Source organism: Ewingella americana, assembly GCF_006438725.1.
In the GTDB taxonomy this organism is placed as follows: domain Bacteria; phylum Pseudomonadota; class Gammaproteobacteria; order Enterobacterales; family Enterobacteriaceae; genus Ewingella; species Ewingella americana_A.
In genome coordinates, this window is the sequence record NZ_RCZD01000016.1 from 1 (window position 1) to 57671 (window position 57671).

The 57671-nt window shown below is 50.3% G+C and carries 55 protein-coding genes and 5 pseudogenes; 27 read left to right on the forward strand and 33 right to left on the reverse strand.

Translation table 11 applies throughout. The features are described from left to right. Window positions 1-809: 809 nt before the first annotated feature. The 10 genes from EAH77_RS21830 to parM form a co-directional block, all read right to left on the reverse strand. Window positions 810-1109 (reverse strand): hypothetical protein, encoded by a 300-nt coding sequence (locus EAH77_RS21830; protein WP_140475052.1) that lies wholly within the window; start codon window positions 1107-1109, stop codon window positions 810-812. A gap of 120 nt (window positions 1110-1229) precedes the next feature. Continuing rightward, a complete protein-coding gene (locus EAH77_RS21835; RefSeq protein ID WP_161985842.1) occupies window positions 1230-1676 on the reverse strand; it encodes a conjugation system SOS inhibitor PsiB family protein in 447 nt (148 codons plus the stop codon). A 37-nt stretch (window positions 1677-1713) separates the two neighbouring features. Beyond that, window positions 1714-3684 (reverse strand): ParB/RepB/Spo0J family partition protein, encoded by a 1971-nt coding sequence (locus EAH77_RS21840; protein ID WP_140475057.1) that lies wholly within the window; start codon window positions 3682-3684, stop codon window positions 1714-1716. A gap of 116 nt (window positions 3685-3800) precedes the next feature. After that, complete coding sequence (locus tag EAH77_RS21845; RefSeq protein WP_140475059.1) at window positions 3801-4046, reverse strand: hypothetical protein; 246 nt, start codon at window positions 4044-4046, stop codon at window positions 3801-3803. Window positions 4047-4897: 851 nt separating this feature from the next. Beyond that, window positions 4898-5122: a hypothetical protein gene (locus EAH77_RS21850; RefSeq protein WP_140475061.1), complete on the reverse strand. Its 225-nt coding sequence runs from the start codon at window positions 5120-5122 to the stop codon at window positions 4898-4900. Further along, a complete protein-coding gene (locus EAH77_RS21855) occupies window positions 5119-5805 on the reverse strand; it encodes a DNA methyltransferase (RefSeq protein ID WP_140475063.1) in 687 nt (228 codons plus the stop codon). The genes EAH77_RS21850 and EAH77_RS21855 overlap by 4 nt, the downstream gene beginning before the upstream one ends. A gap of 538 nt (window positions 5806-6343) precedes the next feature. Continuing rightward, complete coding sequence (locus EAH77_RS21860) at window positions 6344-6577, reverse strand: hypothetical protein (protein WP_140475065.1); 234 nt, start codon at window positions 6575-6577, stop codon at window positions 6344-6346. A gap of 296 nt (window positions 6578-6873) precedes the next feature. After that, window positions 6874-7107 carry a hypothetical protein gene (locus EAH77_RS21865; RefSeq protein WP_140475067.1) on the reverse strand — a complete coding sequence of 78 codons (234 nt, stop codon included), beginning with the start codon at window positions 7105-7107 and terminating at the stop codon, window positions 6874-6876. Between the two features lie 37 nt (window positions 7108-7144). Further along, the gene (locus EAH77_RS21870; RefSeq protein WP_140475069.1) at window positions 7145-7540 is read right to left on the reverse strand and encodes a plasmid partitioning/stability family protein; all 396 of its coding nucleotides are present in this window, start codon (window positions 7538-7540) and stop codon (window positions 7145-7147) included. Between the two features lie 18 nt (window positions 7541-7558). Beyond that, window positions 7559-8524: a plasmid segregation protein ParM domain-containing protein gene (gene parM, locus EAH77_RS21875; RefSeq protein WP_140475071.1), complete on the reverse strand. Its 966-nt coding sequence runs from the start codon at window positions 8522-8524 to the stop codon at window positions 7559-7561. A 268-nt stretch (window positions 8525-8792) separates the two neighbouring features. Here parM and umuD point away from each other — a divergent pair, with 268 nt between their 5' ends. From umuD to EAH77_RS21905, 6 genes and pseudogenes are all read left to right on the forward strand, one after another. Next, on the forward strand, window positions 8793-9215 hold the full coding sequence (umuD, locus tag EAH77_RS21880; RefSeq protein WP_140475073.1) for a translesion error-prone DNA polymerase V autoproteolytic subunit: 423 nt from the start codon (window positions 8793-8795) through the stop codon (window positions 9213-9215). Continuing rightward, window positions 9215-10488, forward strand: a pseudogene (gene umuC, locus EAH77_RS21885) (translesion error-prone DNA polymerase V subunit UmuC). The gene umuD and the pseudogene umuC overlap by 1 nt, the downstream one beginning before the upstream one ends. 496 nt (window positions 10489-10984) lie before the next feature. Then, on the forward strand, window positions 10985-11635 hold the full coding sequence (locus tag EAH77_RS21890; protein ID WP_140475075.1) for an AAA family ATPase: 651 nt from the start codon (window positions 10985-10987) through the stop codon (window positions 11633-11635). Between the two features lie 30 nt (window positions 11636-11665). Further along, on the forward strand, window positions 11666-11935 hold the full coding sequence (locus EAH77_RS21895; protein ID WP_140475077.1) for a ribbon-helix-helix domain-containing protein: 270 nt from the start codon (window positions 11666-11668) through the stop codon (window positions 11933-11935). A 376-nt stretch (window positions 11936-12311) separates the two neighbouring features. Beyond that, window positions 12312-12428, forward strand: coding sequence for an FRG domain-containing protein (locus EAH77_RS25840; RefSeq protein ID WP_431306784.1), 117 nt, complete (start codon window positions 12312-12314; stop codon window positions 12426-12428). A 445-nt stretch (window positions 12429-12873) separates the two neighbouring features. Further along, entirely contained in the window at window positions 12874-13755 is an 882-nt protein-coding gene (locus EAH77_RS21905) for a RepB family plasmid replication initiator protein (RefSeq protein WP_140475079.1), read from the forward strand. Between the two features lie 652 nt (window positions 13756-14407). Here EAH77_RS21905 and EAH77_RS21910 read toward each other — a convergent pair. The 4 genes from EAH77_RS21910 to EAH77_RS21925 form a co-directional block, all read right to left on the reverse strand. Next, window positions 14408-14746 (reverse strand): type II toxin-antitoxin system RelE/ParE family toxin, encoded by a 339-nt coding sequence (locus EAH77_RS21910; RefSeq protein ID WP_140475081.1) that lies wholly within the window; start codon window positions 14744-14746, stop codon window positions 14408-14410. Between the two features lie 14 nt (window positions 14747-14760). Continuing rightward, on the reverse strand, window positions 14761-15030 hold the full coding sequence (locus EAH77_RS21915; RefSeq protein ID WP_140475083.1) for a hypothetical protein: 270 nt from the start codon (window positions 15028-15030) through the stop codon (window positions 14761-14763). 496 nt (window positions 15031-15526) lie between these two features. Further along, on the reverse strand, window positions 15527-17767 hold the full coding sequence (locus tag EAH77_RS21920; RefSeq protein ID WP_140475085.1) for a KAP family P-loop NTPase fold protein: 2241 nt from the start codon (window positions 17765-17767) through the stop codon (window positions 15527-15529). Between the two features lies 1 nt (window position 17768). Then, on the reverse strand, window positions 17769-18863 hold the full coding sequence (locus tag EAH77_RS21925) for a transcriptional regulator (RefSeq protein ID WP_241673512.1): 1095 nt from the start codon (window positions 18861-18863) through the stop codon (window positions 17769-17771). A gap of 565 nt (window positions 18864-19428) precedes the next feature. On the opposite strand from EAH77_RS21925, the gene EAH77_RS21930 reads away from it, so the two are divergent. The 4 genes and pseudogenes from EAH77_RS21930 to EAH77_RS21945 form a co-directional block, all read left to right on the forward strand. After that, window positions 19429-19758 carry a hypothetical protein gene (locus EAH77_RS21930; protein ID WP_140475087.1) on the forward strand — a complete coding sequence of 110 codons (330 nt, stop codon included), beginning with the start codon at window positions 19429-19431 and terminating at the stop codon, window positions 19756-19758. A 77-nt stretch (window positions 19759-19835) separates the two neighbouring features. Then, window positions 19836-20660, forward strand: coding sequence for a hypothetical protein (locus EAH77_RS21935; protein ID WP_140475089.1), 825 nt, complete (start codon window positions 19836-19838; stop codon window positions 20658-20660). Next, a complete protein-coding gene (locus EAH77_RS21940) occupies window positions 20660-21436 on the forward strand; it encodes a site-specific integrase (RefSeq protein ID WP_140475091.1) in 777 nt (258 codons plus the stop codon). The genes EAH77_RS21935 and EAH77_RS21940 overlap by 1 nt, the downstream gene beginning before the upstream one ends. A gap of 646 nt (window positions 21437-22082) precedes the next feature. Then, a pseudogene (locus EAH77_RS21945) lies at window positions 22083-22658 on the forward strand (IS3 family transposase); the annotation flags it as partial. Between the two features lie 297 nt (window positions 22659-22955). Here EAH77_RS21945 and EAH77_RS21950 read toward each other — a convergent pair. Genes EAH77_RS21950 through EAH77_RS21975 form a run of 6 tightly spaced genes read right to left on the reverse strand, consistent with a single transcriptional unit; the run spans window position 22956 to window position 28751 of the window. Continuing rightward, the gene (locus EAH77_RS21950) at window positions 22956-24209 is read right to left on the reverse strand and encodes an ATP-grasp domain-containing protein (RefSeq protein WP_140475093.1); all 1254 of its coding nucleotides are present in this window, start codon (window positions 24207-24209) and stop codon (window positions 22956-22958) included. Window positions 24210-24232: 23 nt separating this feature from the next. After that, window positions 24233-25261: a 2Fe-2S iron-sulfur cluster-binding protein gene (locus EAH77_RS21955; RefSeq protein WP_140475095.1), complete on the reverse strand. Its 1029-nt coding sequence runs from the start codon at window positions 25259-25261 to the stop codon at window positions 24233-24235. 15 nt (window positions 25262-25276) lie between these two features. Then, window positions 25277-26182: a diiron oxygenase gene (locus EAH77_RS21960; protein WP_140475097.1), complete on the reverse strand. Its 906-nt coding sequence runs from the start codon at window positions 26180-26182 to the stop codon at window positions 25277-25279. Window positions 26183-26212: 30 nt separating this feature from the next. Continuing rightward, window positions 26213-27397 carry an MFS transporter gene (locus EAH77_RS21965; RefSeq protein WP_140475099.1) on the reverse strand — a complete coding sequence of 395 codons (1185 nt, stop codon included), beginning with the start codon at window positions 27395-27397 and terminating at the stop codon, window positions 26213-26215. Window positions 27398-27399: 2 nt separating this feature from the next. Continuing rightward, window positions 27400-27960: an RBBP9/YdeN family alpha/beta hydrolase gene (locus tag EAH77_RS21970; RefSeq protein WP_140475101.1), complete on the reverse strand. Its 561-nt coding sequence runs from the start codon at window positions 27958-27960 to the stop codon at window positions 27400-27402. Continuing rightward, window positions 27957-28751: an arylamine N-acetyltransferase family protein gene (locus EAH77_RS21975; protein WP_140475103.1), complete on the reverse strand. Its 795-nt coding sequence runs from the start codon at window positions 28749-28751 to the stop codon at window positions 27957-27959. Before EAH77_RS21975 ends, EAH77_RS21970 begins: the two co-directional genes overlap by 4 nt. Window positions 28752-29508: 757 nt before the next feature. Here EAH77_RS21975 and EAH77_RS21980 point away from each other — a divergent pair. From EAH77_RS21980 to EAH77_RS21995, 4 genes are all read left to right on the forward strand, one after another. Next, window positions 29509-29880 carry a hypothetical protein gene (locus EAH77_RS21980; protein ID WP_140475105.1) on the forward strand — a complete coding sequence of 124 codons (372 nt, stop codon included), beginning with the start codon at window positions 29509-29511 and terminating at the stop codon, window positions 29878-29880. A gap of 2 nt (window positions 29881-29882) precedes the next feature. After that, the gene (locus tag EAH77_RS21985) at window positions 29883-30482 is read left to right on the forward strand and encodes a hypothetical protein (RefSeq protein WP_140475107.1); all 600 of its coding nucleotides are present in this window, start codon (window positions 29883-29885) and stop codon (window positions 30480-30482) included. 79 nt (window positions 30483-30561) lie between these two features. Beyond that, a complete protein-coding gene (locus EAH77_RS21990; protein WP_431306785.1) occupies window positions 30562-31332 on the forward strand; it encodes a site-specific integrase in 771 nt (256 codons plus the stop codon). A gap of 66 nt (window positions 31333-31398) precedes the next feature. After that, the gene (locus tag EAH77_RS21995) at window positions 31399-32280 is read left to right on the forward strand and encodes an AbiJ-NTD4 domain-containing protein (protein WP_140475111.1); all 882 of its coding nucleotides are present in this window, start codon (window positions 31399-31401) and stop codon (window positions 32278-32280) included. Window positions 32281-32828: 548 nt separating this feature from the next. On the opposite strand, the gene EAH77_RS22000 is transcribed toward EAH77_RS21995, so the two are convergent. Further along, window positions 32829-34070, reverse strand: coding sequence for an arabinose transporter (locus EAH77_RS22000; RefSeq protein ID WP_140475113.1), 1242 nt, complete (start codon window positions 34068-34070; stop codon window positions 32829-32831). Between the two features lie 92 nt (window positions 34071-34162). Between EAH77_RS22000 and EAH77_RS22005 the strand changes: the two genes are divergently transcribed. After that, window positions 34163-34780 carry a TetR/AcrR family transcriptional regulator gene (locus tag EAH77_RS22005; protein WP_140475115.1) on the forward strand — a complete coding sequence of 206 codons (618 nt, stop codon included), beginning with the start codon at window positions 34163-34165 and terminating at the stop codon, window positions 34778-34780. Window positions 34781-35193: 413 nt separating this feature from the next. Here EAH77_RS22005 and EAH77_RS22010 read toward each other — a convergent pair whose 3' ends face one another. Beyond that, window positions 35194-35946: a DUF2971 domain-containing protein gene (locus tag EAH77_RS22010; protein ID WP_140475117.1), complete on the reverse strand. Its 753-nt coding sequence runs from the start codon at window positions 35944-35946 to the stop codon at window positions 35194-35196. 87 nt (window positions 35947-36033) lie between these two features. Further along, window positions 36034-36198: a hypothetical protein gene (locus EAH77_RS25190; protein ID WP_161985843.1), complete on the reverse strand. Its 165-nt coding sequence runs from the start codon at window positions 36196-36198 to the stop codon at window positions 36034-36036. Between the two features lie 357 nt (window positions 36199-36555). Between EAH77_RS25190 and EAH77_RS22015 the strand changes: the two are divergent. After that, window positions 36556-36948: pseudogene (locus EAH77_RS22015) on the forward strand (transposase); the annotation flags it as partial. Between the two features lie 444 nt (window positions 36949-37392). Beyond that, window positions 37393-38484 (forward strand): annotated as a pseudogene (locus EAH77_RS22020) (IS630 family transposase). A 128-nt stretch (window positions 38485-38612) separates the two neighbouring features. Here the strand turns inward: EAH77_RS22020 and EAH77_RS22025 are convergent. The 6 genes from EAH77_RS22025 to EAH77_RS22050 all read right to left on the reverse strand — a co-directional run bounded on the left by EAH77_RS22025 (window position 38613) and on the right by EAH77_RS22050 (window position 42486). After that, entirely contained in the window at window positions 38613-38810 is a 198-nt protein-coding gene (locus EAH77_RS22025) for a DUF2934 domain-containing protein (protein WP_140475119.1), read from the reverse strand. Between the two features lie 236 nt (window positions 38811-39046). After that, complete coding sequence (locus tag EAH77_RS22030) at window positions 39047-39472, reverse strand: nuclear transport factor 2 family protein (RefSeq protein ID WP_140475121.1); 426 nt, start codon at window positions 39470-39472, stop codon at window positions 39047-39049. 45 nt (window positions 39473-39517) lie between these two features. Continuing rightward, window positions 39518-39943: a nuclear transport factor 2 family protein gene (locus tag EAH77_RS22035; protein ID WP_140475123.1), complete on the reverse strand. Its 426-nt coding sequence runs from the start codon at window positions 39941-39943 to the stop codon at window positions 39518-39520. 87 nt (window positions 39944-40030) lie between these two features. After that, window positions 40031-40651, reverse strand: a complete 621-nt coding sequence (locus tag EAH77_RS22040; RefSeq protein ID WP_140475125.1) for an NADPH-dependent F420 reductase — start codon at window positions 40649-40651, stop codon at window positions 40031-40033. Window positions 40652-40835: 184 nt separating this feature from the next. After that, a complete protein-coding gene (locus EAH77_RS22045; protein WP_140475127.1) occupies window positions 40836-41801 on the reverse strand; it encodes an SDR family oxidoreductase in 966 nt (321 codons plus the stop codon). Between the two features lie 49 nt (window positions 41802-41850). Next, window positions 41851-42486, reverse strand: a complete 636-nt coding sequence (locus tag EAH77_RS22050) for an NADPH-dependent F420 reductase (RefSeq protein ID WP_140475129.1) — start codon at window positions 42484-42486, stop codon at window positions 41851-41853. A gap of 146 nt (window positions 42487-42632) precedes the next feature. Here EAH77_RS22050 and EAH77_RS22055 point away from each other — a divergent pair, with 146 nt between their 5' ends. From EAH77_RS22055 to EAH77_RS22080, 6 genes are all read left to right on the forward strand, one after another. Next, a complete protein-coding gene (locus EAH77_RS22055) occupies window positions 42633-43085 on the forward strand; it encodes a winged helix-turn-helix transcriptional regulator (RefSeq protein WP_140475131.1) in 453 nt (150 codons plus the stop codon). Window positions 43086-43692: 607 nt separating this feature from the next. Next, a complete protein-coding gene (locus tag EAH77_RS22060; protein ID WP_140475133.1) occupies window positions 43693-44616 on the forward strand; it encodes an IS5 family transposase in 924 nt (307 codons plus the stop codon). Beyond that, the gene (locus EAH77_RS22065; protein WP_140475135.1) at window positions 44609-45271 is read left to right on the forward strand and encodes a hypothetical protein; all 663 of its coding nucleotides are present in this window, start codon (window positions 44609-44611) and stop codon (window positions 45269-45271) included. The genes EAH77_RS22060 and EAH77_RS22065 overlap by 8 nt, the downstream gene beginning before the upstream one ends. Window positions 45272-45363: 92 nt before the next feature. Further along, complete coding sequence (locus tag EAH77_RS22070) at window positions 45364-46254, forward strand: hypothetical protein (protein ID WP_140475137.1); 891 nt, start codon at window positions 45364-45366, stop codon at window positions 46252-46254. Between the two features lie 31 nt (window positions 46255-46285). Then, window positions 46286-47620, forward strand: coding sequence for a hypothetical protein (locus tag EAH77_RS22075; protein WP_140475139.1), 1335 nt, complete (start codon window positions 46286-46288; stop codon window positions 47618-47620). A gap of 144 nt (window positions 47621-47764) precedes the next feature. Beyond that, window positions 47765-47968, forward strand: a complete 204-nt coding sequence (locus EAH77_RS22080) for a hypothetical protein (protein WP_140475141.1) — start codon at window positions 47765-47767, stop codon at window positions 47966-47968. Between the two features lie 470 nt (window positions 47969-48438). Here the strand turns inward: EAH77_RS22080 and EAH77_RS22085 are convergent, their stop codons facing one another. Together EAH77_RS22085 and EAH77_RS25630 are read right to left on the reverse strand one after the other, a co-directional pair. Beyond that, window positions 48439-49392: a DUF2971 domain-containing protein gene (locus EAH77_RS22085; RefSeq protein WP_140475143.1), complete on the reverse strand. Its 954-nt coding sequence runs from the start codon at window positions 49390-49392 to the stop codon at window positions 48439-48441. Window positions 49393-49594: 202 nt separating this feature from the next. Then, a pseudogene (locus EAH77_RS25630) lies at window positions 49595-49771 on the reverse strand (DUF2913 family protein); the annotation flags it as partial. Window positions 49772-50158: 387 nt separating this feature from the next. On the opposite strand from EAH77_RS25630, the gene EAH77_RS22095 reads away from it, so the two are divergent. The 4 genes from EAH77_RS22095 (at window position 50159) to EAH77_RS22110 (ending at window position 54749) form a co-directional block, all read left to right on the forward strand. After that, entirely contained in the window at window positions 50159-51232 is a 1074-nt protein-coding gene (locus tag EAH77_RS22095) for a GIY-YIG nuclease family protein (RefSeq protein ID WP_161985844.1), read from the forward strand. Window positions 51233-51517: 285 nt separating this feature from the next. Further along, window positions 51518-51940, forward strand: a complete 423-nt coding sequence (locus tag EAH77_RS22100; RefSeq protein ID WP_140475147.1) for a GNAT family N-acetyltransferase — start codon at window positions 51518-51520, stop codon at window positions 51938-51940. A 431-nt stretch (window positions 51941-52371) separates the two neighbouring features. Continuing rightward, window positions 52372-53640: an SEL1-like repeat protein gene (locus EAH77_RS22105; protein ID WP_140475149.1), complete on the forward strand. Its 1269-nt coding sequence runs from the start codon at window positions 52372-52374 to the stop codon at window positions 53638-53640. Between the two features lie 320 nt (window positions 53641-53960). After that, on the forward strand, window positions 53961-54749 hold the full coding sequence (locus EAH77_RS22110; protein WP_140475151.1) for an aminoglycoside phosphotransferase: 789 nt from the start codon (window positions 53961-53963) through the stop codon (window positions 54747-54749). A 205-nt stretch (window positions 54750-54954) separates the two neighbouring features. On the opposite strand, the gene EAH77_RS22115 is transcribed toward EAH77_RS22110, so the two are convergent. Further along, window positions 54955-55665 carry a YnfC family lipoprotein gene (locus EAH77_RS22115; RefSeq protein ID WP_140475153.1) on the reverse strand — a complete coding sequence of 237 codons (711 nt, stop codon included), beginning with the start codon at window positions 55663-55665 and terminating at the stop codon, window positions 54955-54957. Window positions 55666-55947: 282 nt separating this feature from the next. Further along, on the reverse strand, window positions 55948-57033 hold the full coding sequence (locus EAH77_RS22120) for a DUF91 domain-containing protein (RefSeq protein WP_140475155.1): 1086 nt from the start codon (window positions 57031-57033) through the stop codon (window positions 55948-55950). Window positions 57034-57671: the final 638 nt, after the last annotated feature.

The following is a 57671-nucleotide window of genomic DNA, read 5'->3' on the forward strand; positions in this document are numbered from 1 at the left end:
GCCCCCCATCTTTCGGGTGGGGTAGTCGTGGCGGTTTTGCTGTTGACGTTATGTGTGTGCATGCTGCAATCCTCTTCAGGGTGAAAATTCATCTAACGGTATGGGTCTAGTGCGCGGCAAAGGGCAACGTTGCTCCACCGCAGGCAGCCGGAAAGGGGCGGAGACAAAAAGTTTTCGGACGGAACGGGAGAAAAGTTTTTGGCGGAGTTTATTTACCCCTTGGAGGATGACCAGGTGGTGCTACGTTAAGCCCTTCGCGTCTAGGCCATACGTTGGATGACGCACCTGAACAGACAGCATGCACACACCCGACGGCGAGGAACGCGCCGTCGACCTTAGCGGCCAGCGTCGCTGGCCAGTGTCTGTGCGGCGGCGAAGCCGGCTGCGGGGGTTGACCTGGCCGTTGCCATCAGACCCTAGTCGTAGGCCGTAACCCCGGAGGGGTTACGCGGAGCTTACCGGCTTGCCGGTTAGCGCAGTCGGGCTCGACGACCGGCCGCAGGTCGGGAGCCGAAGGGGGCCATGCCCTGGGGGTGACCTATGCTGGCGAAAACAATCAGAAAGAGATCGGGAAGGGCGAATACAGACTGGATCACGCACAGCAGCTGCACGAAGAAGAAGAGAGAAAGCCCGGAGAGAAAGAGAACGACGGGAAAGCAGGAGACAAGCCCCCGGAACAGAACGGAGAGAAAGGGCGGCGCAGCCGCCCCCTCACTCTGCATTGGGAGGGCGACGCCCGCCGGGGCATTTGAACGGGCTGCACAATGTCTCAGGGGGGCAAAGCGTTACGCACCCTGCCCCCCTGACCATCAGCACACCCTGATCTCTGGGTTATACACGATTTTGTAATCGGTATGTCCGTCGCCTTTTTGGATAACGTCCATGCGGACAACATTGTTCGCCGCGTGGTTCATGACCATCACCCGCTCAACGGCGGCGTATAAATCCTGCCCCTCTGCCAGCGGAAACCACAGGTTGGCATCGGCACCGGAGAGCGTCGGATGTGAGACAAAGTGAAAGCCGGTGCCAGTGTCCAGCCCGGCAACAATCAGAATGACGTGGGGGCGCAGCGGCGGGCGGGACGCCGTATCCGTTAACAGGTCAGTCATGGTTTACCCTCGTGGCGGTGAACGTGTGTCCCTTCATATTTACGCTGACGGTAACATCAGCGGGTTGCAACGTGATGAACCTCATGAGCACCGGCGCGGCGACGGCGGAAATAAGCGCATTCATACCGCCTCCCCCGCAACGCGCAGCGCCGCTGCCAGCACATCGGCGGTGCAATAGCCATTATGTATACACCCATCAACCCGCAGTATCACCCGCTCAAGAGCAGCCACGGCGTCATAATCGATACGCTCAGAAACAAACAGCCACGCGACGGACTGCCCCGCGTCAAACAGCAGTCCCATAGACCAGTACGGGGCATCCTCACCGCCGTGACCAAAGACCAGCCTGATGCCGGACGCCGCTGTCAGCACGCAGCAGGTGGAGATAAAACCTTCTTCACCGGGTTCGGGCACATCCACCGACCACGCCGCCGGTAGCTCGATATGTTGAAAAACGGAATCGGTAAACAGTTCGCGCACGTTGCCGCGCAGCGCTGCCGGTAAGTCCGCACCGGCGGGCTGGCATCCCAGCAGCGTTAACAGGAAAGGAGAGGGATTATTTTTCATGGTGTTGTATACCGCCCTTTCGGGCGGTATCTCCGTATCAGGCGGCATTCGCCGTGGCATCAGTGGACGGGATATCGCTCTGCGAGGTCTGCGTGTCGGTCACCGGCGCTTTCATCCATTCCGGCACCCAGCGCGTTTCCCCTATCGCTTTCTCGGCCAGCACGGCGGCTTCGCCCCGCTTGAGCTTCGCCGCCTCGACCGCCACGCCGCTCAGGCCGTTCTGATTCAGCACGTCAACAATCTGATCTTTGCTGATTTTGCAGAAATACCCCGCTGCGGTCGGCTGCCACCAGTCGCGTAAATCGAAATTCAGCGTACTTTCCAGCGCGTCCAGCGCACTGTCCTCCGTTTTGCCGTAAAGTCGCGCCTGAACGCCATCAATGCCGAACGCGACGCAGAATCCGAGCAGCATCGACACGTCAGCCTGCGGCCAGTCGAGAAGCCACGTAAAATGCGTCGTCCAGTCTTCGGGAAACGTTGAAAGTACCTTGTCTTTTTCCTGCTCAAGCCACTTAAATGCCTTGCCTTGCTCGCCGGAGAGTGACGCTGTCACCAGTTTTTCGCGCTCCACGGTCATATGGGCTTTCAGCGGCGACGCCTTACCCATTTTGCCGAAGGCCGAGAGGCAGTATTTCCACGTCAGCATCGCTAAACCGACGTGCGGCTGCTGGGAAAGCGCGGCCTGCATGGCCAGCGTCCGCTCGCTGGACAGGGCGGTGACTAAGGTCGCCGGAGCCTGATCCACGGCTTTTGGCGTCTCTTTGACCAGCGTGATCACGTTTTCTACCGGCGTTTCGACCGGTTCAAGCCTGCACACGCCGCGCTGGATATGCAGATAACCATTGTCATACGACACCACCACGCCGCCGGACGCTTTCTGTTCTTCCGTCCAGCCGCGACTGATTGCGCGTTCTTCAATGGCGTCAATTTGCGCCTGATAAACGGCGTCATCTTCCTCGGTTTCAAGCGCATCGCGCTGTTCGATCAGCACGTCCTGCGCGGCTTCTTCCCCTTCTGCGTAGACCGGTTCCGGTTCATCCAGAAAGCGATACGCCGTACGGTCGTCGCCACGAGAAGTTATGCCGTGCCAGCGGGAGAGGCTCCACGACCAGCCCTCCTGCGTCTGAATGGCCTGTGCCGCAGCCGCCAGTTTTTGCTCTGCCAGCGTGGTGAGCAGGGACTTGTCCACAAAACCCTCGCCGTTTTCGCCGCTGAACAGGTCTTCACGTACCACGCCGCCTGCGGCTTCATACGTCTCACGACCGACAAAGGCAAACAGGCTGTTATTGAGAATGCTGACCTCGCTTTGCACGATCAGGTTTTTAACGACGCTGGCAGACGGGGAATAATAGGTGTTCTTTGCACTTTCCCAGACCTCCACCTGCCGTTGCTGATCGTCTTCAAGGCACAGCGCCTGACAGATATCGAGGGTGATCTCGTCCTGTGCCAGCAATTTCAGCAGCGACGGTGCCAGATTGGCCATTTTCAGGCAGCGCTGCACATGGCGGCTTGAATACCCGAACAGTGCGCCGATCTGCGCCTCCGTTTTTCCCTCGGCGGCAAGGTCGCGGAAACCGACAATCTGCTCTGCCGGATGCATGACCTTATGATCACTGTTCTCCGTGATGGAGGCGGCGCGGGCGAGATCGTCAGGCAGACGCTTCACGGCAATGAGGGTGTCCGGCGTCACCTTCCCCTCTTCTAAAAGCAGATTAAGGCTGGTTAAACGCTTTCCGCCCGCCGCCACGCCGTTCATACCTTCCGGCAGTGCATGGATGACTAAGTTTTGCAGTAACCCGATAGCATGGATCGAGTCCGCCGTTTGCCGGATTTCCTTCGCCGTATACGGGACGGAGCGGACGTTCAGCGGGGAGATGACCAGCGAGGAAAGCGGGACAAACTCCATCTGCGCCTGCTCGAGCGCGGCTTTGAGCGCGTCGTTTACGGCTTTTGATACTTTATCGCTGGATTTTCTCGCGGTCGCTGTTTTAGTATTGTTGTCAGACATACGGTAACTCCTAATCAGTTATTGTGTGTTGTGCCGGTCTGGGAGTGTTCACCTCCCCTCCGGCGGATTAAAGCAGGGGAAACCCTGCTTTTTTCATTGATGCCTATCACCTCCCCTCATACGTTACGTCCCTTTTTCCTGAAAGCGTGGCGGATCACCTTTACCCATGCCTCTCCCGCTCCCCGAATAAAATAGGAATACGCATCAAGACGTGTGAATTTTTCACCATCATGAGCGTGAGCTTCCTGCGCACAGGCCACGTTGTAATGGCCTCGGTCAATAAGATGGCGAACGGTTTTCGCCCCCCATCTTTCGGGTGGGGTAGTCGTGGCGGTTTTGCTGTTGACGTTATGTGTGTGCATGCTGCAATCCTCTTCAGGGTGAAAATTCATCTAACGGTATGGGTCTAGTGCGCGGCAAAGGGCAACGTTGCACCACCGCAGGCAGCCGGAAAGGGGCGGAGACAAAAAGTTTTCGGACGGAACGGGAGAAAAGTTTTTGGCGGAGTTTATTTACCCCTTGGAGGATGACCAGGTGGTGCTACGTTAAGCCCTTCGCGTCTAGGCCATACGTTGGATGACGCACCTGAACAGACAGCATGCACACACCCGACGGCGAGGAACGCGCCGGCGACCTTAGCGGCCAGCGACGCTGGCCAGTGTCCGTGCGGCGGCGCAGCCGCCTGCGGGGGTTGAGGCTTGCCGTTGCCATCAGACCCTAGCCGTAGGCCGTAACCCCGGCGGGGTTACGCGGAGCTTACCGGCTTGCCGGTTAGCGCAGTCGGGCTCGACGACCGGCCGCAGGTCGGGAGCCGAAGGGGGCCAAGCCCTGGGGGTGATTTATCCTGGGAGAAATGACCAGAGGAATGCCGGAAAGAATGCGCACAGACAAAAAGACACACAGCGGCTGTACGACGAGAAAGAAAGAAAACCAGGAGAGAAAGAGAACGACGGGAAAGCAGGAGACAAGCCCCCGGAACAGAACGGTGAAGATAAACAAAAGTACAGAACGTTCAAATATCGGAACCCAGCCGTAGCTTTAAAGACTACAACACCCCGGAGAGTGGGCGCCGAAGGCGCCGCCCTCACTCTCCGGCAGGCGAAGCCTGGAAGGGGTTTCACGCATTTTAAACTGTCGCACCGGTGCCGATGTTGTACCTTCAGTCTTCGCGGGTCAGTAACAAGGCCCCCGCAGAGGCCATGTTGTTCCGACATCAGTCCCGGAAGGCGTGGTCAAGTTCGTTAACCTGTTTATAGATTTCCAGCATCTGCGCGCTGAGCTGGTTGATCACCTGACCGGCAAGGCGCTGCGTTAACTCTTCGCTGCCCCAGAAGTATTTTTTCTCGAACGCCCGGAACTGCTCGCGAAGTTCAAACGTTGCGTTTGCCAGCGCGGCGACGTCCACCCGCAGGTCGATATTGTCTGAATAGTTGCTCATGCCATGCTCCGGTGTTGCTGTGATGAAGCTGAGGCCGTTGCCACAGGGCGCACGCGCTGAAATTCGGCCAGACGGCGCACACCCGCCGCGTGATACTCCTCCATCAGCTCGATGCCAATCCAGCGGCGCCCGCACTGCGCGGCCGCCACGCAGGTAGATCCACTTCCACCAAACGGGTCGAGCACAATATCGCCCGGCTGCGTGAAGCATTCGATCAGCGGCCGCAGGGAAGACACCGGCTTTTCGGTCGGATGGTGCCGGTTCCCGGAATACGCCCACGGCATCACGTCCGGCAGCGGGTTTTCAGGCAGCGGCGGGCGGCCTTTGGCCAGCACGTAGGCACATTCATGCCGGTAGCCCACAAACGCCGATTTTGACGAATAGGCTTTGGTGAACACGAGGTGCCCGACAACCCGGAACCCGGCGGCTTTCCACGCGGCCATAAACTGGTCGATGCGGTTCCAGCCGTAAAAACTGACCGCCAGACTGTCATTTTTAAGCACCCGGAACATCTCGCGGCTGACCGGCAACAGCCAGTCACCCTGCTTATCGTTGGCAATGGAACGCCCGGAGCGGTCGGTAAACCCCACAAGGTAAGGCGGATCCGTCAGGATAAAATCGACGGAACGGGACGGAAAAGTTGACATAACCTGCTGACAATCACCCAACACAAAACGGGACATAGCGTCACTCCACATACAGAGAACCGGAACCGGCCGGCGCCGTGCCCCCACGACAGTCGGGCACAAAGCGGAGCTGGAAGGGCTGACGCGGAAGCCGCAGCGCCGACAGGAACGGGCTGAATGCACCGTGACTGGCGGTGACCGGGTGAGCAGGCAGGTTTACGCACCCTTACAGGCGAAGCGGCCCGGCTACAGTGCGGGCACGGGGTTGGCGCTAACATGAGGGAACATAAGGGATGACGCAGGAGGTGTTGAAACGCAGCGGCACCGCGAGGTGCCATGAATGTGGAGCAACGCGACACCCTTGGGCGGCAGGAGCCTCGCACAGGGTCGTCGCAGAACGGCCAGGCGACTTATCCCCCGCGAATACCGGAGTTACTCAGTGAAACTGTGGATAACCGAATGCGGTTTGAAAATGTGGCGGGAGTCTGCGACGACCGGCGCGGTATCAGGAATGAGTGGGAGCAGGACACCGGCCAGGCCGGCCCCCTGAGATCAGACGATTAGTGAGGATGATATTCTGTTCGTAGCCGGCAGATCAGCGGTGGCCACGATGCTCTTCCAGCAGATCAATCGCCTGCTGCATTACGCCGGCCGTATAGCTGTCTTCAATGATTTTCGCGTAAGTCAGCCGGTCGGCCAGGCATTCCACCAGGGTATCGTGACAGATTTCTTTACCTGTCAGAAAAATACGGGTCGCCGCGTCAGCGACGGCATCTTTGACGTCAGAGAAGAAAATCAGCTCTTTGGGAAAGCGGGGATTAATGACCATTTCATGCCTCCGGCGGGGTTAAATACCCCCCTTATCATGCGTCCGGGTTCCGATGCCGTCCAGCACGACCGGCCGTCGTCTTGAGAATGTCGAAAAGCGGTAAAAAAGTCCACCCTGTAAAAACCCGCAACGCTCGCCGCAGGCTCGGCTGAGGCGTACCGCAGCACCGCGAGGAACGAACAGCCGCGACGAGGAAGCGTCATATCGTCCGCAGCTGATGTGAAAACCGCACACTCCCGGCCTGATGTAGCCATAAAAAAACCGGCACGCAGGCCGGCGGAAAACGATGATCGGTTTTACTTACGGTTTTTCTTCCAGGTTTCAGAGGCCAGAAAGGCGGCGCGTACTACCACGATCGCCCAGCACAACTGCAAGAGTATCTTCAGGGGCACACTAAATCCGTCAAATATCAGCAACGGCACAATAAACAGGCAACTGATGAGAAAACACCACTCCGCCGCGCTTTTGCGCGCCCTGCCCGTCAGCGTCTCCAGTCCGATTATCCCTTTGCACAACAGCATCAATGACATTGTTCTCTCCATAAATCATCCGGCACGCCGGAGGGCTTCAGTCTTTTTTTAGCATGCGTTTGAAATTATTGCGGGCCTGCCCTTCCCCGTCCGCACTGCCGACGGGTTCCGGGAGCACGGAGGGCGCAGGCACCTGGCCAGCGCAGGCGGCAATGACGTCCTGAATGCTGGCCGTCGAGGGTTGCCATCCCGTCGTCTGCTGAATAATGCCCACCAGTTGGTCGGCGGTCAGCTGGCCATCGAACAGCATGGCCAGCAGATACGGCAGACGCTTATCCAGCTGGTATAACGCGCTTCCGCCCACGATCGCCGCCCGGAAGAATTCACCTCGTGTTCTCAGAGGTACTGACTCGATAATCTCCATCGCCCTGGCATCCTGACTATCATCTTCGGGATGCAAATAGACAGTCAGTCTCTTACGTTTGTCGGTCACGGATAGCGCTCCTTGGAATTAAAGTAAAACAAGTTCGCGAACCAACGCCGTCTGGGGTTCATTGACCACCACAATACGGTCGGGGGCCAGTTTCCAGGCACGGCGCACGGCAGCTTCAATCAGCGACGCCCCGCCACCCACCAACCAAACCCGATTCGCCTGGCGGTACGCCGACAGCTCATTGACCACCCGTTCCCCGAGTCGCTCGATGGACGAACTTATCATGTCCAGCACATAGTCCACTTTTGACTCATCGTTGACAACTGTGGCGGCAAACTCGCGGTCATGCCGTCGCTGTATCAGTTGATCAGCCACAAAGGCGCTGGTGTCGCTATTGGCCATACGCAGTGCCGTGAGTGTGGCCTGTGTCACCATCGATACGCCGATCGTAGAATTGCCCTGAATGGCACTGACATCTTCAAACTGCCCCACCAGGACACCGGCATCGAGCGTCGTTCCCCCCAGATCAATCACCAGTGAGGTTTCCAACGGCCCCACCCCGGCACGCTCCAGCGACGATATTACGGCAGGCAACGATTCCGGCATGACGTCAACGTGCTCGATGGTGAAGGTTTCGCGCTTGTTCAGCGTTACCGGCCGCAGCAGGTTGTCGATTTTCCGCTGTATGTTGGCCTCGTTATGCTGACAGTCGCTGGTATAGAACTCACTGATCGGCAAGGTTACTGTCAGACTCACCGGCTGTGGCGGCAAACCGCAGGTGAGCAGCGCATGGTGTACGGCCAACAGATTCGTGTCGCCATACTGGTATTCAATGTTGGTGGTACTGATCGCCTGATGGCTGACGCTGTCAAATGAGTACTTCAGCCCGTCAATTTCATAGTTGTACGTTTCACTGCTGCCGATCCCGGCAACTTTCCACCCGGCTTTAAACGAATTCGGGGAGACCGATGTAAAAATTTCATCGCCATCCCGCCATGCCAGCTTAACGTTTGTCGAACCGTCGTCACAACCCATTTTTCTCATAATGCACCCAATATATTCTCAATTTGAGAAATTATTTTAACGCAAAAAAGGCAATTAGCAATTACATTTCTCATATTGAGAATTTTAAAATTCTCAAAATATCACCAAATTGGTCTAACTTGAGTTTCCTGCCAAATAATCAGTACAGAAATTTTTTCCGCCTGAGAAAACAGAGAGCTAGTTAAAAGAGGCAATGCGGGGCTTGCAAGTCGGAATTTTCACAACAATAATACTGTAATTATATACAGTATTATTAAAAGGAGTTGCCATGCTACACATCACTCCCGTCGCCATTGACCCGGTGAAGGTTTCGTTGCCTCTGTTTATTGAACGATGCCCCGCCGGATTTCCCAGCCCTTGTGCCGACTACGCCGACGCGGAACTGGATCTGAACGATTACTGTATAAAGAAAAAATCCTCCACGTTCTTCATCCGGGCGATTGGAAACTCTATGAACGATATCGGCTTGCACAGCGGTGACCTTATGGTCGTGGATAAGTCAGAAGAACCGCATCACGGGGATATTGTGATCGCGGAGATTGACGGCGAGTTTACGGTAAAACGCCTTCTACTGACGCCCCGCCCTGCGCTCCAGGCTATGAATCCGGACTATCCGACACTCTATCCGGAGAACCTGCAAATTTTTGGGGTTGTTATGGCTTTTGTGCACAAAACCCGTGGAGGTGAATGATGTTTGCCCTGGCGGATGTGAATTCTTTTATGCAAGCTGCGAAGCGGTTCTTAACCCAACACTTCGCGGCAAGCCATTGATAATATTGAGCAATAATGATGGGTGCTGTGTGGCGCGATCCGCAGCAGCCAAAAAATTAGGCATAAAAATGGGCATGCCGTGGTTTCAGATCCAGCAGATGTCATTCCCTGAAAAGGTGTACGCATTCTCCAGCAATTATTCCTTATACCACTCATTTTCCCAACGAGTCATGAGTCATATTGAGGAACTTTCGCCACGCGTGGAACAATACAGCGTGGACGAAATGTTTATTGATATCAGTAACATCGATAACTGCATGGATTTTGAAGCCTTTGGCCACCAGTTGCGCGCGCACGTTCTGAAGGGGACTGGCCTGACAATCGGTGTAGGGATGGGACCTGGCAAAGTTTTGGCAAAAGCAGCTCAGTGGGCCTCGAAGGAATGGCCACAATTTAAGGGAGTGCTGGCTCTCACGCCTGGTAATCCCCGGCGTACAGAAAAATTGTTATCGTTGATGCCCGTTCAGGAAGTCTGGGGCTGCGGAAGCCGGATTTCGAAAAAGCTGAACCTGATGGGGATTCAAACCGCCCTGCAGCTCGCTCGCGCGAATCCCACTTTTATCAGGAAGAATTTTAGCGTTGTCCTGGAAAGGATATGCAGGGAACTGAACGGCGAAAGCTGTATCAGCCTGGAGGAAGCCCCTCCCGCCAAACAGCAAATTGTCTGTAGCCGCTCTTTCGGCGAGAGGATCACAACCTATGAGGCCATGCGTCAGGCCGTCTGCCAGTATGCCGAACGGGCAGCAGAAAAGCTCAGAGGTGAAAATCAGTACTGCCGGCATATTTCCGTTTTCGTGAAAACATCACCTTTCGCAGTCAACGAAATCTATTACAGCAACGTGGCCACTGAAAAACTCACCACACCTACACGAGACACCCGCGATATTATAGCGGCCGCAATGAAGGCGCTCGATCGCACCTGGGACCATGGCCGCCGGTACGCAAAGGCCGGAATAATGCTCAATGATTTTACACCAAACAGTGTGTCACAGTTGGATTTGTTTGATGAAGTTCAGCCCCGCCCTGCCAGTGACTCGTTGATGCACGTTCTCGATGGCATCAATAATTCTGGCCTGGGAAAGGTATGGTTTGCGGGGCGAGGGATTGCGCCCGAATGGCAGATGAAACGTGACATGCTCTCCCCTTCTTACACAACAAGATGGTCGGATTTACCGGTTGCCTCGATTCGTTGACCCTTCTCTATCTGCGTGTAAATCTTATCGACATAACGATATTAAATAAAAATCAATATGATTGTAAAATCATACATTTTTAATGTTGTAATGATATTAAAATAACTTACATACCATTAATCCATCTCAACATTTAAAATCTGGATGGTACTTTTGCTCTGCCCACCCCCTTCCCACAGCATGGTCTGACGGGAGTTTTACGCTTGGCCTAATTTTAAATAGTACTTTAAACACTAGGGCTATCAAAGAGACACATAAGTAGAGAAAGAGCGACTCTAGTGCAATAGCAATTGCATCTAGCTCAGTTAACCCATGCAAGAAATTTCTCTTTAAGTAGCCACCAATCACTTATACATCAAAAACAAATCATATTCATATTAAAATGATATCATTTTATGAAAATTATCAGAAAAAAAGCTGGTTTAAAAGGATATTTTACTGCTAGTATAAAAACATCATAAGCACAGCATTTTAATATTAAAATGAGGGTAAAAACATGATTCTTACAGTTGGAAATACTAAAGGTGGTGTAGGGAAAACAACACTTGCAGTGAATATTGCTGCCGCCAGAGCCATGCAAGGCCGTGATGTCCTACTTATTGATGCTGACCGGCAGGAGACAGCACAGACGGCGATCAGCATAAGAGCACAAAACGATATCCAACCAGGTATCGCATGCTCGGCTTATGCCGATGGCCCGATTCTGCGCTCACAACTTATGCAGCAAAAAGCAAAGTATGATGATGTGATCATTGATGCCGGCGGCAGAGACTCAACAGCATTGCGTGCAGCACTCGTTTTAACAGATGTCCTTTTAGTTCCCTACCGCCCAGGCAGTTTTGATGTATGGGCTTTGCAGGACATTTCGGACCTAATTACAGAGGCACGTAGTGTGCGGGACGGGTTGAAAGCTTACTCAATCATTAACGTTGCCGATGCAAATCGTAACTCAATAGACAACAGAGAAGCTGCAGCCATCTTTACCGATTACCCGGAGCTTGAATTTATCCCTGATCATATAGTTGGACGTAAAGCATTCTCTAATGCTGCGGGTTCAGGCCAATGCGTCTTTGAATACAAGCCACAAGATGCTAAAGCAAATCTGGAACTTACCACCCTCATAAACATCCTATTTAACAATCAATAAAATATTATATTAATATTAAGGTGATATGAAATGGCAATTACCAAACCACCAAAAAAAACATATGAAGCCAATGCTAAACTCGATGCTTTCATCGAAGGTGCTCCAGATGGCCAGTCAGCCAAAAAGAAAGGTGTAATCAAAGGAAAAAAACAACAAATCACACTGACTATTACCCCTGACATACTGAGTCAGTTAGATCAAAAAGCTGAAGATTTAGGTCTATCGCGCGCGGCCCTGATCAACATAGGGATCCGGCATGTACTTAATGAAGGCGCAATGATTGGTGGTAAGAAAGACTAGAGGATGGTTCTCTATCGTTTCTTTTAACACCTAAAATACTATCATTATGATATTAAATTGATTGTTTTTTAAACTCGTAATAATTGTTAAACAAGTGCATAAAACTCAGACTGTGTTCTTTCGTGAAATATACACCCCCAATAAATTTAGCCAGATTTTGGAAATTATTGATGACCATTCGGGTGACAGACGAAGTGTATACATGTTGAGAGGGCAGGGTGATGTGAGTTGGGCAATACATAGTTCAGCATATCGCCGTTTATTGAAAGAAAGACGCTGGGAAGAGGCACCTTCTGAGGTGACGATACGTGATTATGAAAGAGATCTGTTACTTAACGCTTAGCATCAGGGTTATGGCTATGAAAATGGCAGGAAGTTGGCTGATTTTGAGTTACTGGCAAAGCTTCAACACCATGGTGCTGCAACAAGGTTGATCGATGTATCAAGAAATATGTTAAGGCATTCCTGGCGATTGGTCTTACGTCTGAAATGAAAAGCGTTTGTTTAAGAGTAGCTTTGATGTACGCCAGTTAACTTTGTTTCCTTGTATCAACGGTTTAGTTTACGCCAATAGTGAAAATTTTGGACGTTACAGCCACGAAAGATGGTGAATGAAATGGATAAGAACCCTTTAACCCGTATCGCACTGAAGAAAGGATCTAGTCAGAGTCTTCAGGATCAATAAGTTATCCACATATGCACCTGGTATTACAATTCTTAAGATCATAATAAGATCATATTAAATTAAAACAGATTACCAGCCTCGTATTCTATTGAAAACATTAATTAAATCGGTACATTGAGCGGTTACTTTCATAAAAAAAGCGGTTACTTTCATAAATTTAGCGTTTACTTTCATAATAAAGGCGGTTATTTTCATAACCTTTAGGCGGTTACTTTCATAAATAGTTCTCAAATTTCAAATATGGTGTGGATAAATGGAAAACTCTAATGATATCAATCCACCAGAAAGCCCATTTGCGATAATCAAGAAAGATTCAGGCACAGCTTATGAACTGATTCCGAATAGCAGCAAAACAGTCCAGCCTGTAGCACTGCTTAGACTAAGCGTGTTTACCCCTGTTTCACCAAAGGAAAAGGGGAAGCGGGAATTCCTCATAGATGCCTCAGAGGAACTTTCCAGCTTAGAAGTTGCAAGGCAGGAAGGGTATACAAATATCAAGATTCAGGGCGCAAAGCTTGGTATGTCCACAGATTTTAAAACGTGGATAGGGATCATCTCAGCCTTTTCAAAGTACGGTTATTCTAGTGAAAAGATAAGCTTACCGTTCTCAGAGTTTGCACGGATGTGTGGTTTAAAGCCCACAGACATCAATGGACGTGCCAGAACGCGTCTCAGCGACTCTCTGTTCAACTTATCAAGCGTGACGCTGGCATTTCGCAGCAAAGATGGCAAACGCTCCCTGGTGACGCATCTGGTACAACGTGCGGTACTAGATATGGACGCTGATTTGGTTGAAATTGTTGGGGACCCTAGTCTGTGGGAACTCTACAGATATGATCACAAGGTTTTGCTTGGTCTAAAAGCCCTTTCAGAGTTATCCCGTAAAGAAGCAGCTCAGTCCCTATATGTGTACTTTGAAAGTATGCCCCCATCTACATTGTTTGTTTCAATGAAACGCCTCCGGGAGCGTCTGGCGATGGAATCGCAAGTAAAAGACCAAAACGCGACCATCCGCAGGGCAATGACTGATTTGAAGAAAATCGGCTACATAGACTACACAGAGACGAAAAAGGGGAGGGAGATCATGTTCATCATCCATACCCGCTCTCCAAAGCTTGGGCTCGCTTCTTCATAAAAGCGGTTACTTTCATAATACACTGCAAAAAAGGCGGTTACTTTCATAAATGGCATACGTTAAGCGGTCACTTTCATAATTTACAGCGCAATTTGCGCTGGGCACCGACATTTATGTATGAATTATGTACTGGCCATGATGTATTCTTATGAAAGCAGCATCTCTTTTCAGAGGGATTATGAAAGTAACCGCTTTCCATTATGAAAGTAGTCACCTTATACGTATGGAATGAAATTAACATTAGATTCAAATGATTTTTAATTAATATTAAAATAATATCATATTGATAGTTTTCAATTTAGATTATGCATCTCTTCACTATCGCGTTAATGATTTGAAAGTAGGGGATTTTCTTTCAGATGGCGGGTAATAGGATCACTTCAACAAACCTCGAACAGTCGAGCCTTATAAAAACAGAACCCATTATCTTGTGATGTAGTGTATAAAAAGCTAAAAAGCATTTTCCTAGTAGCGTTCACATTATTAATTGAGGTCTTGTAATGTCAGATGATGATGTTTCCAAACATGAGACAGCCGTAATCCTAATGACCTGCATCCAGGATTCGATACAACGCTCAGTTAGTAATGTCGGATCCTGACCCGCTCCCTTAAAGCAGGCATAAAAAAGCCCGGTATAACCGGGCATTGAGCATCATTTCAGAATGTTATAACGGTAAAGCAACTTCCCAAAATCTTGTTTCATACTAACAAAAAGCAGTATCTCAATATTCGTGCCGTCAAAATCGTAGAGCACTCGATACTCACCTTCTACATCAAGCCTTTCACGCAACATCAAACCGCGATCTGAAAGGTATGCGTTGAAGCGATACCTCTGAGGATCTTCAGTAATGTTAGCAACAGATTCTGTCAGTAGGTTATCGACGAAACTCGCAGCCTGATGCTGCCCGATCGTTCCACTTTTATATGATTCAATATCTTCCAGGCACTGCTGCGCCATTGGCGCGACTACAACTGAAAACTGATTTGACACTCAATACCTCACTATTATTTTCTTGCGGCACGTAGCCTCCCTAAGACATCTTCGGGGGTCATGCCTTTGCCATCTGCTATTTCCTTTTTAGCCATCATTGCCAGCTTAAAAAGGGCATTTATATTTCTTTCCTGCTCAATTTCTCTCAGTTCTACCTGACGTTCTGCAGCGGTCTGAATGAAAAGCTCTGCGACACCATTTTTTGTTACATACATACCCCCCTCAAAAATTTGTGCATTTCCAAGACTGTCTCTGGCAAGTTTCTGTGACATGGTCTGAGTCATATTTTTTTCCACTTAAAGTGAGATCTACTGGCGAGAACAGTAATCTCGTTGCTCCTCGGATAGGGCTTTGCAGAATTGCTAAGCTGGTTTCTCGCTCGCGCGACTTGTGCGCATTGTAAGATTATAACACCTCGGGGTAATATCGTGTACATATTTGTACACTCCAGGTCTCGACATGAGCAGATACGGTAAAACGCCCATCGCGACAAATGGCTTTCGGCACACACTCACGCCGTATAGGTAGGTGGGGAGAATAGGCAATAGAGAGTGGAATAAGCGCTCCGTAATATGAACGGGTGGATTGCGCGCCTAACGGAGCTGATGGATGATGTCTGGAATGCTAACAGAAATAAAGTATTGGCAAGACCATAAAGGACATATCTGAAAGTTATTAATCCTGCATCATTTGGTTCATGGCGGATAAGCGACTCCGCCACCGGCTGAAGAGCAGGGCGTGGTGACCGGGTGGTAATAAAAAACTTTCCGGCCAAGGGCATTAAAATCGAGCGTGCGCCTGGGAAGTCCTGATTTCCGTTATGACTTCTGGATATTGCCCCCCAGCCTCTATGCGAGCAAGCCGTTGTTCAATTACCTCCTCGTCGCCGAGAAATTCACTCAGGCCGGAGAGGTCAAGACTCAGATAACGACCTGTGGCACTGCTTATACCACGACCTCTTAAGCGCAAAAGCAGTTGCACCAGCCCCTCATCGGTTTGAATGACCTCTTCAGCCCACGTCCTGACGCGTTCGACGTTATCGATATCTCTCCAGGCATAAAGATACGACAGTAGGTCGTTCGTTTCTAAAAGAAGGGTCAAAATTTCATCCTGGTTCAGCCGTTCAGCAAGCCTTGGCAATACTGCTCCCAGTTCTTCGTTTAACAACACCCGATCATCCATCGACGCTGGCCGGTCGCCGACCAGCCCGTTTTGCCACATAAGATGCCGCACATACATTGCAATCCATGACCAGGCGGTCCCCTCGACACAAATATCCTGAAGGAAGGTGATTGTGGCTGCCCTGTTTACCTCACACATTCTTTGTATTAACCGGTCTACAACGCCGTCTATATTGAGGTCATACGCCGCAAACCAGACGTTGAGTTGCTGAAAGCGCTGTATAACCGTATCGCCGTAGTTAAAGAAAAATCTGACCAAACCTTCACAGGCTGCCGCACTTTGCGCGGCCACCATCGCCGGAGAAAGCTGGCTAAGAATGTGTTCGAACCAGGTGCGGGAGGACACATTGTTGCTGTTAATTCTTCCCAGTAGCAATTCCGACATAGCCCCCTGGCGTGTAGGATCCTCTGCCTGACGGAACAGGTCATCAAAAAACGCCGGAGGTAGCACATTCTGAGGGGAGGAAAAGGAGAAGTAGTAACGCCAGTAGGCACCGCTGCCAAGGCGCTTACCCGCCGTCATCTCGGCGCGCTCCTGATCCCCTATGGGAGAAAAAAGCGTCATGTTTTCGACGTTAGAGCCTAAAATTCCGGGCACCCAGCCATTTAGATAAAAAGGCTTGCGCGCCGTTGAAGGTGGGAAATGGCTCAGGTGTTCTATCAGCTTCGTTTTCAACTCCGTCTTCTCTTCATCACCGACGCTACCGTCGCGTGATTCCACAACAGCACGCTCCGTCAGATACTGCTCTATCCAGTCATACAGGCCAGCGTTACTGATACGAATAAGCTGCAGCAGACACAAATCGGGCAGGTAGACGTAATCGCGCACTCCGCCGTAGCGAAATCTCAGTATATTCAGAACCAGTTTCACCTCTCGCGGCGTGGACAACGCGCCGCCGTAGACATCCGTCACGCGCGTAAGGTCGCCCAGCAAGTCCTGTTCGGGACCGTGACCATTAACGTCCTGATAGAGGTCAGTCACGCCGCTGATGAATTCCCGCCGCAGGCTAAAGGCCTCCGGACGAGGCAGGCTGATTGAAATCTGCACGATTTTTTGCAGGTAGGCGGCGCCGTCCGTCACCCCCAGACCGGTCTGAATGGCATGGGCCAGCACCGCTTTGTCGTAAGACAGGACGTAGCGAAAGCGGGGAAAATCTGCCACGGATTTCACCAGGCGAACGATCTCCACCGCCTGAGCGGGTTCCAGCCGATCCAGGTCGTCCATTACGACGATAAAACTCAGGTCCAGGTCAGTAATTTTCTCGCCAATCTCGGCGCGCAACTCGGCGGTTGTCTTTCTGTTGGTCAGAAACTCCGCGTCTGAGTAAGCCTTCAGTGCCCCGCTGGCGTTGGGCATGCCGGGTACCAGCGCGGCCATCTCGGCCACGGGTCCCAGGTGGCGGGCGGTCGACTGGCTGTAGCGTAATACTTTGCACGCCGTATCTGTCAGCGTTTTTTTTCGCTTCAGGCGTTTGAGCGCTGGGGCCGATAACGCGCGCTTCTCTTCTTCCGCAATAATGGCCGCGACCGGCAACAGCAGGGATTCTACGGGGCTCATACTCCCACCATCGAGCCAGGGTGACACGGACAGCACAAAGGTTCGCTCAGGTAGCCCGGCCTCGAGTTCGAAACGCAATAAGTTGAGTAGACTGGTTTTACCTGAGCCCCAGGCGCCCTCAATGCCGATCACGGCGCTGCCGTCCCGGCCTAACCCCTCGATGGCATGTGCCAGCTGCTTCGCGACGTGGGTAAACCCATACCGGTCTTCGCCGGGACTCTGCACGGCGGCATCGAGGCCTGCGCTGAAACGTTCGCCGTCTCCTGTCTGCTCATCTGTCATGTTATAAATCTCCGTACAGCGAGCGTAAAGCCTCCACGGCGCTGGCCAGGGCGCCCGTATCCACCCGCTCCGTCAGCTCCCGGACCAGTTCGCCGAACGCCTCGGCTGGCACAAACACCCGCAGCGCATCAAAACCCAGGATCGCGTCCTGATGCGCAGTCCCCGGCAGGGCCAGGCTGATATGGGCACCTTCGCTGTAGCGGCGCACCGCCTCCGGCGTGGTGCGATAGACGTTCAGCAGGCGGTAAAGTTCCGCGAACTCCCTCCAGCCGAACGGCATAACAAAGTTGCTGCCGGTCAGAACCAGATACAGGCGCGGCACCTCATCACCAACGGCGGCGGGCAAGTCACCGCGCTGGCCGTCGACCCGGATGTCGAACCGCAGGTCACCGGCGGAGAAGGTGTCATTCATTTCCCGCACCGACGGGCGCACCTCCCGGATAAAGGTTTCGCGCTGCCCGAAGGTCCACTGCCGGGTGCGCATCACCAGCGGAAAGATCTGCTGCAGGCGCGCCGGCGTGAAGACGCGGGCCAGCACGTCGTCAGGATAATCATTCAGCGAAAAGCAGCCAGACGCCAGCGGCCGCATCAGATATTCCGCATAGCCGGGATCGACGGCGCGGCTCATTTCACGCATAAAGCGCGCGGCCTCTTCCTGCCAGTTCTCGGTCGCAAACTCAAAGGTGCGCTTAATGTAGTGGCTGTCCACCGGCAGCCCGTGCTCTGCCTGCCAGACCAGCAGCTCAAAGCTGATGTTCAGCAGCGTTTCCAATACTGGCCACCTGACAAATTCCTTTGCGCTGGCGTCGCGGTAGGCCTGATGGGCAAGATCCGTCATAAAGCGCAGCTCGGCGCGGCGCAGCGCCTGGCGGCCAAAGGTTTCTCCGAGGACAACTTTGCGGTACAGCTGCTGCACCGCCTCGTCCGGTCGGGTAACCAGCTGTAGCCAGTCGTCATCCGGCGCGCTGGTTTGCAGGGAGACGTCAAGAAAACGCTCGGCCAGGGCGTTGACCGAGGTCTTTTCCGTGACAGCACGGTTTTTCAGCGATTCGATGAGTTTTTTAGGAAAGCGGAGTGTTAACTGGCTGAGCATCATTTTTTTCCTGTCATTGACGTAGCTATTTTAGCCTCACGATCATTAAGCGCCTTCATTGCAAATAGTGTCAACTATTGAAAATGAAATCATTCCATAAAATGACATCATGTCATTTAAATGAAGGTTCATCACATTCCTTTCATTTTTTCTTGTGAGATCCGCTTTCTGGCATTACCGGATCTCGCCTTTCAGCCCGGCTGCCGTTTCCCCGAAAAACACATCATGGAGTATCTCTGGTGATACTAACTCCCGTACATGTTGTGTTTTTTGCTTGCACTGTGACGGGGATATCGACCCCGAAAAGGGCGGCTTTGCTTATTTCCTCGCCGTGGTACACTTCCGGAAAGTGTGAATATGCCAGTAAATCGGATCACGCAGGAATGGCGAAACGGTAATTGTGCGACGTGATTATATGTCTGCTTATTATCAGATTGGTGACATTCCCGACAGTAAAAAATAAGCCTGAGAATATTCAGGCAGGGTGACTGACTCAGGATTGTGCGCAGTTAGATCTCCCGCAGATAGTAATTACTCTTAGTGACTATTTTTATGGGGATCACTTTTGATGGACGGTAAGAAAATAGTTGATATGACCAACATGTATAGATCGCTGACGAAACTAGGTCACCAGCGTATCTGGTTGCGAATCATCATCTCAGGCGATCTATTCATAGTTACTTTCGAAAGCAGACGTCTTGCTCGTTTTGATCGTAGTTTGGGTACATGGCGTTTCGTGAAAAATGCTGATTTGGTGGACGACTACCCTCTGGGCAGCGTGCCAGATGGAGAAGGGTTAACAGAACTGCATGAAAAGGATGAGCTGCTTTTCAACCTGACGATTTGTGAGGAGGATGTTGTTTGTCTGCGTTCATACCTAGCGACGCTTAATGGTTGATATTGTCAGTTGCATACCATCAATAACTGTTGGTGGGATTTCCCGTTTATAGAGTCACACAGAGAGGTACTTGTGTTATGGCAAGCATGAAAGACTCGATGTTTGATATTGAAGCTGAACGCTTTGATAAATGGCTTGAGGAAAATTATCCGGATGTTGTACCTGACTCTGAAGAGTGGGAGCAGGCTACGAATCTATATTACTGGGAGCAGGATGCGCTTGCAGATCAGGCTCAGTGGGATCATGAACACGGTCTGTTTGTGGCTTCCCTGAGCAATGTTCATCAACGTTACCTGCACGCAAACCAGGAACTGAAGAAGTTGTGGGCCTTACTTGATAATCCACAGCCGGAACTTGTATACCGGATGTCCTTCGTCCATGCCGTGACGGTCATGGAGGCGTACCTGATGTACTGTGCCAGGGCGCTGCTGGAGTACGACCGGCCGCTCAGACGCTTTCAGGATGAGTATTACCTGAAGTCGAATACCAAACGTATTAAAAATACAGACAAGCAGGCTGCCCGCGAGATGTCGCTTTCCCTTTTCCGGCCTGCTGCGAGAAATTACGTCTCCGGCATGACGTTTCACAACGTCAAAAAAATTGAGCGCTATTTTGGCACTGTGCTGCATGTGCCGCCCGTCTGGCCTCTCACGCCTCTTGGCATCATCACGCAGTGGCGCAACGACCTGGTCCACCGGAATGGTGTGGATGAGCAGGATGTGCCGCTCGCTTTATCACCGCTGCAGCTACAAAACGCCCTGCAGAAGGTTTATGAACTGATATCTGCGGCTAACATTTCAATGCGGCAGGAAGTGGATTTATTCGGTGACGGCCGTACGGAAGAAAACAGAGAAATTATTGCTTCAGCGCTTAACATATCTTCAACCAGAGACGCATCCTGATGACTGGACTCATTACCCTGGGGCAGCAGTCTTTCCCTGTCGCTCAGTTACCCGTGGCCATCGACTATCCCGCCGCGCTGGGACTTCGCAAGATGGCCCTAGTCCAGGACGACCTGCCGAAATACCTGCTGGCCCCGGAGGTGAGCGCGCTGCTCCACTACGTGCCGGACCTGCACCGCAAGATGCTGCTGGCGACGCTCTGGAATACGGGTGCGCGCATTAACGAAGCGCTGGCCCTGACCCGGGGGGATTTTTCCCTGGCACCGCCTTATCCGTTCGTGCAGTTGGCGACGCTCAAGCAACGCGCAGAGAAAGCGGCGAGAACGGCCGGGCGGGCACCCGCCGGCAGCCAGGCACTTCGCCTGATCCCCCTCTCTGATCACCTGTACGTCAGCCAGCTACAGATGATGGTGGCCACGCTGAAAATTCCGCTGGAGCGACGCAATAAGCGAACCGGTAAGACCGAAAAGGCGCGCATCTGGGAGATCACCGACCGCACGGTGCGCAGCTGGATTAATGAGGCGGTAGACGCGGCCGCCGCCGACGGCGTGACGTTCTCGGTGCCGGTGACACCGCACACCTTCCGGCACAGCTACGCCATGCACATGCTGTACGCCGGTATTCCGCTCAAGGTGCTGCAGAGCCTGATGGGTCACAAGTCGGTCAGCTCGACAGAGGTGTATACGAAGGTATTTGCGCTGGACGTGGCGGCCCGCCATCGGGTGCAGTTCTCCATGCCCGGAGCCGACGCTGTAGCTATGCTGAAGCATCGGTGATGAAGATAAACCCATCTTCCACGAAGGTATCTCATTACTTTTTAGAAAATGGAAAACGTATATCATTGCGTAAAAGCGCAGGGGAATTTCTGTGTCTGTGACGCATAATCATCTTTGAGCAGAATGAGTATCCCTATCCAACTGTTTAATAAAGATAATATTTAATTCTGTTTTTACTGCCTAACGTTCATATTCTTGTAATTATTATATACGCAGTGTGACATCCTCATGAAAATGACTTTGTTGGAACTTTTAAAGATTACTGGCCCATGCCCAAGCTCACAACTAGTTGAAGAACTAGTTGCAAGAAATGGTCTCACCAAAGTAGCAGCACGCCAGCAAATTTCTCGGGCGGTAAGGGCCGGTGGAATACTGAGTCTTGATAAGGTGCTTCCTAAAAATGAGCGGTTTATTTATTTGCGTAAACACTATGGGTCGGAAGACTATTGGTCTAATTTAGCAGAGTCACTCCAAGCTTCAGGCTCGGCACATGGATTAGCTTTAGGGGCTACCATCGCTCGAGGTGGCATTATTCCGGTCGGCCACTTTCCTAGTGCGAGTGGCTCCCCCGTAGCCATGAAGGGAAGGTTGTCTCATTTTTCTGTGTTAGAGAGTTTGATCTTACCCAGCAATAGTGGACACGCGACTAAGGGCGAAAGCCGCCCGGAAGTTTAGCCCGGTCAGCTACCGTGAACATAGTCTGCCGGTATCGAATAATCTGTTGGAGCAGGACTTCAGCGCTGACGGCCCGAACCAGAAGTGGGCGGGTGACATCACATATCTGCGCACGGACGAAGGCTGGCTGTACCTGGCGGTGGTCATCGATCTGTGGTCACGTTCCGTCATTGGCTGGTCGATGTCGTCGCGCATGACAGCCCAACTGGCCTGCGATGCGCTGCAAATGGCGCTCTGGCGGCGTAAACGCCCGAAAAATGTCATCGTTCACACGGAACGTGGTGGGCAGTACTGTTCATCGGACTATCAGACCTTGCTGAAACGCCATAATCTACGTGGAAGCATGAGCGCAAAAGGTTGTTGTTATGACAATGCCTGCGTGGAAAGCTTCTTTCACTCGCTGAAAGTGGAATGTATCCACGGAGAGCGCTTTAGCAGCCGTGAAATGATGCGGATGACGGTGTTTAACTATATTGAGTGCGATTACAATCGCTGGCGTCGCCACAGTGCCTGCGGCGGTCTCAGCCCGGAACAATTTGAAAACTAGAACCTCGCTTAGAGCCGTGTCCACATTACGTGGGTAAGATCAATGAGTGTCAATCGAGTCTAGGGATCATTAATTGAAGGTGCAGATAAAACTCATGGAATCTAGGCAGCGCTTGCGGCAAATTCTGGGCTGATAGGGAACACAATTAGAGTCATCTTTGTGAGTACTCCGCTACCATAAAGATATAATAAAAACCGCCTATTTGGCGGTTTGGATACAGTGAAATAACAATGAATTACTGCAAATAAAAACTATCTAACAGAAAATTTTAAGAATCTAATGTTTCATTTTTTATTTTCACTTCATGCTTATGAGCACACCCGCTTTTTCTAAATCGGTAACACGCTGTGCGTCGGCAATCAGCATCTTCCTATCAGAATTGAAAAGGACTACACGTCCATAAGAAGTGACTAAGTCGGTTGTTTTTTCGAGATAGTCTCCGACTTCATATTTGCACACTGTAAAACCATAGCTATTCAGGGATGAGCATTGCGATTCAATGTTCACCGATTTCAGAGTGCCTGATTGAGGTGAACTGAGAAAGTACTCTAAAGCGTAACTCTTCAGTAGGGGCTTAGTCTTTGTTCTATCTGCAAACTCGCTTGGCGAAATGCGGGCGATCAGGCTTAAATCAATGAGTGAGTGAGAATTACACTCTTCTACAAGACGAGGGCCAAGTCCGCCGTGCATTCGAGCACCTGTTTCAACCAGAACAGGGCCTGTAACAGACATTATGATTTCGTTATGGGAAGTACCGTTGCGAACACCTAGTGAGGTAAGAACTGTTTTAACGTAGTCGACAAGCGTCGTGTGTTCATCGACTGGTTCGATAATCATCTGACGATAAATAGGGACACCGTTAATTTCCTGCTTTACGTACCTGAAGATATTCACAACGTAATGTTCACCATCACTGCTGACAGCATCTACAACATACTCTGTACCCTCGATTTTTTGCTCAATCAGGAGTTCTTCATTTCTGCTTCCTGAATAGTCAAATGTATTAATTAGTTCACAGAAAGCTCGCTCAACCTCTGATGTGCTCTTACAGAATAAAACACCTTCAGTTCCGAATGAACGGACCGGTTTAATTACGTATTCTCTGAATGGATTATCCGTGCACCATTTCAAAATCTCTTGAAGATTACCCGATTTATAATGTGGAATGTGGCGAATACCATCCTGTTTTAGCTGGTACTGCATGAGATATTTATCACGCCGTGCCTGGCTAAGTTCAAATATATTAGGCAGTAACTCCCACTCTTTACAGAGTCTGTCAAAGACGTTAACACCTGGCTCTGAACCACAGACAATGAAATCAGGTGCATGACCGATTTCAGACTCGATCTGTTGTAAGGTTTCCGTATGAGACTGATAGTAAAAAACCTTCGAATATTCATCATGCTTGAAGGTGGCCATTACGGCAGACGGTAGGCGGTCATTTGTAATAAGTGCCATAACATCGTAGCCAAAGAGAGATTTTATTCTATTGGAAAAAGCAGCACCGCTGGAGAAGGGGTCAACGACCAAAACACATTTATTATTTCTCATTTTCATTCCTTAAGTTAATGAATTCAGATTATTTCAATGACTACGTTTTTATCAGGGAATGAGCAGCACGCAAGATGAATATTTTCTGCTTTATCTTTTGCAGACAGACAGAAGTCAGGCTCACTTCGAACACTGCCGCTTTCTAATCTAAACTTGCAACTTCCGCAGATGCCAGCGCGGCAAATATTTCTGATAGAAATATCGTGCTGTATCAGGTTATCAAGGACCGTTTTTTCGGTATCGACTGATATTTCACGTTTCTGATTTATAACCGTCAGGCTTCCTGATGAGTTAACGAGACTTGTGGTTCCGGTCGCTGCCTTTTGAATGGAGCTGAATGCCTCGACAGCAACGGCAGAATGCGGAAAACGCTTTTGGAAAGCTGACACCATTGTCTCTGCAAACCCCGCACTGCCACATATAATAGCCATTTCAGGGGAGGGGGTTATTTCGGCTGACGTCATATCTATTCTACCGGGTCTGATAAAATCAGTATTTTTATCGAGTACGGCTCGAGTCACATTAATGCGCAGATTAAACCAGTCGCATCGTGAATGGAGGTCAAGCAATTCATTCAAGTATGGGACGGAACCTAAGTCGTTACAACTCAACATCAGCATGACTATTTTTCCGGGTGCACTGTATCCATAATATCTGAAGCATTCGCGTATAAGTGCAAGAGGCAGGGTTATTCCGATTCCGCCTGCTACAAGGAGAACATTATTCTTTCCTCTAATCGAGTCAAAAGTTATTTCTCCTCCTCGCGCCGATACTTCAATTTCTTTTCTATTAACAAACAGCTGACTGATAACAGACGAAGCACTTTCTTCGCCTTTATCCTCGATGATAAAATCGTAATACCCCCCCTTTCCCACGGATACCAGTGTATAACATCGTTGGAGAGGAAAATCATTTTCATCCCTAAAGTGAAAACTGAAATATTCACCCGGTGCGCAAGGTATGTTATTAAATTTACTGCTGTTCGTAGGTTTAAGGCGAAACATTCTTATCCTTGTTGTTAACAAGGATGATTCATCACAAATAAGTTTCATTTTATAAGTTTGCCTTTACAGACCAATCCTAGAAATAACCTTTTCCGCTGAATCGAGATAAATACTTATCTCATTACAACGCTGCGTTTCTGATACTATTTCCTTTGCATAGGGCATACCAACAAGGCTGAAAATATTTTCCCACGCACCTAATTCATTATCCGCAAAGAGATCGACCGTTTTAAGCATGATATCCCTAAGGTATTTTCTTTCGCTCAAGCTGAGGTCACGAACAATGTCGTAGGCTACATAACTGAATACGCTTGAATGACTCCATTCATCCTCGGCATGAATACGTGTTACTTCATGACATACCTTTTGAATACTTCTGTCTTCTGCCATCACTTTTAGATAGTCAGTTATCAAAGTCTCGCTGGCACAGGCGACTGCAAAGCGGGTAAGTCGCCTCTGCCAATCGGCGCTGCAGCCCGCAAGTATCTGCCTGCGCCATGCGATGAGATTGAAATTCGTATAGTTTAACGGTTTAAGTCCACGCCGGTCGTAGATGTAATTAGACGCCATGACTGACATTCGCGTATGCAACGCTTCATCCAGTAGTGCTTCTGACATGACGTCCTGGAGTTCGACTCTATTGGGCGAATTGAGCGGTGGGCATTTTATTATGTCTTCACATGCGGGCGTGACAATATCGCATTCGATATAGATAGTTTTGAGATTATATATACCCCAGGCATAAGACAGACAACGATCCTTAACCTCTTCAGGTGCTTCTTGCCAAGCATCGTGCTGCCTGAATGGAAGCAGAGACTCGCTGAAATCCTTTTTAGATGCGTCAAATTCAAGTTCGGAATATTCAGGGTGTCTGTTATTAACCGCTGCTCGGTTCTTCCAGAGTGCTGACAATTTTGTCAGCATGAGGGCGACATTTTCACTGTCGGGTACTACAAAATTAGCGGACATAAATTACTCCTTTAACTTTTGACTGCGAAATTAATGTTCATTTTTGACACGAATTAAACTCATGAAAATTGCTCCGGCAAAAGCAAGTCCCGCAGAGATGACCAGCGTATTTTCCCAATGCCCACCATCAAGTAAATCCCCGTAGATCATGGCTGAAAGCGCACTCCCAAGATAAAAAGAAAGCTGCCTTATGCTGGTAGACAATAGCGTTCTATCTTTAGAAAAACCGGTAATTGCCAGCGTATCCAAAAGTGGCATCAGGCAGTAGTTGAGAAGAAGTCTTATGAAATATAGAGTAATAAAAATTGCCGCAGGAACATGCAATGATTGGAAGAATAAGCATGCAGCTGTCAGTACACCAGCAACGAGCACGGTAGGTTTCAATGAGAAGCGTTTCACTAATAGAGGGGCAAATATTGCTCCTACAATGCTGACAATCTTATCCCCACCCATAACCAGGGAGATCTCGCTGACATTCATGCTATAGGCTAGGTTGAATACTATATTAACGAAGCGAAAAATGAGTGTTATCGAAGCTCCGAGAAGCGAAGCCGCTATAAAAAGGACAATGAAATTGCCCCATTCCATATTCTTCATGTCAGAAAGCTGGCGGTCATCACTCCCGGGCTCAATAACACCCTGAATAGATTTAACACGGAAATATATCATCAGCAGGGAGAAGATGAATGATGCAGCGAGAATCCCTTGATAATTTCTTAGCGGTTCGGCCTGAGAAAAATGTGTAATAAGGCTGACCGCGAAAGAACCCGTCATTGCCGCTCCCAGGTAGGAGACAAAGAAGCAACTGAACAGTGTCGTCCTGCTTTTGGCATCTATGTTCGATCCCATAAGGGAATTCCCAAGCGACAGTTGCGCGATCATTCCGGAAAGAATGAGTCCTAATGTAATGGCACTCGCCCATACTGTCGTTAGTACTGGCAGTAGAATAAAGGGTAGTGAATATATGAATGCAAAAATAAGAAGCAACTTTTTCTGAGACATTCGCCTACTGGCAAAAATCAGTGGGATCACCGCGGCGGCCATCATCATCATGGCTACAGCATAAATGTGCCCGGTTGCCGTTTTATCTATGCCTCGAGCCTCTAGATAAAAGTTGTAAACGGCATCAAACATGCCATTGCTCAATCCCATTAGGAATGTGGCGATTAGAAAACTGCGCGCGGATGCTCCAAAATTTTTTACTTCACAAAACATCTTCAGTCCTTTGTTATGGCGTTGATTAACGGAATACCTGTAAATGCCTGAAATAGACGCTCACCTTCAAGCCATTCACCATAGCCAGCAGCGGTGTGAAGATGGCCAGCTGCGTGGAAGATACGAGTTTCGCAACCCCATGTATCTGCGAGCGAACGGGCACGCGCCTCGCTGAGATGTTCATCATTGTCGCTATAAATAAGCAGTGAGCTAAATCCGAGATGTTCTAAAGGCAATGGGCGCTGCAGCCTAATAGGTACAATCGCCGTTTCAGCATCTACGTCAGCCGGAGCTACAAGGATAAGAGCCCTTACTCTGCTACATGAATGACTCGCGGCCCACTGTGTAATAGTTACGGAGCCGCAACTATGGCCGAGCAGCACTATATCGCCGTGGGTCTCTTCTATAACCTGACTGAGTCTGTCTACCCAAACAGGTGAGGGGGTATTCCAGTCCTCCTGCTGAACACGTACAACATTGCTATATTTTCTTTCCATGAATGACTGCCAGTGCTCCGGGCCTGAGTTCGTATAACCTGGGACAAGGATGTATATGGTATTCATTGAATTCCCTCTTCAGGAATATTCTCAGGTGAAAGGGCGATACCAAATCTCTCGGAAAGAAGCTGAGAAAGCGCCTGTTTATCTGCAATTTCAACGGATAAGGAAGAGAATCCATTAACTTCTGTGAAAGTATTGTTGCGTATACTTATCCTACCGTTTTCTGTCGGAAGGCTCGCAACCTGGTTCGTGTTAAGGAGACTTTGTGGAGAATGAAGGGTGTAGAAATAAGCCATATTGATATCAGGTTGAAAAGTTGCTGTGTCATGAAAGGAATAAATATCTTCCCAGACAGCATTAGGTTTACTGTTTTCTTTTACGGAGACTACCCAGCCATGTACAGAGTTTCTGGTGACTTTGGAAGAAAGGAAAATATGCTCATGGATATAACCATCAATAAGCAGCAAAGGGGCACGCGGGCCTTTTGCACCAAAACCCACATCAAAAATCCACCGTTCCTCATTGATAGAGACTATAGATAACTGATGGGTTGCTGGCGTCATAAAAGGAATAAGCACCTTAGCCAATCGCGAACAGTGCACATAGCCTAAATGATCAAAAAGCTTTTCAAGCAACACCATAAACTCGAAACAGATCCCCCCTCTATTACTAAATATTACCTTATGGGCAATGTCATCATATGACAACTCGCCAGCTCCGTTATCCTTCATTGTAAAGTTCTCAAACGGAACTGAATAGAAATGAGCTTTGTGCAGAGCAACAAGGTAGTGTATATCTTTGGCGTATTTTTCCTTAAAATTCAATCGATTAAAAAATAATGAAATATCCCTCATGATACTCTCCATGAAATCAAAACGGACTAGGCATTGACAGATCCTTACAATTAGTGACGGGATAATAAGTGGAAAATGTGACAAAACAACATAATTATCACGGTGAAATATTAAAATTATTTAAGAATAAGGACAGGTTTACGTAACTTTTCCGCAAACCCGTTACAACGCTTAATTAACTCAATGTTTATTAAGGATTAACATTGCATGGAATATATTTATAATTAAGTATTATAAAAGACCAACTCTAAAATTAGATTGAAGAGGTTGCTTTCTGATCTTTTTATGATCGTTTTTTGCACGTACTTTGTTTGTGGTTATAAATAACTCTGACATCCATTTCTGCGAAGTTGCCAAAGCAAGTGTCGGTTCATGCTATTTGTAAGAGGTGAATGACACTATTGGTCTAGTCGGTAGGAAGGAACTATCCCCTTCCTGGGGTCTGAAGCCCACCTGTACGAAACTGTACGCTAAGTGTATTTTTTGAGCAGATCAGGCGAGTAAAGAAAACGAGGGTTTTGTTTACTTTTTCCGTTGGTGCCTGTCGGTATGCGGTTTTCGGCACTGCCGATATTCATAAACTCGGTAATCAAATCAATGTAAACCTGCTCTACAGCACCACGACTTTATAGACATAAAATCATATGGTTACGTTTTTAACGTACGTTTCCGTTCCATTGGGCTTCAAACCCCAATACCATCACTGAACATCACCTTTCTCAATGTTCACCGGCACAATGGCCAAAGGAAGAAAAGCATGTTTGCATCGATCACCGGAAAAGAAGGGTTCGGCTATCAGTTTGAAAAGATCCGCAACGCGGTCGCCGTGTTGAACGAGAGTAACGTGCATGCGGCCACCCAGCTTGGGCTGGATATCCTGGAGCAGAAGTACGCGGAGTTTGGGCAGGAGATGGACGCGGCCGGCGAGCTCGCGGACTGGGCGTATGACCTGGCCACCTACCGCCACGCCATAGAGGTACTGCGCGGCTATTTTACCGGCAACCCGCGCGGGCTGACCGAGCGCGATGCCCGCATCTATTACCACTACCTGGAAACCGAGCATGAGCAGTTCTGCGCGATCGCGCAGGAGATTATTGCTGAAAAAAATCACGAGAACGGGGCAGGCTGACCATGGGCAAAATATCGCCGCCGCCGCTTTTTACTTATGCAGAAGACTGGCACAACAACGCCTGTATCAACGGCTTCCACCCCGAGCACTGGGCCTATTCGGAAGGGTACAGGCAGGCGGCCGAGTTGCTGATTGCGCACGTCGACGCCACCGGTAGCGACCAGGATACGCTGGTGTACCCGATTGTGTTTCTGTACCGACACCACGTTGAGCTGATGCTGAAGAGGATCATCAGCACCGCCCTCGATCTGGTTGAGCGTCCCGAGCGCTATAAACGGAAAACGGACAATCACAACCTCAATACGCTCTGGCCAATGGCTAGGTCGCTGGTTATGGACATTGATAAGACCTTTCCCAGGGATAATTACGCGACCCTCGACGCCGTGGTAAAAGCCTTTATTGACGCAGACGAACGCGCGACGGCCTTTCGGTACGCGCAGAACCGGACCGGAGAACCCAGCCTGACGGGAATGCAGTACATCAATACGCGGTATTTTGGCGAGATGATGAGCAAGGCCTCCTATGAGCTGGACTGCATGGATTCGCACCTGTTGTATCTGCGCGGTATGCAGAATGAACAGCGAGCCGATTGGGGTTATTAACCCTGAGGAATACGCCGCTTAGGCCGCTGTTGACCCACGACTGACGACACTAAAAATACCGGGTATGAATGATATGATGATGCTTATCCCACAGGATTTTAACTCACAGTCTTTGCCACAGACCGTCTCGATAGACTACTCCGCCGCGCTGGCCCTGCGCCGCATGGCTCAGACCCACGGTGATATGCCGGAGTATCTGCTGGCCGTGGAGGTCAGCGCATTGCTGCACTACCTGCCTGATTTGTATCAGCAGACCTGCATCGATACGCTGTGGAACACCGGCGCGCGCATTAACGAAGGACTGGCCCTGACGCGGGCGGATTTTTCACTGTCACCGCCGTACCCCTACGTCTCGCTGGCCACGCTCAAGCAGCGGCAGGAAAAGGCCGCGCGCGGCCCGGGCGCACCGTCTAAAAAGACGATCCCTCACCGGCTGGTCCCACTGTCAGATAACCATTATCTCAACCGGCTCAACAGCATGATCGCCACGCTGCGCATTCCGCTCGAGCGTAAAAACAAGCGCACCGGCCGCATGGAGCCGGCGCGGATCTGGGAGGTGACGGATCGCACGGTGCGCACCTGGCTTAACGACGCGGTGGCCCGCGCCGCCGGTGACGGCGTCACGTTCTCCGTACCGATCACGCCGCACACGCTGCGGCACAGCTACGCCATGCACATGCTGTACTCGGGCGTGCCGCTGAAGGTGCTGCAGGGGCTGATGGGGCACAAAAGCATGAAGTCGACCGAGGTGTATACGCGGATATTTGCGCTGGACGTGGCGGCACGCCACCGGGTGCAGTTCTCAATGCCCGGCGCAGACGCGGTGGCCATGCTTAGACAGACATCTTGATGAAGAAACTTGAGCACCGTTTAAATCAGCTAACCGTAAAGCATTGTTTTTCAATGGAGAAGAAGGGTGAAATTTTCTTACCGACACGGTTTTGATCCAGACTATAAAAATGAACCGATACGCGAGGATGCCCCATCTTGGCTGAAATCGATGTTCTTTGCTTCCATTCTCGACAAACTGATTTACGTGGACGGCGACAGCAGGGTTCAAAACACTGAGAACCGCCCGCTAGGGATTAAAAGCCTGATAGAAAGTCTTTGTGCCCAAAATGGACAGGAAACAGATCAGCAAGATTTGGACTCATTTTATTGCCACGAGGCACTCAAAGGCATAATTCAATATCTACCGTGGTATCAATTTTATGATGCGGTTGAGATTATCGGTCAACAACTGAAAGAGAGCGAGGCAAAACGCCCCTTCTCGTGGGGGCAGAAGGCCTATGAGGAACTAAGTTTTGCTTCTTACCGCCAAAAAGTGAATGACCTGTTTTCTACGCATAAAATTGAATGGAAACTCAGTGAGTCATCCAGCTTAGAGACTCCACTTCCCAGCGATCTTGAGCTTAAGATCAACCAAGCTGACGCTTCTCTTCAGGACCGATTTGAACCAGCCAGAAAACATTACGCTAAGGCTCGTTACTTTGCGTTGGGTTCGCATAAAGATCCGGAGAATTCGATTAAAGAATCTATCAGTGCCGTAGAGAGCGTATGCCGGACGTACTATCCGTCCGCTTCAACGTTGGGGGATGCGCTAAAACAAATGAGAAAGGAGAGTGTGGTCTCACCGCTTCTTATTACGGTCATAGAAAAGTTTTACGCCTATACAAATGCAGAACCCGCTGTTAGACACGGTAGCGATAAGGCGTCTTCAGTACTTGAATATGATGCAGAGCTGGCATTGCATATATCATCAGCATTCATCAGAACCATTATTCAGAGAAAGAAATAGACAGCGCTACGTTAATTCTGGAGGGGTGTCACCTTAAACATTTAACAAAATTAAAGCAGCGCAATTTTCTGTCTTGTATACCCCAATGTCATAGCCTAAAGTGCCGCCACTTTCCTCTTGGGTCATCACCTATCTGTCACGTACATTATGATCATCACTTAAACGTCACAAATAGGAGAAAAATGTACATACACAACTACCGACCGTTACGTGCTGTTGATGCCGAACTGTACAAAAAGTAGGCTTATCGTAGGATATTTTCCCTTTCCCAAGCGGACCCCTACTTCAAGCTGCTTGTGCACATTCGCTCACCCGAATCACTTACTCGAGTAAGTGATTCGGGTGAGCTCATTTGCCGCCTTCCTGCAACTCGAGTTATTTTTGGTATATATCGGATATCATTGTCTTTTGTCATGGCAGCGAAAACACCATTCTGGTTAAAAAACATACTTAGCGTACGTTTTCGTACGGTTGGGCTTCAGACCCCTACGCCGCAACTACACGAGCTTCAGTTCGCACTTGCCTGCGTGGTGGATGAGTGTCAATGCTCATTGCACGCCCTTATGGCGCGCTGTCGCCTGGTCGTGTGCTGCGCGTGGCTGGGTTGCCAACAAGACCAGTGCGATACCCACAGAGCACACTACGGCAACTGCCCCCGCGAGGTAGACCGCGCTCACACCGCTGTTGTTGGCAATCGCACCGGCTATGGGCCCGGTGATGCCTAGCGAAATATCGAGAAACGCCACATAGGCACCCATCGCTGCGCCCCGGCTTTGTGGCGGGGCCCGCCGAACGGCTTCAACGCCGAAACCAGGAAACGCTAGCGAGTAGCCGAAGCCCGTCAGTGCAGCGCCGATGTATGCCATAGGCTCCCCATCAGCGCCCCAGATAAGCAGTTGGCCGACGGCCTCGATCAGCACACATACGAAGGCGACTTTGGCACCACCAACCTTGTCTGGCAGGTGCCCGAAGAACAGTCGGGCACCGATGAAAGCAACGCCGAAAGCGGTGAAGGCCAGCGATGCATTGCCCCAATGCCGGGCGGAGAACAGCAATGCAATGAACGTCGTAATGACACCGAAGCCCACACTGGACAATGCCAACCCCATGCCAGGCACCCAGACCGTTCTCAGTACCTTATAGAAAGGGATGCGCCGCGCCGAGGACGGTGCTATCGGTCTCACGGCGGCAATTGCGCCTAGAGCGATCAGGGGGATCAAGATCGTCGCCATTGCAATCCCGGCAAAGCCAAACTGCCCATACACGGCTACCCCCATTGGTGCCCCGGCGGCATAGGCGCCATACATCGCAATGCCAACCCAGGCCATGGCCTTGCCTGCATTTTGAGGGCCAATCAAACCGACACTCCAGGTCAAGGCACCCGTGACCACCAGGCTTTCCGCACAGCCCAGTAGCACGCGACCAAGTACCAGCACGCCAACCGAAGCTGGCGGCGAAGTGGCAAAGGCCAACGATGCCAAATAGACCAACCCCGAACCTGCTGCGAGGAAGAGGCCCGCTACTACGGCGCGTTTCGCTCCACGCGTATCGGCCAAACCGCCAGCCCAAGCACGTGACAATAGAGCCGCAGCAAATTGGCTGCCGATCACGATACCGACGATCAGCGGGCTCATCGCCAGCGTGTCGTGAAGATGCAAGGGCAGCACTGGTAAAGGCAAGCCAATGGTCAGAAAACCGATGAACACGGCCAAGGTGATGGGTAGCAGTTTGAGGAAGGCGTTGGGGCTTGCCGCCGCCGAAGCGCCTTTTCTCAGTAAATCAGAACTCATGATGTCTCCATTAAAAATACGAGCAATTGCTCAACATGTGAGTAATAATATGAGCATTTACTCGTGTTGAAAACTCACATTTGGAGCCAGCCATGCAATCTCTGCCGCAGCCCCGCAGACAGCCGCGTCAAGCACGTTCACAACACATGGTTGAAGCCATTCTTGAGGCGACAGCTCGCGTTTTGGCGGAGCGCGGATACGCCGGAACCAATACCAATGTGGTGGCGGAGCGCGCCGGTGTGAGCGTGGGATCGGTTTACCAGTACTTCCCAAACAAGGACTCACTGGTGACCGCTTTGCATGAACGCCATGCTGCGCAGATGTACCTAGCGATCGATACCGTGCTGGCGTCAGTCCACCCGCACAGTATGAGAGGCCATATTGAAGCCATCGTGCATGCGCTCTTGGCTGCGCATCAGGTGGAGCCAAAGTTGCACCAAGTGCTGGAGAAGGAGTTCCCGTTCTTCGACGCCCCCAAGAATGGGAGCCCGGCCGATGCAAGCATTTTCCGTAGGGTACGTGATTTGCTGGAGGAGCATCGGGCGCAGATCGCTCGGCGCAATCTCGACTTGGCGACTTGGGCGGTGCTTCAAGTCATGGAGTCGTTGGTGCATGCGGCGATCATTGATCCACCGATGGGGTTTTCTTCAAGGGAGATAGAGAAAACGATCACGGATGTCGTTTTTGGCTATCTTATTGGCAATGCTTAGCGTGCTTTATTTTCCGTTTTCTGAGACGACCCCAAATATGACTGTCCCCGCCGAACGTCGGTAACGTAAGTTCGCCCTCAATTATGCAAAAAAACAGCCAGGCATCACTGCCTGACCGGGTTCCATACTGCCTATGTAATCACCTGAATAGGATTGACCCAGTTACTGAAACCTCACTGAGCCAAGCTCCTACCTAATAAACCATTGCCCGTGCTGGATTTTCACCGATTGGCGTTGGGTCAGCTTGGCATCGGTTACTGGGTCAATCCGACGTCAGCGCCGACACCTGTTGGTGCTTGGCGATTGGCCGATCATCGGCAAACCGTAAATCTTCCATGTTGATTTCCTTACCATGGACTTCGTGGCGAATTTGATGGTGATCTGAACGGCATTGGCCGCCAAGTCTGGGGTTCTTAGAAAACCGTGCGCGCGTCTGGCACGACTTTGAACGATTGGAATGCCAGCCTGGCTTTAAATACAACTGCGTTGGGAAAATGCAGTTTAACTTTCTGCCTTACCGATTCGAGGGGCTCCTCGCATAGTGGTCCGAGGATCACCTCTACCAGTTGAATATCGCCACTGATTGGCCAGAAGTGAAACGGTCCTTCCAAGGTTGCATCATTCAAGCTCACGAACCGACGGTATTCCTCCTCATACCGCCATCCTCCGGACTTGGTGCACAGCAACTGTTGTTGCAGTTCTTCGCTCAGATTGTCTGGGATTGATGTTGGGTGAAGAGCATTGAGGATTCGATCGTCTTGGTAGCTGACCTGCTGAACCGTGCTGCGGTTTACGTCAAAACCCAAACAGACTCCTGTGTGTTTATCGGCGTAGTGGCTCCACATCACCGGCTCTGACCAATCTCCAGCGAAGCACAGTAAGCCCATCAGCGAATGGCTTTTATCTTTCCAGTCTCTTACGACCTGGCGCGTCTTGTGTTCTTTGAAGTTCGCAGCAAGGAGCTCGAAGGGGTCATTCAGATCAGCAAAGCGAGAGACCTTGATGCGCCGATTTTCTATGTTGCTGAGAGCGTGTTTGACGCTGTTGAGGTTGTACAGGCGAATCGTCGAGCGATTAACTGGTGGGCGGCAGGCTATCGCGCTCCCCATGTCTGATTTGTAGCCAGCTGAGATCCATTCACGTCTGAGCATTTCGTTGGTCGGCATGCCTTTTTCCGTTCTGTCTGTGACTGTCGGGAGCCGACTCGCTGAATCGGCTCCCGACAGACCCGTCTTGCGGGCCTGTGTATTTGATCAATCTTCGTCTTCGGAATATATCGCCATCAGGTGAACGAAGTAGGCCGTTCCGTCAGGCTTGGTGCCAGGAGCAACAGCAGCAATCTCCCAATCAGCATCACGGAATTCCTTAACTTCCTTCTCGCCTTCAACTTCCCGAGTTTCCAAAATTCTACGGGCCATATTTCCTCCTGAGGTGAAAGAAACGCCAGGCTGTTCGACTGCCTTCAAAAAGCATATCTGTAAGAGTTGATTCCCACTCAGCCAAGCGCCGTTCCTTTTCGCTCAAATAGATCATGTCTTTTTCTGCTCTATCATGGAACGCGAAAACCGCGCCTCTTCTTCCCAACACAAGTCATAGCGTGAAAGATGTCCGCGCCGATGGCCTTACGGATCGTTTTACTCATGGGTTCGGGCGTGTTGTCAGCACAATATCGCCGAGCTGGATGAGGTCGGAGACGAACACCCGAGGCCTCTGTTCCAGTTCATTCATCTCGCCTTCCATATTGAATATTGCTCCTGTGCAGGTACTGAACGATGGATATTGGTGACCTAACCCAAGTCGACAAACTGCTACACGGTGCTGAGAACGTGGTCTGCGCCGATGCAGGCTATACCGGTGTCGAGAAGCGCGAAGAGCATGCGGGACGCCACGTCATCTGGCAGATTGCAGCCCGGCGCAGCACCTACAAAAAACATGGCAAACGCAGCGTATTGTACAAAGCGATACGCAAGATCGAGAAAGCCAAGGCTCAGGTTCGCGCCAAGGTTGAGCATCCATTTCGGGTGATCAAGCGCCAGTTTGGTTATACCAAAGTGCGCTTCCGGGGCTTGGTGAAAAACACTGCTCAAATGGTGACGCTGTTCGCCTTGTCGAACCTGTGGATGGCGCGTCGACATTTACTCTGCGGCGTGGGAGAGGTGCGTCCGTAATGGGGGAAATGGCTGCTAGGAGGCACTCGCAGCAGCAAAAAACATGAAATAGTCGGCAGATTTGACCGATTTTGAACGGCTGTCGTTTTTGAAAGCGCCGATGGTTCAGTCGCCGAAAAATAGGCGGCTACTTCAGACCATCCCTAGTGAAGCGAAAAAGGCATAGGGGCCGTAAACGATGTTAGTGAAGGGCTAGGTAGTACCCCGCGCAACTCTGCGCTGCACACCAACGGGCCCTCATCCCTGCTCTTTGAAGTATATCGTGCTTCGGAAGGTGGATACGGCATTGAGCGCACCACGACCCGAACTACTGGTGGCTGGCGTAAACGTCTGTTACATCCATCGAGCGGTTTGTCCAAGCGTACCTAGTGGACTGAGCGGTTAATTCATTTATCTAATGGTAACGATATACTGTGCGTCCAATGTCATGGATTGGTTATACGCATGGCCCGACCGACTTCCCCCTTCGCTTTAATGCCTTCCGATCTCATCGCCCTGCAAGGTTGGTTGCGTATGAGTACGCTGGAACAGAGCCTCGCCCAGAGAGCGCGCATCCTGCTTCTACTGGCTGACGGATTGACGCCCAAGGCCGTCAGCGAGCAGTTGCAGGTCACGCCGCCGACGGTATTCAAGTGACGAAAACGTTATCTGGAGGCAGGAATCGAAGGGTTGAGCGATCTGCCGCGCAGCGGCCAGCCACTCAAACTTGGGCCCGATAAAATCAACGAAATCCTGACACTGACCACCCGGCGTGTACCCCAGGAAGCCACTCACTGGAGCGTCCGTTTGATGGCCAAGTATGCGCGGGTTACCACGTGGCAGGTGCGGCAGGTCTGGGCCGCTTCCGACCTCAAACCCCATCGTCTGAAGACCTTCAAAATCAGCAACGATCCTCATTTCGCCGACAAGGTAGTCGACGTGGTCGGGCTCTATCTGAACCCACCGGATAACGCCCTGGTGTTGTCGGTTGACGAGAAAACCCAGATCCAGGCGTTGGATCGCACCCAACCGATGCTGCCGCTACGCCCAGGTCAAGTTGAGCGTCGGACCCATGATTACAAGCGCCATGGTACGGCGAGTCTGTACGCGGCTTTCGACATCCTGACCGGCCAAGTAATCGGACGGATTACCCAGCGCCATCGAGCCAAGGAGTTTCTGGCTTTTCTGCAACAGATTGAACGCAGCACGCCAGCCGGACTGGATCTGCATGTGATTCTAGATAACAGTTCGACCCACAAAACTGCTGCAATCAAGCAGTGGCTGGAAAAGCATCCGCGTTTCAAATTGCACTTCACACCAACCAGCGCGTCTTGGCTGAACGCCGTGGAAGGCTGGTTTGCACAACTGGAAAGACGAGCGCTATACCGGGGTGCCTTCACCAGCGTCGCCGACCTAAAAGTCGCTATCCGCCAATTTATCGTGGCTCACAATGAGCATTCAGCCAAGCCGTTCAAGTGGAATAAAACGGCTGAGGCCATCATTAGCTCGGTACATAAAGCGAAGCTGAGCGTGATAAAAAATAAATTAATGGATTAACCGCTCAGGCCACTAGGTGGGATTTTGCGCCGGCTGGTCAGTAGAGAAGCGCCAAAAAGATAGACCTATAAGCATCGCCAAATGGCCATTTTCGTCTTTTGCTGACTAGTTACTACAGTAGCTTTTCGCTAACTCATAGGCCTGCCGCGCGGGGCGGCTTTTCGCTTTGCCAGAGACCGGATCAGGGGTGCGGGGTTAATCGACTGCACATTGGCCTCGAGCTGTTCTTGGGCGAGATGCCAATAGAAGTGATCAGCACCTTCAGGACAACCATCCTTTTCCCACAGCGCATAAGCTCTTTCCCGGATTTTCGATTCTTCAATCATTATCACTTTCCTATGATTGAGCTGCTGTATTTTATGCGAATGCTCAACAACGAGCTTAAAGCCTGAAGGCCACGCTGCTTCGCTCCACCGTCGCAACCTCGGCGGTGGCGATCCGGGCGCCGTGATGGTCAGCCGGTAGCGCGCCAAATAGATCGCGGCGGTCCGTCCCACGGGACCGCCGCCGATGACGAGGCACTCGACCCGCTGGCTGTCTTGCCATTGGCCTCGCGTCGTCGTTAAGCTCCGCTTGGCCTAAGGTTTTCGGCGATCTCGGAGGCCTGCGCCAGTGCCTGTGTGTCGACATACTCCCGGATGTTCGTCAGCTTGCCGTTCCGAACAGTGATGGCGAAGACCCAATTGTCCTCCCACGTCCTATTCGTGGCTTTGATTTTCCCCTTGGCGAAGCCGACGACAAGGACCCGGTCACCCTGCGCCACGTATTCGTGGAACTCCATGACGGATGTTTCCATCTTTTCGGAAGCCTTCTGAAGCAGATCTGCCAATCCCGCGTGCCCGCGATGCGTGCCAGCCAGCGGCCAGTCCTTGCCCGGAATGATCCATTCAATATCTTCGGAAGTCAGCGCCAGCAGACCTTGGCTATCGCTGCGGCCCATTGCTGCAAAGAACTCCTTAACAACCTGGACATTCTGTTCAATGCTCATCACACCTCTCCATTTCTCTCAGATCGGATAGCTTACGACGGCAACTCAGCCGAGACCGACGCCAAGTTGTTGCTGCATTACGGAAGCCTCGTTGTAGCAATGAAAGGATATTACCTTCCCATTCTCGAGGTGAAAGACATCGCAAGACGGGACATCTATCGTCTTGCCCGTGGGAGCTAGAGTTCCAGAGGCAAGGGGCAGCTCACCTTTGTGCGTTCCTCGAGTTGCGAGTTCGACAACAACGACGTTCTTCGCGACGTAGATGCTAAGTAACTCACGGTGGACGTCGGGAAATGCACTTGCGAAGCCGGCAATGCAGCCACCAATGGCCTGCCCGCGGAACTTCATCCCGGAAGCCATATCCCACATGTATCCTTGGTCAGAGAACATGGAGACAAACTTCTCGGCATCCAGTCCGCGCCCCTCTGAGGCAGCGTAAAGTTCCCTGATGATTTCTTCATTACTAGGCATCTTGAGTCCTTCCTGTAATCGGTGCTGTCTGTTGACTTGCTCCCAGTGGTGTTGTGAACCTGCCTGAGAGGACGTGGTGTCGGTGATTCAGCCGATATCGACGTTCAAGGCGATGTCCCAAGTGCCGGCGCCGTTTTTGGCCAAGCCGATCATCATCAGGCCGAGCGCCTCGAGCGTCTGGGCCATGTGCAGGCCGCCGACATCCAACGGACGCAACCCGAGACTCTCGATGAACGTCGAGACCCGCGCCTTGACCTCCGGATCGTCGGCGGCGATGAACGCGTCGAGGCGCCCACCCTTGGCAAGGACGTGGCCGAAGAGAGTGTTGAATGCCTTCACGACATGTGCGCTGGCGGGGGCGATCTTGGCGATCTCCTGCGCACCAGAACTTCCGGCGGGAGAGACGAGGCCCGTGAGGTCCGGAGAGGCCGTGTTGGTGATGTCGATGATCACCTTGCCGTCGAGCGCGTCCCCGTACTCGGCCACCACCGACGCCGCACCGGTGTACGGCACGGCGAGGATGACGATGTCGCCCGTCGGCTTGGCGCCGTACGTTCCGGTCGATGCTCCCGCCCCAAGCTGGTCGGCGAGTGCCTTCGCCTTGGCGGAGTCGCGGCTGATAACTTCGACGGTATGTCCAGCTTTGGCGGTACGACCGGCGATCGCCGCGGCCATGCCTCCTGAACCGATGATGCTGATAGTGCTCATGTGTAATCTCCAAATGAGTTGGGGTATTGCCCGCAGTCTCTGAACGGGCTTCCCCCGGTTAGTATCCCGTGTGTGCCGGGCCGCATCCGCCTCCCTTATGCCATGCTCGGGTCGAACGGATCACGGCATCGCGACGTTGCTGTTCGCCGGGCTCGTTGCGACCCGGCGAACAGCCTCAGCTCACTCAGGCGGCAGGGAAGTAGTGGCCATTGTCCATATCGGCAAACAGGCTGGGCTGCGTTGGTGTCCAGCCGAGCGTCTGGCGCGTGATATCGTTCGACGCCGGGGTATCCAGCGTCACCAAGTTCGCGAGGAAGCCGAAGAAACCCGGCCCCATCATTACGTCCACGGGAATGGGCACGGCGGGAAGGTTCAGACGGCTGCCAATGGCCTCCGCGATCTCGCGGTACGGGATAGACCCTTCGGCAACCGCATGCCAGCATCTGCCAGCGGGACCCTTCTCCAGCGCCAGGCGGAACAGGGTCGCGAGGTCGCGGGCATGCACTGCCGCCCACCGGTTGGAGCCGTCGCCGGGGAAGCCAACGACGCCCTTTTCCTTTGCTTGCCCGATTAGGACCTGAAGGAAACCGGCCTTGTCGGTTGAGCTGTGCATGATTTCAGAAATGCGCACGACCGAAGACCGCACGCCCCGCTCTGCGAGACCGATTACGGTCGTTTCGACGATGTTACGAACCCGCAGGGAGCCCTTATATTGATCGCCAGCCGGAGAAAGAGCCGGATCCTCCTCGGTCGCCGGTCGGCTCTGGAGCGGCCCAGGAACCGGCCAACCCGCGTTAGTCGGCGAACCGATGCTTCCCGACACAACCAGCGGCTTTCCTGTTCCAGCCAGTGCATCACCGTATGCGAGCATGATCTGGACCTCCGCTGCGGCAACAGCGTCGAGCCCGCCGACCGGAAGCAGGTCTTGTCTGTGCGCGACGTGGATCACGCCGTCGGCGGCTGCAGCCGCCTCCTTGAGCCCGTCGAGATCATCGAGATCACCACGACGCACCTTTGCGCCGAGCGCAGCGACCGCCTCCGCCGCACTGTCCGACCGGGCCAAAGCGGTGACCTCGTGGCCGGCGGCGATGAGGTCGGAGATGATGTACGGACCGGAATGGCCGGTCCCGCCAGTGACGAATACGTGCATGTTGGTGCTCCTTGTAAGTGATGTGATGCGAGAAGTTCTGCGAGTGCACTCAGCCGAGAAGGCTGACGCCGATTGAGAACTTGGTGTGCTTGACGGAGTGGGTCATGAGACCCAGCGACAGCAAGCAGACGTGCTCCAGCGTTCGCGCCATGAGCAGCGGCCCGGTGTCCATCGGGCGCAGGCCAAGGCTCTCGATGAACGCCGAGACGCGTTCTTTCGCCAGCGCGCCGTCCCCGGCGATGAACACGTCCAACGGGTGCCCCTCGACTGAACCGGCAGCCAGGACATGGGAGAACTGGGTGTTGAACGCCTTTACGACTTCGGCGTCGGCAGGGGCGGCTTTGGCGATCTCCTGCGCGCCGAAACTGTTCTCAGCGGTCACAAAGCTCGTGAAGTCGGGGGCGACGGGGTTGGTGATGTCGACAAGAAGCTTGCCTGCCAGTGCTTCGCCGTACTGCTTCACCACGTCGAGAACGGCGGAGTAGGGAACCGCCAGGATGACAATACCCCCGGCCGGGGCGGCGCCGAACGTTCCTGTTGTCGCGCCGGCTCCGACTTGCTCGGCCAGCGCCCGCGCCTTGGCGGCGTCACGACTTATCACCTCGACGGTGTGTCCGGCCTTGGCGGCAAGGCCGCCGATCGCTGCGGCCATGCCACCTGAGCCGATGATGCTGATAGTGCTCATGCGTGGTTTCCTATCGAGATAGGGGGGGATCATTCATGGACTGCCGGCGCGCTCAACGTACGAACCATGCTGGTCTTGTCACTTGCAAAAATCAAGTGAATTTCGGAGTTTTACTTGCACCATGAAAGCGATGTTATAATCCGGGCATGAAAACAACATCTAAAGAAGACGTTCGGTCCCATTGCGCAGTGAACTACGGCGTGGAGATCTTCGGCGACCGGTGGTCGCTCTTGATCATTCGCGACATCGTTTTTGTTGGTAAGAAGACGTATGGCCAGTTTCTGAAATCGGAAGAGGGAATCGCGACTAATGTCCTTGCTTCCCGCCTTGCCTTTCTTGCGGCGCAAGGGATTCTCTCGAAGGCGCCCAGCCCCGACGACAGGCGCAAGGACTTCTACACGCTGACCGAGAAGGGCCTGGACCTCATTCCCATTGTGATCAACATTGTGCTCTGGAGCGCGAAGCATGATTCGAAGTCGTACGTGCGGCGCCACGAGGATTTAGTTGCTCGATTAAGTCAAAACCCCATGCAGGCGAGCGAGGAGGTGAAGGCGCTGGTCCGCAATGGCGGATGTGTCTTTCCTGTGAGCAAGGAATGAGCAAGACGGCAAGCGCGCCCTGTCACACCGCACGAATGATATGCACACACCACCGGCGACACGGCGCAGCGAATGGCAGGGCCGTGTCCGAAACGGTCCGGGAAGTCGCCATTGATGTTTCACCACCGCCAGCGGCTGCTCAGGGTCGGTACTGCCCTTGGTTTGTCGCGTCCAATTCGCCCACAGCTCACTCGTTGTCGGCGTCACGTCGCGCTCGAATATCCCCGCAGGTCATTGCCCCTCGAACCTGGGTCAGGCGAGTTCGCAGGCTTAACCGACTTCTCTGTCCCATTGCTCCCCAGACCCCACAGACTGCTTGACTCTGGCCGATATCCGCCTGTCGTGATTGTCTGCTTTTGGGCCAGAAGCGGAATTCAATTACTGATATTTGATAATGTTCTGAAGTATGAGCGGCCCGCCCAGACCCAACAACTTGCCGCCATCGGCAATAGAACCAAGCGAAATTGGAGCAAAGCCCAGTTTTTCCACGAGTTCGGAAACGCTTTTGTCGGCCTCATGATCTCGGCTCGGCTTTGTTGAATAAATCGAACTTTTGGCCGCAATCAGGATCAGATCACCACATTCCTGCCCCCTCTGGTGGTATCACGTGGCAAAACAAAAGTTCAAAATCACCAACTGGGCTACCTACAACAAGGCTCTCGTCAATCGGGGTTCTCTGACATTCTGGATTGATGAGTCGGCCATTCAGGCCTGGTATGACGAACCCAAAACATCTTCACGAGGTCGTCCGCAACGCTATTCTGAGCTCGCTATTTCCACCGTACTGATGCTCAAACGCGTCTTTCGCCTCACACTACGCGCCGCTCAGGGATTCATTGATTCCATTTTTACCTTAATGAAGCTCCCGCTCCGTTGCCCGGATTACTCCTGCGTCAGCAGGCGGGCTAAGTCCGTATGTATCCCTTTCAAAAACACCACGCGCGGCGAGATTGCCCATCTCGTTATCGATTCCACCGGCTTAAAAGTCTTCGGTGAAGGCGAATGGAAGGTGAAAAAGCACGGTCAGGAAAAGCGCCGCGTCTGGCGGAAACTGCACCTGGCGGTGGACGCCGAAACTCATGAGGTTATCTGCGCTGATTTATCCCTGAACAACGTGACCGATGCAGAGGCATTCCCGGGACTTATTCGGCAGACCCACCGGAAAATTAAAGTAGCTTCCGCCGATGGAGCTTATGACACAAAACTATGCCATGACGAACTGCGGCGTAAGAAAATCAGGGCACTTATCCCGCCGCGAACCCGGGCGGGTTACTGGCCGGAGGAGTATGCCGACAGAAATCAGGCGGTGGCGAGGCAACGGCTTACGGGAAGCAATGCTTACTGGAAATGGCACACGGCTTATAACCGGCGTTCAGTGGCCGAAACGGCGATGTACCGCGTAAAACAACTGTTCGGTGGCCACCTGACGCTGCGTGACTACGATGCGCAGGTCGGTGAGGCTATGGCCATGATCCGTGCATTGAACAAAATGACGCGTGCAGGCATGCCAAAAAGTGTGCGTGTTGCCTGATAGCTCTTCAATTCGGGAAAGCTTTTGTCTCAATCCGATTTATTCAACAAAGCCGGAAATTGAATCAAAGGGTAAAAGTTCTCCTATACCGCCGTGGCCATTTATTAATTCGTTCCTTGCTCCCTGCGGATTGATTATCTCACCGCCAGACCTTATTGCTACGGATAACTATGTTCCCATAGCGGTTCCCGACGTTAATCCTTCACTGGATGAGCAGGCAACAGCGCTTATACAGAGTTCATTACAAGAGTCTGAGGCCTACCTGACGTCAGGCAGTCACCGCGCCGCCGTCCAAGAAATTCTTTGGTTGCTTGAGACGATCACCTCGGCTTTTCGCGGAGTTAAAGTCTCTGAAGACGGAAATATTAAGGGAAAATATTTTTCTAAAATTATCGGTGATTTGCAGCGTCTTCATCAGGGAAAAACGCTTGAGCGTGTCATAACATGGTTAGACAACATGTACGGATTCCTGTCTGCCCCCGAGGGTGGCGGAGTACGTCACGGATCTACCTTAGACGGGCATGCGGAATTAACACAGAATGAGGCCAGATTGTTCTGTGACCTGACCCGAAGTTACATAACGTACCTACTTAATGAACATGCGCGGTTAGTCGGCAAACCCGGCCGAGAGAGGCGTCGTAGAATGGAACGGTAATTTTATCACATGAAATCAATGCCATAAAAACCACTTAAGATTCATAGTTATATAAGAATGATGGTTAAAGAAAACGACGTAGAGGGAAAAAAATGAGCGAACCGATGGTGATCCGCTTTCAGGCAATGGCATTAGACACTCATATACCGACTTCAGATTTATTAAGGATGGCAAAGGCTATAGCGGCAAAACTGGCGTTGCCGGATGTCTCTGAATGGATCGACTGTGAACTTAACGGTTATCCAAGCGCTCAAGTTCCCGAATACCGAATGATCCGGGGGCAACTGAGAGCATTCAACCCGATGCGTGGCTTAATTGAGGCACCGATAGCAAATAGGGAACTGGAAAGTAAATTATCGACAGTCTGTTTAAAAAACGCCCTAAGTGAACTTGAGTTTCTTCCTGAAGGCGACTATTCGCGATTCTATCTACCCACCCAATTATCCCACACACTTCAGGCTAGCCAGCCCGAATGTCTTCGGTTTAGTCTCCTGAGAGTCGTAGGAAATCACGCGCTGCTCAACATTGCCCAACAGGTCAGAAATCGCCTGCTTGACTGGTCGCTCAAACTTGAGCAACAAGGCATTCTTGGTGAAAATTTGCAATTCTCCCAAAAGGATAAGGAAAGAGCTTCAATGACGACAACCAACTTTAACTTCCATGGCACGGTCAATAACGCGGGTGTGATGGGTGCTGATAATCACGATTTTATACAGTACAACACGCAACAGATTGCTGCCGGTGATTTTGCCTCCCTAAAGCAATTATTGGAAACACTGGGAATATCAGGCGCTGACGTACAAGAGCTGAAAACAGCCCTGGATAGTGAACCCGGCCCGGCTGAACCAGGCCATTATGGGCCTAAAGTTTCGGCGTGGATTGGTAAAATCAGCGGCATGGCAGCCCAGGGTTTACTGAACGCGGGCATAGATAAGACGGCACCACTGATAATGGAGGCTATTGCCCGATACATTGGTTCATAAATACTGCCACGGCATGAGAAAGGAGAACACCATGGCCATGAAACTCATCCAAAAAAAGGCTCCACGCGGTGCCTTAAGACGCTGGTTAGCGGAGGAAGAAGAAACCGCCGTCAGTAATGTCTTTGCCCGCAAGCAGGTGCGCAGTGCTCAGGAACGCGCATTGGCAGAAAGCGTTATCCTCGAAATGCGTAAAAGTGAGCTCTGGCTGCAGTGCAGCTGCGTGGGCGGCGACACGCCCGCACTCAACAGTGCCAACCTGATGTCGGAAACCCAGACGCTGTTCCTGTCCGGGTTTGGCCACAGTCATGATCCCTCCTGTCCGATGTTCCGAGTCTTTAAGGGCGATGAGGGAGCCACCCGCGCCGGAACCCGGAAATCCGCCGGCAGCAAACGCCTCAATTACCGCGATTTCTTACCTGCCGACGAGTCGGATGCGACCATCAAGGCGCCGGGCAAGCCGGTCAGCGCAGGCGAGGATCGAACCCGCCGCAAACGCCGGCCGCGACTCGCGCGCCTGCTTATGACGCTCATTGAGGATGCGAGGCTGAACACCTTCAGTCCGGTCAGTCCGCTGCCTAACCAGACGGCCAGAACATGGCTTGACGCTCTCGCGGCCTCAGCCGGTGTGCAGGAGTTTATCCGCGGCCGCCGGCTTTCGGAAATCGTGCGCTTTCAGCCGGCGATGGGCGAAGCTGCCCAGGAAAAGCTGATGCTGGATCTGGAGCGTCCGGACGCCAACTGGCCCGCCGGAAAAGCCCGGGTTTTTTATCAAATATTCATGTCAGACCTGGTCAGCCGTGAGCACGTGACCTTCGCCTGGAACGGGGGAGAACGTCGGTTTTTTCCTGAGCGGGGTGTCAGCATCAACGGGGAGTCGCAGGAAGGTGTGAGGCCCCCTTACTGGGTGATCCTGGCCTTTCGGCGCGGGGCTGAGGGTGGTCTGATATGCAGCGAAGGGTATGCGCACGCCCTTTTCCGCCGGAACTGTCCGGTGCCCGTAGACAGCGGGCTGGAGCGGCAGACGCTGGAAGGGATCGCAGAGGTGGCCACCTGGCTTAAAGGCAAAGCGGGTGAGCTTACCCTGGTGAAACCCCTGTTTGATATTGAGGTGGAGGTCGAGGGTGAGAAAGGCTTTGTGCTACCGGATTTTATCATACAGGCCAAAATGCCAGACGGCGGGGAACGTATCGTGGTCATCGAGACCATGGGATACACCGATAACGAATACTGCGAAAGGAAAACCGAGCAGCATAAGGGGATGCGGACGCTGGGATTGCTACAAACCGATCCGCCACGCTGGCCACAGGAAGTAGACAAGCGCTTTACCAACCATTTGTACGGGGTCATGCTGAATCTGGATCAATAATAGTAATTACCAGAAATGTAATACAGTACCTGAAAGATATTAGGTACTCCGCTATTGGTTTTATAATGATCGTATGGGGTCAATGACGTTATGACAGGCAGAAAAAGCACGTTTACGGGAACGATAAAACAAACAGCGCATGTGATGACCAGCACGTCTGAAGTCATTTTTTTGGGTGTGCTCTTTAACGAAGAAGACGAATGGCTTCGGGTGGCTACAGACAATATTACGCTGGCCGAAAATGTTGCTTTCCTGCAGCCGGGGGACAACGTCCAGCTCGCGGTGCAGGGGAGTATTTTGCAGGTAAAAAGCAGCTATCACCGGCTGGTCAGGGTGGACATTATCTGACGTTCGTAGCCTAACGAGGAGGGGATCTGGCGGTCAGCAACGCTCCGCCACTGCCGCCGAATCGGGTCAGATAGTATGCAAGTCCCTGAATCCTAATATATTATATAAAATGGGACGGGAAAAATTTTCCCTTTGACGTCAACAGGAAAAAACTCCACGTAAAAAGGCATAAAAACACTACATCTGGTAGCTTTAGCATTGGACCGGAGCACTACATGTAGTTTTTGGGGTGCTGCCTGGGCGGAGTTGCGGGAGGGGTTAGGCAGTCCTCGCGTAAACCCTAATGCGCCCTGACCGGGATATAAATTGCTATACTCATGCCAATCGGCATCAGGCGCTTTGTTATATCCAGATGCCGCGTTTGTACATCATAGACCTACATCAATAAACACATAATTGAAGTATTTTAGAATTTAAAAACTCCTATTTCTGTGATCGATAATGACTGCTATTAATAGATGATGAAAAACTTAGTCATCTGTTGGCATTTCATTTTCTTTTCCTAAATATTTTCTCATCGAAGATGGGCACAACTGATTAAATCCAAATTCAATCATTCCCATGCCATTTTTTAAAATTGGACCATTTGTAAGTTCACGTTTACCGTCAAAAATGAAATCATCAAACACCACGGTATTATGTTCATTACCTATCCTTGCCTGTAGATATTTAGTATGTACAAGCTCAGGGTCAGTTCTTATCAAGGTTTTCAACGCTTCCTTTTTTTCATCACTCATTCGGCAACCGGCGGTGATAGAAACAATGGATGCACGATTAAATTTAAAAAGGTGGTGGCCTTCCTCTGTAACGGAAGCCGCTTCTGACAGCGGCCGGACTAACCGCCACTCCTGCTCATACATCCAACTAGCACCTTTTCTATAGAATGCGTCAGTGTTCTTTGCATCGATATCTTCAAAGAGGATAAAAGGCCTTTCATCATGGTAATTAACTTCAATAATTTCCTGCTCAGGAAAACCCTCAGATGTCATAAAATCACTGCTAAATTCTATAACAAAACCTTTATGTTGATTCGCATAATGAGCCCACATCAACAAATTCCGACGAGGATCTTTTGGATTCACGACCTCAATGCCGGGCATAATTGACATATCATCACCGCTTACTAAAGATAATATTCCAAAGTTGTTAGCAAACGTCCTATATTTATCCATGTATTCATATTTAAGATTCTGTCGTTTATATGAGTATTCATGATCCTCGGGGGTTAATAAATCTGTGGGTACATCCGGATTATTATAATTATCGGGGTCAAGCTCTATAACGATAGGATTAACTTCAAATGGGTCATTTAACCTCACAGGTGGGGTCATACATATCAGCCCATTCTGGACGACATCTATTCTATCTTCCGGAACAAACTTTAAAAAACGCCGTCCGTTGCATCGGGCACATCCATGAGACATAGCATATTCCTAAATATATGGTTTAAGGGGTGTTTCATTAATCTGCACATGCACCGGCGGGCCTGGTAGCGTCGGTCTATGGTGGCGGTTCGTCTGGACCGATGCAGTGCCAAAGTGCTATCCCGGTATTGCGCTTTTCGGCCTGAGCTAACGCTCGGCGGCCATCAACTGCTCGAGCTAGGGTTTCCGGAGTAGCGGAGCCAAGCTTGTGAAGCATCTTTGCCCTGGCTCCCAGCGTCCGCCCCTGCTTCAGCAACCATTCAATATCCGGGGCCACATCGCTGGGAAATCGGTGCTGTTTAATCGCGGTGGCCAATCAGCGAGTCATGAACAAATTTTCCTGTGATTCAGAACTGACCTGGCCGTCACGTTTTGCCAGCTAAAGGGCGACCATGGCACACCATGCCGGATGGGCGGATTTTCTCGTCAACGATTCAGTGCTCACAGATATTTACTTCTCCCTGGTGTTACCCATTTTGTACGCAGTACATACACGACACATATTGTTAATTATACCGTGAGAATTAGCCTAACTAAATGTTTTGAAATATTTTTTTAGTTATGCGTTTACGCATGAAGGGGGCCGCTTGGAAAACGGAAAATATCCTACGCTAAGCCAGTGACTTAAGCAGGTATGACGGTCCGCTTTGTGCCAAGAGCGGACGTTATAGATATCTCGAATTTCGCCAAATAGTGGTGGGTACAGTTGACCGCCATACAACAATTATCTAAGTTGGGTAAAACATTTATCATCATGAGGATGCTGATGATTATCACTATGGAATTATTAATGGCAGGGGCAACTCAAAGAGGCTCACATAAACGGCGGCAGATTGAGTTGCTGGGTGAAGAATGGCCGCCCACTCCCGGATGGAAGCAGCGAATAATTGGTAAGGTAATTCCTGATGAAGCAGCGGAAGAATTTATTAGGTTAAGTGGTGGCAATGTTAGTGCTAAAACTTGTGATGAATATAAAACCGGGCACTGGTTTAATGCTCAGACTCCAGTTGATATCTACCTGTATGTCCTTGAGTTGTCGAATGGATGTTACTATGTTGGATTGACCGCAGATATAAAAAAGAGAATAGATGAGCACTTTAATGGCAAAGGTGCAGAGTGGACCCGAATAAATGCTCCTCGTCGACTGATGTATGCGATAGAAACAGGAACGAAAAATGCTCGTGAAGCAGAAATAATAGAGAGTGAAGCCACGGTTATACTTATGCTTAAACACGGTATCAGTAAAGTTAGAGGAGGTTATTATACTCAAACAGAGCAGAGATTGGTTGAAGTACAATTGCGTGCTCATGGTTCATGGGAGCGTATAAAGCAGGCAGAGCTTGGAAAAAGAGCTTTTAATTACGAGCTTAGTTGGGGTGATGCTCTGGATAATTTTCTTGATGTCGCCTTGAACTATTATGATGAAGGTTCTCCGGATCATATGCATGAAGCTGTATTTGCGACTTTTTTTTCCTTAACTCGTTACCCCTACTGGGATGAGACTTTTTCTCCGTGTTTAGGCTGGAGTTTTTGGAATATGAAAGGAGTTCTTCCTGTCTTGTTGTCTTTCAAACATGCTCGTACTGTTGGTAGCAAATTACCTTCAGCTTATGATGTCCTTGCTGCCGCCCTAAACAGAGGGAAACATGGAAAACACCCTTTAAGGCGTTTATTCCTGCTAGGCTGGAGAGGTTTTCAACCGCCAACAACAGACAAGCAGGCTGAGACCGTTATTCGGTTCATGTCTTATCTTGATGAAAGTACAGAATTTGATCTACAGTATGATGCATTCGTTTCGATCCTTTTTCCAGAAATGAGAGCACTTTTGCAACATCAATAGTTACGACCAAATGTCTACCCCTTTCTATTAGGTAAAATACGAGCTCATATATTGGTGACTTAAGCCCCGATGATTAATACATCACTATTTACGTTACGAGGAGAATGGTTGCAACATCCGCTGTTCGCTCAAAGCGGACCAGTCACATCAGCATGTCTGCTCTGTGCCAAAAGCGGACATGGTCAATACCACTATTTGCTAATGAATGGGAAGTAGGCAAGAATAGATTGTATAAATATTCTTTATCTTGAAAATAATATCCCCTCCGTAAAAGAATAGGTGAATATGGATATTACAATAACTCATGAAGTTACTAGCAACGACACTGAAGTACTTTTAGCTGGCCTAAGAGACTATAACTCTCAATTTATTGAAACAAGATCACGCAAACCACTTGGCATTTTTTGCAGAAATGATGCTGGGGTAATGATCGGCGGCCTAATAGCGAGTAGGAAAGGCTTATGGTTATGCATTGATTATCTATGGGTCAGCGATGATGCGAGAGGTAAAGGATTAGGTGGGATTATGATAAAAAAAGCCGAACAGGAGGCGGTAAAAATAGGATGTAATCATGCACTTGTAGATACATTCAGTTTTCAAGCTGCCCCATTCTATGAAAAGCAAGGCTATGTTCTGCAGATGTCATTAAAGGATTGTCCAAAAGTTGGTATGCAGAGGCACTATTTAACTAAGGAGAACCTTATTTAATTTGCTCCTCATTGAACAGAATCCGATTATTTGCGTCTGAGCTGCTCCCGTTGTTTAACTCACAGAAATGTGAGTTAAACCTACACTAGCAGTTAGAACAATCCTGAACTTCCGCTCTTCGCTCTTAGCAGTCCCCTGGTGTTGCTTCGGCTGCTCTGTGCCAAAAGCAGACGTTAATTTGTTCAAGAAAAGCTCTCATATCTTGGCCAATGTATGTCGACCACTTCAAGGGAGCCATTGAAGCTGCTACGGGGACTGATGGGGTACACGTCACAATATTGTCATTTTCATAAGGTTTTTTGTAAGATGCAGGGATTAGAGCTAATAGAATGACTTCTCCGCAATCTTACGTCGGAGAAAGTATACAAATTCATATAAGCTTATTTAGTGAAGAAAAATAGAGGCATGCCACTTTAGGGATATCTTTAATTATGAAAAAAAAAGCACTATTCATCTTGATTTCATTTAGCTGTTTTAACACAAATGCTGAAAGCTTGGAGGACTGCCGGAATGTGTTTAATACCGAAGTCATACCAATGAATTCTTTTGAACACTGCCTTAAATTTGCAAATAACGGTAATTCTCGTGCTCAATATTATATTGGTCTTATGTTCGACGTAGGTAAGGGCGTTAATAAAAATATTAGCAAAATGTTTGAATGGTACACTTTGGCTGCAAAGAATGGCGATGCGTATGCGCAAGGTTCTCTCGGTTTGATGTACGAGGAAGGGCGTGGCGTAGAAAAAGACGATAGCAAAGCTTTTGAATGGTACACATTAGCTGCCAGGCAAGGTCTGGTGTCTACACAGTACAATCTTGGAGTAATGTACGATCTTGGGCATGGAGTGAAACAGGATAATGCCAAAGCAGTGGAATGGTTCACTTTAGCTGCCCGACAAGGTGATAAAGATGCTCAGGAGCATCTTGGCTATATGTATGCAAAGGGGCAAGGTGTAAAACACGATGATAGCAAAGCCATTGAATGGTATACCTTGGCTGCCCGACAAGGTGATGAACATGCTCAGCAGAATCTTGGCTATATGTACGCGACGGGGCAAGGTGTAAAACACGATGATAGCAAAGCTATTGAATGGTATACCTTGGCTGCAAAGCATGGTTATGCTCCTGCTCAATTCAACCTCGGAGTAGCCTACAATAATGGCGTTGGTGTGAAAAAGGATGATGACAAAGCAGCTGAATGGTTAATGCTGGCCGCTAATCAGGGACTCGCAAAGGCACAATATAATCTTGGAATGGCGTACAAACATGGCAAAGGTGTGAAGCAGAATAATAGCAAAGCAGTGGAATGGTTAACGCTGGCCGCTAACCAGGGGTTTGCTTTTGCACAGTTTAACCTCGGGCAGATGTACGCGAATGGTGATGGGGTGAAACAGGACGACAGTAAGGCGTTTCAGTTGTTTATGCTGGCGGCAAAGCAGGGAGATGCATTTTCACAAGCCCGTCTAGGCCAGATGTATGGGATTGGCCTCGGCGCGAAGATGGATTTAACTCAGGCCTATAATTGGACTGCGTTGGCTGCACAGCAAGATTATGCGTTCTCCCAGGCAGTCCTCGGTGTTATGTATGCCGAAGGGCGTGGCGTCGAACAAAACCAAGTATTAGCCAAAGAATGGATTAATAAATCTTGTAAAAATGGAAATAAATTAGGGTGTGATGAAAAAAACAAATTAAGATTCTGAAATTAGTGAAGATAGGTTTAAGTAGCCTGGATCACCGGGCAGTTGTGCTGCAGAACCAAATTGACACATTCCTGCTTGAACTCATGGGTAAACGTTTTTCTTCGCATTCTCTCCTCGTTAGCGTTGCCATTATATCTCTAACAAAGTATACGGCTTGATTAGACCATTACATCTGACAGGCAGCTCAGTGCCAGAAGCGGAAGTCGCAACCATCACAATATGCTAACTTTGGGGAGGAGAGATATCAGCATGACTGCCAGTTTGAGCAAAACTCAAACGCCTCAGAGTTATCCAACTGGCCAACGCTAAAGGAAAGATGCATGTCTGTTGATAATATATCCAGAATGGGTATCGCCAAAGTGGCACTTTTTATGGATGAAACAGGTCATCAGTTAGTCGAGAAATGTCCTGTCAGTAATGTTGAATATAGTTTTTATCAATATGCAGCCAAGAGTCTCGCTAAGGTAGACATTGCCACCCCAAAGCTCTTGTACGCCGATCCATCCTTAAGCAAGCTGAGACTGGAATATATCCCACATAAAGTTGGTCAGGACGAAGTTGCAGGAGATGAAGTTTTGTCAATTCTGTCTCGCTTGCATTGCTATCCACCTGACCCTTCGTGGGTTTATCACAATCACACTTGGTCAGAATCAGCGCTCGAAAAATCGCTCAATCTTTTGGCATTACCGGGCAGATCAACACAACAGTTACGGCATTTCCAGCAGGCAAGTGATGCTCTGTTTAGTGGTCAGTGCTTAATTTCAGGTGATAGTAATGCCGGTAATTGGGGAAAAAGGGATGACGGTGATTTAGTTCTTTTCGACTGGGAGAGGTTCAGCATTGGAAGCCCAGCAATTGACCTTGCTCCCCTAATAAAGGGAATGGGCTCTATACAAAAATTTATCGATTTTTCAGAACGCTATAACTGTATATCTCGTCATTCTAAGCCTAATGATTTGGCTAAAGAAATTGCAATTGCCAAAGCATGGATTGTTACCGAGGTAGTGGTACTGCTTAATGAACGGCAGAAAAGTGATTTTCATTTATATCTCAACTGGTACAGAGAAAAGCTTCCCGCTTGGTTAGATGACACTGTAAAAATGCTTTGATGTTCTCAAAACCACTGATCTACCAATGATACGGATTCACTATGAGTAGCGATGTCCGCTTCTCGCTCATAGCAGTCCATTGAAATCCTTTTTGGGGGCGGTTTTGTGCCAAAGCGGACATTGATAATATTGCGTTGCGTTAAAAATCAGGGAGCAGGTCAACCATATGGATGAGGTTGTGTTGGCTCAGCCATTTTTAATAGATTCAGAAATATTCCGTTTCGTGATTAGAAATCCAGATAAGGATTGAGCCGTGATAGTTGTCATTAGTGGAGGTTATCAGCGAGCATTTATCTGCATTACCATCAGCGGTGTAAGCACAGCTCACCTTCACCCGGACAGTTAACTCCCCTCTTTTTGATACTGTCTCTGAGTCAAGAAATTGCGCGCTTCCGAATGGGTAAAAGATGCGCTTGTCCTTTTGATTTTTGTAGTTGCTTATGCGTACAGGGAATTGGCTATTGTGATATTCATACCGCTCTACAACATCGCCAGTGTCTCTGTCCACGATAGTTTCAAGCAACCCGCGCACATTATAGCTGAGCACATATTTGCCCTTTTCATTGTCGAGCTCAGTGATTTCGCAGCGTTCATTGATTTTTCCGGTAATACGCTGGCCTTTAAAAGAGGTCAGTACGCCATCTTTGTTTACCAAATGGAACTCTCGGTCATTGGCCTTATCAACCATGTTGATATGAGTAAAGCATCCGCTGCGGTCATATCTAACTTCTGTCATAACCTCAAGTTTACCGTAAACATCTCGGATCCACTGGAGGCTATGTTTTACGTTCCCGGTAGTTGCATCATGCTCGAACAAAAGAGCAGCATTTAAGACCGCCGGTTTGAATTGAGTAAATGCAGCAGCATTAGATGACATTGCCAAAAATAATAGACTTAAAAGCACCCTTGCTTTCATTAGTCATTCCTTTATTAGTCTGATCGCACGCTAAGGTGATGGGGGGACTCAAGTTATCAAATTCGTTGTGGATAGCCACGAATAATTGAGATGCCCCCATGCCATTTCTGCCGCAAGCTAAGCGTCAGCTGTGCGCTCTTAGCCGTCCTGACCTGCTCCCCTTTGATCAAAACACAGCGATATAAGTTATGCCTTACGAACTTCCGCTCATCGCTCATAGCCGCCCCTGGTCGTAGCAGTGGTCAGCTTTGTGCCAACAGCGAACTTCGCTGAAATCAGTGCTTACTGCCCGAATTCAGATTGCACAAATTTTAATGTCTGTTCATGCCGCAATTTACAGACGACATTTTGGTTCGCGAAGATGCCAGAAAATGTTTTCGCCTGATCTCTCGGAAGAGACTTGATCCAACGAACACCAACAACCCATTCGGAAAACTCTTCATTGTCAGAGTTTGCGTTTGGATGTTCCGCCTTCAATCCTGCGGAGAGTAGAGGAACATTCGAATCAGTTATGAAATCGCGAATCATAACCGCTGGTTTGGTCACTTCCCCAAAGCCAACGTAACCGCATCCCTTCATGTAAACATAAATTTTATCACCAACTGCAAGCCGATTAAGTGCAGATGAATACACCTTCCCTTGACCTGCTCCAATAAAGCCAAATTGTCTGTTGTCGTCCCAAGTTCGATATTTGCATTCGCCCACATTTACGAACCAACTACCAGTCCAATAATCTTGATTGGAAGCAATTGCTCTTTGCTTAACTTCTTTTCGTTTAATATAATCTTTAGCCTCCGGCAACGGAATAATCGTTTCCGGTTTGATAAATAGTTCACCGTCAGAATCGATAAATGGAGCAAGCCGAGTGCATTGAATATCTATGCCATATTCTCGCATCCATAATACTGCGGAGATTACTTCTGAGTTGAACTCCTTTGAGACCAAAATAATATGCTGTTTCGCGTTAAGTAACTCAATGTCAGCATCAATAAATTCCTCAATTTTTTTTGTCGCATCAAATTCAGACTTTTTTAAATAGGACGCGTATAGCTTAAAAATCTCATCGGGCAAGAGACTTGAGCAATACGATGCATACTTGATTGCCTGCCATTCAACGGACGAGCCAGAATCATCCCGTTTCAACTCAACCACAACAAGTGCTGCCGATTTATTTACGCAAAGCAAATCAAGGCGCTTCCCAGAGGCAAGAATGACCTCTTTTCCAATGACAAGTAGTTCCTCACCTAAAATAGTCGGGCTTTTTTCGATCCATTCCTGAATATCGAAACGTTCCTTCAGCCCAAGTTCCGAGAAGTTTGTTGGTTTTAGTTTGATTAGTGTCTTATTTATTATATCTACACGAAACATTGGCTCTATCTCCTTTCAAACGTTTCCTACACATGAATATGCCATATTCAGCGGGGTACCTACACAACCATGACCATAAAAGATAGTACACAACGTCTGCTCATCGCTCAAAGCTGCCGGTCATGGCTGCTCAAAAAACAGGCTTAACGTAGGATATTTTCCGTTTTCCATGCGGACCCCATAGAAGGCGACAACCTAGGCCAAAAAGGATCATAGAGGTAAGTGTCGCCGAAGCGCGGCGCAGCCGCCCTAAGTTAATAGGTTTCATCAATCCCCCCCTTCGCCCTGCAAAGCTAAACCCGCTTAAAGCAACGTAGAAGCTTATGTGCGCGGTCGGAGTGGTCCCGACAAGGCCTGTGGCCGCAGTAGGGGCGTATCTCCGCGTGCGAGCGTTAGCGAAGCTACGAGCGTGTACTCAGAACTTTCAGCAAAGCTACTTCCAGCGATACCAATTCTCTAGTTACAACATCCATTATAAAGCCACTCTGTTCCGGGCCTTTGGCCCGGGGCGGGGCGGCTTTTCAGGTGGGAGGAGGGGGTGCGTGCTGGCTCGGTGCTGGGGGTTGATGTGGTCAAGGTTTAGTGAATGTTGTAACTAATGAAACCGGTGTTATGCCCCGGCTTGTCCGGGGAGCTAC

Bases quoted from the DNA above. Each gene is read 5' to 3' on its own strand.
- EAH77_RS22100 (WP_140475147.1), top strand. From the start codon at position 51,518: ATGGATATTACAATAACTCATGAAGTTACTAGCAACGACACTGAAGTA.
- EAH77_RS21855 (WP_140475063.1), bottom strand. From the start codon at position 5,805: ATGTCCCGTTTTGTGTTGGGTGATTGTCAGCAGGTTATGTCAACTTTT.
- EAH77_RS21915 (WP_140475083.1), bottom strand. From the start codon at position 15,030: ATGACTCAGACCATGTCACAGAAACTTGCCAGAGACAGTCTTGGAAAT.
- EAH77_RS22035 (WP_140475123.1), bottom strand. From the start codon at position 39,943: ATGCCTAGTAATGAAGAAATCATCAGGGAACTTTACGCTGCCTCAGAG.
- EAH77_RS21985 (WP_140475107.1), top strand. From the start codon at position 29,883: ATGGGCAAAATATCGCCGCCGCCGCTTTTTACTTATGCAGAAGACTGG.
- EAH77_RS22080 (WP_140475141.1), top strand. From the start codon at position 47,765: ATGACCAGCACGTCTGAAGTCATTTTTTTGGGTGTGCTCTTTAACGAA.
- EAH77_RS21830 (WP_140475052.1), bottom strand. From the start codon at position 1,109: ATGACTGACCTGTTAACGGATACGGCGTCCCGCCCGCCGCTGCGCCCC.
- EAH77_RS22040 (WP_140475125.1), bottom strand. From the start codon at position 40,651: ATGAGCACTATCAGCATCATCGGTTCAGGAGGCATGGCCGCGGCGATC.
- EAH77_RS21890 (WP_140475075.1), top strand. From the start codon at position 10,985: ATGATTCTTACAGTTGGAAATACTAAAGGTGGTGTAGGGAAAACAACA.
- EAH77_RS22000 (WP_140475113.1), bottom strand. From the start codon at position 34,070: ATGAGTTCTGATTTACTGAGAAAAGGCGCTTCGGCGGCGGCAAGCCCC.
- EAH77_RS21975 (WP_140475103.1), bottom strand. From the start codon at position 28,751: ATGAGGGATATTTCATTATTTTTTAATCGATTGAATTTTAAGGAAAAA.
- parM (WP_140475071.1), bottom strand. From the start codon at position 8,524: ATGAGAAAAATGGGTTGTGACGACGGTTCGACAAACGTTAAGCTGGCA.
- EAH77_RS21895 (WP_140475077.1), top strand. From the start codon at position 11,666: ATGGCAATTACCAAACCACCAAAAAAAACATATGAAGCCAATGCTAAA.
- EAH77_RS22010 (WP_140475117.1), bottom strand. From the start codon at position 35,946: ATGCCGACCAACGAAATGCTCAGACGTGAATGGATCTCAGCTGGCTAC.
- EAH77_RS21920 (WP_140475085.1), bottom strand. From the start codon at position 17,767: ATGACAGATGAGCAGACAGGAGACGGCGAACGTTTCAGCGCAGGCCTC.
- EAH77_RS21850 (WP_140475061.1), bottom strand. From the start codon at position 5,122: ATGAGCAACTATTCAGACAATATCGACCTGCGGGTGGACGTCGCCGCG.
- EAH77_RS21965 (WP_140475099.1), bottom strand. From the start codon at position 27,397: ATGTTTTGTGAAGTAAAAAATTTTGGAGCATCCGCGCGCAGTTTTCTA.
- EAH77_RS21950 (WP_140475093.1), bottom strand. From the start codon at position 24,209: ATGAGAAATAATAAATGTGTTTTGGTCGTTGACCCCTTCTCCAGCGGT.
- EAH77_RS22085 (WP_140475143.1), bottom strand. From the start codon at position 49,392: ATGTCTCATGGATGTGCCCGATGCAACGGACGGCGTTTTTTAAAGTTT.
- EAH77_RS21835 (WP_161985842.1), bottom strand. From the start codon at position 1,676: ATGAAAAATAATCCCTCTCCTTTCCTGTTAACGCTGCTGGGATGCCAG.
- EAH77_RS22115 (WP_140475153.1), bottom strand. From the start codon at position 55,665: ATGAAAGCAAGGGTGCTTTTAAGTCTATTATTTTTGGCAATGTCATCT.
- EAH77_RS21930 (WP_140475087.1), top strand. From the start codon at position 19,429: ATGGACGGTAAGAAAATAGTTGATATGACCAACATGTATAGATCGCTG.
- EAH77_RS21845 (WP_140475059.1), bottom strand. From the start codon at position 4,046: ATGCACACACATAACGTCAACAGCAAAACCGCCACGACTACCCCACCC.
- EAH77_RS22095 (WP_161985844.1), top strand. From the start codon at position 50,159: ATGATTATCACTATGGAATTATTAATGGCAGGGGCAACTCAAAGAGGC.
- EAH77_RS21935 (WP_140475089.1), top strand. From the start codon at position 19,836: ATGGCAAGCATGAAAGACTCGATGTTTGATATTGAAGCTGAACGCTTT.
- EAH77_RS22025 (WP_140475119.1), bottom strand. From the start codon at position 38,810: ATGATTGAAGAATCGAAAATCCGGGAAAGAGCTTATGCGCTGTGGGAA.
- EAH77_RS25190 (WP_161985843.1), bottom strand. From the start codon at position 36,198: ATGGCCCGTAGAATTTTGGAAACTCGGGAAGTTGAAGGCGAGAAGGAA.
- EAH77_RS21955 (WP_140475095.1), bottom strand. From the start codon at position 25,261: ATGAAACTTATTTGTGATGAATCATCCTTGTTAACAACAAGGATAAGA.
- EAH77_RS21990 (WP_431306785.1), top strand. From the start codon at position 30,562: ATGCTTATCCCACAGGATTTTAACTCACAGTCTTTGCCACAGACCGTC.
- EAH77_RS22110 (WP_140475151.1), top strand. From the start codon at position 53,961: ATGTCTGTTGATAATATATCCAGAATGGGTATCGCCAAAGTGGCACTT.
- EAH77_RS22005 (WP_140475115.1), top strand. From the start codon at position 34,163: ATGCAATCTCTGCCGCAGCCCCGCAGACAGCCGCGTCAAGCACGTTCA.
- EAH77_RS22045 (WP_140475127.1), bottom strand. From the start codon at position 41,801: ATGCACGTATTCGTCACTGGCGGGACCGGCCATTCCGGTCCGTACATC.
- EAH77_RS21960 (WP_140475097.1), bottom strand. From the start codon at position 26,182: ATGTCCGCTAATTTTGTAGTACCCGACAGTGAAAATGTCGCCCTCATG.
- EAH77_RS22120 (WP_140475155.1), bottom strand. From the start codon at position 57,033: ATGTTTCGTGTAGATATAATAAATAAGACACTAATCAAACTAAAACCA.
- EAH77_RS21840 (WP_140475057.1), bottom strand. From the start codon at position 3,684: ATGTCTGACAACAATACTAAAACAGCGACCGCGAGAAAATCCAGCGAT.
- EAH77_RS21925 (WP_241673512.1), bottom strand. From the start codon at position 18,863: ATGATGCTCAGCCAGTTAACACTCCGCTTTCCTAAAAAACTCATCGAA.
- EAH77_RS21860 (WP_140475065.1), bottom strand. From the start codon at position 6,577: ATGGTCATTAATCCCCGCTTTCCCAAAGAGCTGATTTTCTTCTCTGAC.
- EAH77_RS21980 (WP_140475105.1), top strand. From the start codon at position 29,509: ATGTTTGCATCGATCACCGGAAAAGAAGGGTTCGGCTATCAGTTTGAA.
- EAH77_RS21940 (WP_140475091.1), top strand. From the start codon at position 20,660: ATGACTGGACTCATTACCCTGGGGCAGCAGTCTTTCCCTGTCGCTCAG.
- umuD (WP_140475073.1), top strand. From the start codon at position 8,793: ATGCTACACATCACTCCCGTCGCCATTGACCCGGTGAAGGTTTCGTTG.
- EAH77_RS21865 (WP_140475067.1), bottom strand. From the start codon at position 7,107: ATGTCATTGATGCTGTTGTGCAAAGGGATAATCGGACTGGAGACGCTG.
- EAH77_RS21970 (WP_140475101.1), bottom strand. From the start codon at position 27,960: ATGAATACCATATACATCCTTGTCCCAGGTTATACGAACTCAGGCCCG.
- EAH77_RS22105 (WP_140475149.1), top strand. From the start codon at position 52,372: ATGAAAAAAAAAGCACTATTCATCTTGATTTCATTTAGCTGTTTTAAC.
- EAH77_RS22050 (WP_140475129.1), bottom strand. From the start codon at position 42,486: ATGAGCACTATCAGCATCATCGGCTCAGGTGGCATGGCCGCAGCGATC.
- EAH77_RS22055 (WP_140475131.1), top strand. From the start codon at position 42,633: ATGAAAACAACATCTAAAGAAGACGTTCGGTCCCATTGCGCAGTGAAC.
- EAH77_RS22075 (WP_140475139.1), top strand. From the start codon at position 46,286: ATGGCCATGAAACTCATCCAAAAAAAGGCTCCACGCGGTGCCTTAAGA.
- EAH77_RS21905 (WP_140475079.1), top strand. From the start codon at position 12,874: ATGGAAAACTCTAATGATATCAATCCACCAGAAAGCCCATTTGCGATA.
- EAH77_RS22070 (WP_140475137.1), top strand. From the start codon at position 45,364: ATGAGCGAACCGATGGTGATCCGCTTTCAGGCAATGGCATTAGACACT.
- EAH77_RS22030 (WP_140475121.1), bottom strand. From the start codon at position 39,472: ATGAGCATTGAACAGAATGTCCAGGTTGTTAAGGAGTTCTTTGCAGCA.